61 protein-coding genes, 1 tRNA gene, 1 riboswitch and 1 other annotated feature (1 of these 64 only partly in view) are annotated in these 53,342 nt (G+C 67.6%); of the genes, 41 read left to right on the forward strand and 21 right to left on the reverse strand.

All coding sequences use genetic code 11. The features are described from left to right. On the forward strand, positions 1–487 hold the 3' portion of the coding sequence (locus ASV56_RS08720; RefSeq protein ID WP_062561626.1) for a ParB/RepB/Spo0J family partition protein. The gene continues 389 nt to the left of window position 1, outside the view; the window shows 487 of its 876 coding nt (coding positions 390–876); the start codon falls outside the window, past its left edge; the stop codon is at positions 485–487. 85 nt (positions 488–572) lie between these two features. Here ASV56_RS08720 and ASV56_RS08725 read toward each other — a convergent pair whose 3' ends face one another. Both ASV56_RS08725 and hrcA read right to left on the reverse strand, forming a co-directional pair. Continuing rightward, entirely contained in the window at positions 573–1,115 is a 543-nt protein-coding gene (locus tag ASV56_RS08725) for a nucleotide exchange factor GrpE (protein ID WP_026155228.1), read from the reverse strand. Between the two features lie 5 nt (positions 1,116–1,120). Beyond that, positions 1,121–2,176: a heat-inducible transcriptional repressor HrcA gene (gene hrcA / locus ASV56_RS08730; protein ID WP_062561627.1), complete on the reverse strand. Its 1,056-nt coding sequence runs from the start codon at positions 2,174–2,176 to the stop codon at positions 1,121–1,123. A gap of 83 nt (positions 2,177–2,259) precedes the next feature. Here hrcA and rph point away from each other — a divergent pair, with 83 nt between their 5' ends. The 14 genes from rph to ASV56_RS08800 all read left to right on the forward strand — a co-directional run bounded on the left by rph (position 2,260) and on the right by ASV56_RS08800 (position 13,571). Continuing rightward, positions 2,260–2,973, forward strand: a complete 714-nt coding sequence (gene rph, locus ASV56_RS08735; RefSeq protein ID WP_062561628.1) for a ribonuclease PH — start codon at positions 2,260–2,262, stop codon at positions 2,971–2,973. Next, positions 2,970–3,575 carry an RdgB/HAM1 family non-canonical purine NTP pyrophosphatase gene (rdgB, locus tag ASV56_RS08740; protein ID WP_062561629.1) on the forward strand — a complete coding sequence of 202 codons (606 nt, stop codon included), beginning with the start codon at positions 2,970–2,972 and terminating at the stop codon, positions 3,573–3,575. Before rph ends, rdgB begins: the two co-directional genes overlap by 4 nt. Next, positions 3,568–3,942, forward strand: a complete 375-nt coding sequence (locus ASV56_RS08745; RefSeq protein WP_062561630.1) for a RidA family protein — start codon at positions 3,568–3,570, stop codon at positions 3,940–3,942. The genes rdgB and ASV56_RS08745 overlap by 8 nt, the downstream gene beginning before the upstream one ends. Next, positions 3,939–5,132, forward strand: a complete 1,194-nt coding sequence (gene hemW, locus ASV56_RS08750) for a radical SAM family heme chaperone HemW (RefSeq protein WP_062561631.1) — start codon at positions 3,939–3,941, stop codon at positions 5,130–5,132. Before ASV56_RS08745 ends, hemW begins: the two co-directional genes overlap by 4 nt. A gap of 1 nt (position 5,133) precedes the next feature. Next, positions 5,134–5,487 (forward strand): YbaN family protein, encoded by a 354-nt coding sequence (locus ASV56_RS08755; RefSeq protein ID WP_017999011.1) that lies wholly within the window; start codon positions 5,134–5,136, stop codon positions 5,485–5,487. Between the two features lie 91 nt (positions 5,488–5,578). Further along, complete coding sequence (gene gfa / locus ASV56_RS08760) at positions 5,579–6,163, forward strand: S-(hydroxymethyl)glutathione synthase (RefSeq protein ID WP_062561632.1); 585 nt, start codon at positions 5,579–5,581, stop codon at positions 6,161–6,163. A gap of 112 nt (positions 6,164–6,275) precedes the next feature. Then, a complete protein-coding gene (locus ASV56_RS08765) occupies positions 6,276–7,403 on the forward strand; it encodes an S-(hydroxymethyl)glutathione dehydrogenase/class III alcohol dehydrogenase (protein WP_062561633.1) in 1,128 nt (375 codons plus the stop codon). Positions 7,404–7,478: 75 nt separating this feature from the next. Next, positions 7,479–8,111 carry an ATP-dependent Clp protease proteolytic subunit gene (locus ASV56_RS08770; protein ID WP_062561634.1) on the forward strand — a complete coding sequence of 211 codons (633 nt, stop codon included), beginning with the start codon at positions 7,479–7,481 and terminating at the stop codon, positions 8,109–8,111. Beyond that, positions 8,108–8,620, forward strand: a complete 513-nt coding sequence (locus ASV56_RS08775) for a GNAT family N-acetyltransferase (protein WP_062561635.1) — start codon at positions 8,108–8,110, stop codon at positions 8,618–8,620. Before ASV56_RS08770 ends, ASV56_RS08775 begins: the two co-directional genes overlap by 4 nt. Further along, positions 8,617–9,456: an S-formylglutathione hydrolase gene (gene fghA, locus ASV56_RS08780; RefSeq protein WP_062561636.1), complete on the forward strand. Its 840-nt coding sequence runs from the start codon at positions 8,617–8,619 to the stop codon at positions 9,454–9,456. Before ASV56_RS08775 ends, fghA begins: the two co-directional genes overlap by 4 nt. A 175-nt stretch (positions 9,457–9,631) precedes the next feature. Further along, on the forward strand, positions 9,632–11,434 hold the full coding sequence (locus tag ASV56_RS08785) for a methanol/ethanol family PQQ-dependent dehydrogenase (RefSeq protein ID WP_062561637.1): 1,803 nt from the start codon (positions 9,632–9,634) through the stop codon (positions 11,432–11,434). 105 nt (positions 11,435–11,539) lie between these two features. Beyond that, positions 11,540–12,232, forward strand: a complete 693-nt coding sequence (locus ASV56_RS08790; RefSeq protein WP_062561638.1) for a c-type cytochrome, methanol metabolism-related — start codon at positions 11,540–11,542, stop codon at positions 12,230–12,232. Then, complete coding sequence (locus ASV56_RS08795) at positions 12,229–13,053, forward strand: substrate-binding domain-containing protein (RefSeq protein WP_062561639.1); 825 nt, start codon at positions 12,229–12,231, stop codon at positions 13,051–13,053. The genes ASV56_RS08790 and ASV56_RS08795 overlap by 4 nt, the downstream gene beginning before the upstream one ends. Next, positions 13,050–13,571 carry a PQQ-dependent catabolism-associated CXXCW motif protein gene (locus ASV56_RS08800; protein WP_062561640.1) on the forward strand — a complete coding sequence of 174 codons (522 nt, stop codon included), beginning with the start codon at positions 13,050–13,052 and terminating at the stop codon, positions 13,569–13,571. The genes ASV56_RS08795 and ASV56_RS08800 overlap by 4 nt, the downstream gene beginning before the upstream one ends. On the opposite strand, the gene ASV56_RS08805 is transcribed toward ASV56_RS08800, so the two are convergent. Further along, positions 13,552–14,469, reverse strand: a complete 918-nt coding sequence (locus ASV56_RS08805) for a YncE family protein (protein WP_062561641.1) — start codon at positions 14,467–14,469, stop codon at positions 13,552–13,554. The two genes, ASV56_RS08800 and ASV56_RS08805, sit on opposite strands and share 20 nt — an antisense overlap. Further along, positions 14,466–15,005: an SRPBCC family protein gene (locus ASV56_RS08810; RefSeq protein WP_253879929.1), complete on the reverse strand. Its 540-nt coding sequence runs from the start codon at positions 15,003–15,005 to the stop codon at positions 14,466–14,468. The genes ASV56_RS08805 and ASV56_RS08810 overlap by 4 nt, the downstream gene beginning before the upstream one ends. 199 nt (positions 15,006–15,204) lie before the next feature. Between ASV56_RS08810 and ASV56_RS08815 the strand changes: the two genes are divergently transcribed. The 8 genes from ASV56_RS08815 (at position 15,205) to mobA (ending at position 20,990) form a co-directional block, all read left to right on the forward strand. Then, a complete protein-coding gene (locus ASV56_RS08815) occupies positions 15,205–16,398 on the forward strand; it encodes an ABC transporter substrate-binding protein (protein WP_062562290.1) in 1,194 nt (397 codons plus the stop codon). Positions 16,399–16,406: 8 nt separating this feature from the next. Next, positions 16,407–17,378, forward strand: coding sequence for a YVTN family beta-propeller repeat protein (locus ASV56_RS08820; protein ID WP_062561643.1), 972 nt, complete (start codon positions 16,407–16,409; stop codon positions 17,376–17,378). Positions 17,379–17,576: 198 nt separating this feature from the next. Further along, a complete protein-coding gene (locus ASV56_RS08825) occupies positions 17,577–17,969 on the forward strand; it encodes a cupredoxin domain-containing protein (RefSeq protein WP_062562291.1) in 393 nt (130 codons plus the stop codon). 9 nt (positions 17,970–17,978) lie between these two features. Then, entirely contained in the window at positions 17,979–18,242 is a 264-nt protein-coding gene (locus ASV56_RS08830; protein ID WP_062561644.1) for a hypothetical protein, read from the forward strand. 39 nt (positions 18,243–18,281) lie between these two features. After that, on the forward strand, positions 18,282–18,998 hold the full coding sequence (locus tag ASV56_RS08835; RefSeq protein WP_062562292.1) for an ABC transporter ATP-binding protein: 717 nt from the start codon (positions 18,282–18,284) through the stop codon (positions 18,996–18,998). Beyond that, positions 18,995–19,801, forward strand: a complete 807-nt coding sequence (locus ASV56_RS08840) for an ABC transporter permease (protein ID WP_062561645.1) — start codon at positions 18,995–18,997, stop codon at positions 19,799–19,801. The genes ASV56_RS08835 and ASV56_RS08840 overlap by 4 nt, the downstream gene beginning before the upstream one ends. Then, a complete protein-coding gene (locus ASV56_RS08845) occupies positions 19,798–20,391 on the forward strand; it encodes a hypothetical protein (RefSeq protein WP_062561646.1) in 594 nt (197 codons plus the stop codon). Before ASV56_RS08840 ends, ASV56_RS08845 begins: the two co-directional genes overlap by 4 nt. Continuing rightward, positions 20,388–20,990 (forward strand): molybdenum cofactor guanylyltransferase MobA, encoded by a 603-nt coding sequence (gene mobA, locus ASV56_RS08850; protein ID WP_062561647.1) that lies wholly within the window; start codon positions 20,388–20,390, stop codon positions 20,988–20,990. The genes ASV56_RS08845 and mobA overlap by 4 nt, the downstream gene beginning before the upstream one ends. Here the strand turns inward: mobA and ASV56_RS08855 are convergent. The 11 genes from ASV56_RS08855 to ASV56_RS08905 form a co-directional block, all read right to left on the reverse strand. Further along, positions 20,987–21,718 carry an ABC transporter permease gene (locus tag ASV56_RS08855; RefSeq protein WP_062561648.1) on the reverse strand — a complete coding sequence of 244 codons (732 nt, stop codon included), beginning with the start codon at positions 21,716–21,718 and terminating at the stop codon, positions 20,987–20,989. The genes mobA and ASV56_RS08855 overlap by 4 nt on opposite strands. Then, positions 21,715–22,500, reverse strand: a complete 786-nt coding sequence (locus ASV56_RS08860; RefSeq protein WP_156429114.1) for an ABC transporter ATP-binding protein — start codon at positions 22,498–22,500, stop codon at positions 21,715–21,717. Before ASV56_RS08860 ends, ASV56_RS08855 begins: the two co-directional genes overlap by 4 nt. Then, on the reverse strand, positions 22,497–23,165 hold the full coding sequence (locus ASV56_RS08865) for a TenA family protein (protein ID WP_062561650.1): 669 nt from the start codon (positions 23,163–23,165) through the stop codon (positions 22,497–22,499). The genes ASV56_RS08860 and ASV56_RS08865 overlap by 4 nt, the downstream gene beginning before the upstream one ends. Next, positions 23,162–24,103 (reverse strand): ABC transporter substrate-binding protein, encoded by a 942-nt coding sequence (locus tag ASV56_RS08870; RefSeq protein ID WP_062561651.1) that lies wholly within the window; start codon positions 24,101–24,103, stop codon positions 23,162–23,164. The genes ASV56_RS08865 and ASV56_RS08870 overlap by 4 nt, the downstream gene beginning before the upstream one ends. Then, complete coding sequence (locus ASV56_RS08875; RefSeq protein ID WP_062561652.1) at positions 24,100–25,074, reverse strand: HesA/MoeB/ThiF family protein; 975 nt, start codon at positions 25,072–25,074, stop codon at positions 24,100–24,102. Before ASV56_RS08875 ends, ASV56_RS08870 begins: the two co-directional genes overlap by 4 nt. Then, positions 25,071–25,667 (reverse strand): thiamine phosphate synthase, encoded by a 597-nt coding sequence (locus ASV56_RS08880; protein WP_062561653.1) that lies wholly within the window; start codon positions 25,665–25,667, stop codon positions 25,071–25,073. The genes ASV56_RS08875 and ASV56_RS08880 overlap by 4 nt, the downstream gene beginning before the upstream one ends. Continuing rightward, entirely contained in the window at positions 25,664–26,428 is a 765-nt protein-coding gene (locus ASV56_RS08885; protein WP_062561654.1) for a thiazole synthase, read from the reverse strand. Before ASV56_RS08885 ends, ASV56_RS08880 begins: the two co-directional genes overlap by 4 nt. 1 nt (position 26,429) lies before the next feature. Then, a complete protein-coding gene (thiS, locus tag ASV56_RS08890; protein ID WP_062561655.1) occupies positions 26,430–26,627 on the reverse strand; it encodes a sulfur carrier protein ThiS in 198 nt (65 codons plus the stop codon). Beyond that, positions 26,611–27,588 (reverse strand): FAD-dependent oxidoreductase, encoded by a 978-nt coding sequence (locus tag ASV56_RS08895; protein ID WP_062561656.1) that lies wholly within the window; start codon positions 27,586–27,588, stop codon positions 26,611–26,613. The genes thiS and ASV56_RS08895 overlap by 17 nt, the downstream gene beginning before the upstream one ends. Continuing rightward, positions 27,585–28,406 carry a bifunctional hydroxymethylpyrimidine kinase/phosphomethylpyrimidine kinase gene (gene thiD / locus ASV56_RS08900; protein ID WP_062561657.1) on the reverse strand — a complete coding sequence of 274 codons (822 nt, stop codon included), beginning with the start codon at positions 28,404–28,406 and terminating at the stop codon, positions 27,585–27,587. Before thiD ends, ASV56_RS08895 begins: the two co-directional genes overlap by 4 nt. 64 nt (positions 28,407–28,470) lie before the next feature. Then, a riboswitch (TPP riboswitch) is annotated at positions 28,471–28,574 on the reverse strand. A 41-nt stretch (positions 28,575–28,615) separates the two neighbouring features. Continuing rightward, the gene (locus ASV56_RS08905) at positions 28,616–29,782 is read right to left on the reverse strand and encodes a nucleotide sugar dehydrogenase (protein ID WP_062561658.1); all 1,167 of its coding nucleotides are present in this window, start codon (positions 29,780–29,782) and stop codon (positions 28,616–28,618) included. Between the two features lie 123 nt (positions 29,783–29,905). Here ASV56_RS08905 and ASV56_RS08910 point away from each other — a divergent pair, with 123 nt between their 5' ends. Both ASV56_RS08910 and ASV56_RS08915 read left to right on the forward strand, forming a co-directional pair. Beyond that, positions 29,906–30,508, forward strand: a complete 603-nt coding sequence (locus tag ASV56_RS08910; protein ID WP_062561659.1) for an HAD family hydrolase — start codon at positions 29,906–29,908, stop codon at positions 30,506–30,508. An 82-nt stretch (positions 30,509–30,590) separates the two neighbouring features. Beyond that, on the forward strand, positions 30,591–31,430 hold the full coding sequence (locus ASV56_RS08915; RefSeq protein ID WP_253879931.1) for a glycosyltransferase family 2 protein: 840 nt from the start codon (positions 30,591–30,593) through the stop codon (positions 31,428–31,430). Here the strand turns inward: ASV56_RS08915 and aroQ are convergent. The 3 genes from aroQ to ASV56_RS08930 are packed head-to-tail and all read right to left on the reverse strand — an operon-like array spanning position 31,381 to position 34,436. Beyond that, positions 31,381–31,815, reverse strand: coding sequence for a type II 3-dehydroquinate dehydratase (gene aroQ, locus ASV56_RS08920; protein ID WP_062561661.1), 435 nt, complete (start codon positions 31,813–31,815; stop codon positions 31,381–31,383). The two genes, ASV56_RS08915 and aroQ, sit on opposite strands and share 50 nt — an antisense overlap. Positions 31,816–31,843: 28 nt before the next feature. Further along, the gene (locus ASV56_RS08925) at positions 31,844–32,545 is read right to left on the reverse strand and encodes a response regulator transcription factor (RefSeq protein ID WP_062561662.1); all 702 of its coding nucleotides are present in this window, start codon (positions 32,543–32,545) and stop codon (positions 31,844–31,846) included. Next, positions 32,538–34,436, reverse strand: coding sequence for a PAS-domain containing protein (locus ASV56_RS08930; protein WP_156429115.1), 1,899 nt, complete (start codon positions 34,434–34,436; stop codon positions 32,538–32,540). Before ASV56_RS08930 ends, ASV56_RS08925 begins: the two co-directional genes overlap by 8 nt. 119 nt (positions 34,437–34,555) lie before the next feature. Between ASV56_RS08930 and ASV56_RS08935 the strand changes: the two genes are divergently transcribed. The 8 genes from ASV56_RS08935 (at position 34,556) to ASV56_RS08970 (ending at position 43,505) form a co-directional block, all read left to right on the forward strand. Further along, the gene (locus ASV56_RS08935; RefSeq protein WP_062561663.1) at positions 34,556–36,529 is read left to right on the forward strand and encodes an AMP-binding protein; all 1,974 of its coding nucleotides are present in this window, start codon (positions 34,556–34,558) and stop codon (positions 36,527–36,529) included. Beyond that, positions 36,526–37,332, forward strand: a complete 807-nt coding sequence (locus tag ASV56_RS08940; RefSeq protein WP_062561664.1) for an ABC transporter ATP-binding protein — start codon at positions 36,526–36,528, stop codon at positions 37,330–37,332. Before ASV56_RS08935 ends, ASV56_RS08940 begins: the two co-directional genes overlap by 4 nt. A gap of 9 nt (positions 37,333–37,341) precedes the next feature. Further along, positions 37,342–38,322, forward strand: a complete 981-nt coding sequence (locus tag ASV56_RS08945) for a branched-chain amino acid ABC transporter permease (RefSeq protein ID WP_062561665.1) — start codon at positions 37,342–37,344, stop codon at positions 38,320–38,322. A gap of 149 nt (positions 38,323–38,471) precedes the next feature. Further along, entirely contained in the window at positions 38,472–39,548 is a 1,077-nt protein-coding gene (locus ASV56_RS08950; RefSeq protein ID WP_062561666.1) for a branched-chain amino acid ABC transporter permease, read from the forward strand. Between the two features lie 45 nt (positions 39,549–39,593). After that, positions 39,594–40,874: an ABC transporter substrate-binding protein gene (locus ASV56_RS08955; protein WP_062562294.1), complete on the forward strand. Its 1,281-nt coding sequence runs from the start codon at positions 39,594–39,596 to the stop codon at positions 40,872–40,874. 52 nt (positions 40,875–40,926) lie between these two features. Next, on the forward strand, positions 40,927–41,751 hold the full coding sequence (locus ASV56_RS08960; protein WP_062561667.1) for an ABC transporter ATP-binding protein: 825 nt from the start codon (positions 40,927–40,929) through the stop codon (positions 41,749–41,751). Positions 41,752–41,768: 17 nt separating this feature from the next. Continuing rightward, positions 41,769–42,986, forward strand: a complete 1,218-nt coding sequence (locus ASV56_RS08965; protein ID WP_062561668.1) for a phenylacetate--CoA ligase family protein — start codon at positions 41,769–41,771, stop codon at positions 42,984–42,986. Positions 42,987–43,064: 78 nt separating this feature from the next. After that, entirely contained in the window at positions 43,065–43,505 is a 441-nt protein-coding gene (locus tag ASV56_RS08970) for a DMT family transporter (RefSeq protein WP_062561669.1), read from the forward strand. Between the two features lie 136 nt (positions 43,506–43,641). Here the strand turns inward: ASV56_RS08970 and ykgO are convergent, their stop codons facing one another. Together ykgO and ASV56_RS08980 are read right to left on the reverse strand one after the other, a co-directional pair. Beyond that, positions 43,642–43,767 (reverse strand): type B 50S ribosomal protein L36, encoded by a 126-nt coding sequence (gene ykgO, locus ASV56_RS08975; protein WP_017998967.1) that lies wholly within the window; start codon positions 43,765–43,767, stop codon positions 43,642–43,644. An 84-nt stretch (positions 43,768–43,851) separates the two neighbouring features. Then, a tRNA-Val gene (locus ASV56_RS08980) sits at positions 43,852–43,926 on the reverse strand. Between the two features lie 180 nt (positions 43,927–44,106). On the opposite strand from ASV56_RS08980, the gene ASV56_RS08985 reads away from it, so the two are divergent. The 5 genes from ASV56_RS08985 (at position 44,107) to ASV56_RS09005 (ending at position 47,247) form a co-directional block, all read left to right on the forward strand. Further along, positions 44,107–44,970 (forward strand): N-formylglutamate amidohydrolase, encoded by an 864-nt coding sequence (locus tag ASV56_RS08985; RefSeq protein WP_062561670.1) that lies wholly within the window; start codon positions 44,107–44,109, stop codon positions 44,968–44,970. Positions 44,971–44,983: 13 nt separating this feature from the next. Further along, complete coding sequence (locus tag ASV56_RS08990; RefSeq protein WP_062561671.1) at positions 44,984–45,874, forward strand: SPFH domain-containing protein; 891 nt, start codon at positions 44,984–44,986, stop codon at positions 45,872–45,874. Continuing rightward, entirely contained in the window at positions 45,871–46,137 is a 267-nt protein-coding gene (locus tag ASV56_RS08995; RefSeq protein ID WP_062561672.1) for a hypothetical protein, read from the forward strand. The genes ASV56_RS08990 and ASV56_RS08995 overlap by 4 nt, the downstream gene beginning before the upstream one ends. 20 nt (positions 46,138–46,157) lie before the next feature. Beyond that, positions 46,158–46,553, forward strand: coding sequence for an NUDIX hydrolase (locus ASV56_RS09000; protein WP_082724772.1), 396 nt, complete (start codon positions 46,158–46,160; stop codon positions 46,551–46,553). 64 nt (positions 46,554–46,617) lie between these two features. Beyond that, complete coding sequence (locus ASV56_RS09005) at positions 46,618–47,247, forward strand: glutathione S-transferase family protein (RefSeq protein ID WP_253879933.1); 630 nt, start codon at positions 46,618–46,620, stop codon at positions 47,245–47,247. Here ASV56_RS09005 and pyrF read toward each other — a convergent pair whose 3' ends face one another. Continuing rightward, on the reverse strand, positions 47,248–47,940 hold the full coding sequence (pyrF, locus tag ASV56_RS09010; protein WP_062561675.1) for an orotidine-5'-phosphate decarboxylase: 693 nt from the start codon (positions 47,938–47,940) through the stop codon (positions 47,248–47,250). Positions 47,941–48,092: 152 nt separating this feature from the next. Here pyrF and clpB point away from each other — a divergent pair, with 152 nt between their 5' ends. From clpB to ASV56_RS09025, 3 genes are all read left to right on the forward strand, one after another. Then, positions 48,093–50,720, forward strand: a complete 2,628-nt coding sequence (gene clpB / locus ASV56_RS09015) for an ATP-dependent chaperone ClpB (protein ID WP_062561676.1) — start codon at positions 48,093–48,095, stop codon at positions 50,718–50,720. A gap of 108 nt (positions 50,721–50,828) precedes the next feature. Continuing rightward, on the forward strand, positions 50,829–51,725 hold the full coding sequence (gene msrP, locus ASV56_RS09020) for a protein-methionine-sulfoxide reductase catalytic subunit MsrP (protein WP_062561677.1): 897 nt from the start codon (positions 50,829–50,831) through the stop codon (positions 51,723–51,725). Further along, positions 51,722–52,348 carry a protein-methionine-sulfoxide reductase heme-binding subunit MsrQ gene (locus ASV56_RS09025; RefSeq protein ID WP_082724773.1) on the forward strand — a complete coding sequence of 209 codons (627 nt, stop codon included), beginning with the start codon at positions 51,722–51,724 and terminating at the stop codon, positions 52,346–52,348. The genes msrP and ASV56_RS09025 overlap by 4 nt, the downstream gene beginning before the upstream one ends. Before the next feature lie 496 nt (positions 52,349–52,844). After that, positions 52,845–53,335, forward strand: a sequence feature (16S ribosomal RNA rRNA prediction is too short). Positions 53,336–53,342 lie beyond the last annotated feature (7 nt).

Here is a 53,342-nt window from a genome sequence, read left to right on the forward strand (position 1 = left end):
CCTGAATGCGATCGAGGAGGCGGCCTCTTATCGCCAGCTCATGGAGCGTTTCGGCCACACGCAGGAAAAGCTGGGCGAAGCGCTGAACAAGAGCCGCAGCCACATCGCCAACCTGCTGCGCTTGCTGAACCTGCCGGAACAGGTGCAGGCCTGGCTCAAGGAGGGCAAGCTGACTGCGGGCCACGCTCGCGCCCTGATCACTGCGCCGAATGCGGTCGAACTGGCGCGCAAGGTGATCGAGAAGAACCTCTCGGTGCGCGAGACCGAGGAACTCGTTCGCCGCCAAGCCGAGGGCACGGCCGCGAGACCCAAAGCGGCCAAGCCAGAAAAGGATGCCGATACCCGCGCGCTGGAGGGCGATCTTTCCGCGCATCTCAAGATGAAGGTGGCGATCAACCATGCCGGCAGCGAGGGCGGGCAATTGGTCATCACCTATCGCGACCTGGATCAGCTGGATCGTCTGTGTCAGGTGCTTGCCGGCAACTGAACCACATTTTGTATTTTGGCGCCGAGCCAATACAAGATAACAAAAAAACCCCGGAGAAATCCGAAGTTTTCCTGTTTCAGCGATCTCAGCTTGCCGGTGTCGAGCTGACCCCGACCTTGGCCGGCCTCAGCAGCCGATCATGCAGCATGAAGCCATTGTCCATGACCTGGATGATGCTGCCCGCCACCGTGCCGGGCACCGGCGCCTCGAACATCGCCTCGTGCTGCTGCGGGTCGAACTTGTCGCCCACGGCCGGGGTGATGACATGGATGCCGTGCTTGGCAAAGACGTTGTTCAACTCGCGCAGCGTCAGTTCGACGCCCTCGATCAGCGCGGCAGCGGCGGCGCGTTGCTCGTCGCCGGCGGCGTCCAGGGCGCGGCTCAGCGCGTCATGCACCGGCAGCAGGTCGCGGGCCAGGCGCGAGCCGCCATATTGCTCGGCATCGCGGCGCTCCTTGTCGGCGCGCTTGCGGGCGTTTTCGGCATCGGCCAGCGCGCGCATGAAACGGTCGCGATATTCGTCCCGTTCGGCCACCAGCGCCTCGACATCGGGCGAGGGCACCTCATCGCTCAGCGGGTCAACGAAATCCTCGTCCAGCGGGCTGCCGTTCGGGTTGTCCTTGGTCATGTCCTTCATCCTTTCCGGCCAGAGATCATCCGGCCGACAAGCTGCGCAGTGTAATCGACGATCGGCACGATCCGGCCATAGTTCAGCCGCGTGGGCCCGATGACGCCGACCGCACCGACAATTTTTCGGTCAGCATTCATATAGGGCGAAACCACCAGAGAGGAACCGGAAAGTGAAAAAAGCTTGTTCTCGGAGCCGATGAAAATCCGCACCCCCTCGCCATGTTCGGCCAGTTCCAGGAATTCGGCGATGTCGCGCTTGCGTTCCAGGTCGTCGAACAGCGAGCGCACCCGGTCCAGGTCCACCGCCTCGTCCTCCAGCAGGTTGGCGCGGCCGCGCACGATCAGCCGCGCGTCCGACCCGTCGCCGTCCCACATCGCCAACCCATGCGCGATCATCTGCGCCGCCATCAGGTCCAGCTTCTGCCGGCTCGCCTCGATTTCCTGGGCGATGCCGCGGCGCAGGTCGGCCAGCGTGCGGCCCTCGGCGACGGCGTTCAGGAAATTCGCCGCCTCGCGCATCGAGCTGGCGGTATGGCCGGGCGGGGGGGTAAAGACCCGGTTCTCGACCCGGCCGTCGGCAAAGACCAGCACCACCAGCGCGCGGTCCGGCGCCAGGCTGACGAATTCGATATGGCGCACCGGCGCCTCTTGCTTCGGCATCAGCACCAGCGAGGCGCCATGCGTCAGCGCCGACAGCGCCGTGCTGACCCGGTCCAGCATGGCGCCGGTGTCGCCGCTGTCCTGGCCCAGGGTTTCCTCGATCATCTCGCGGTCGGTGGTCGAGACCGGGCCGGCCTCCATCAACCCGTCCACGAACAGCCGCAGTCCGAGCTGCGTCGGCATGCGCCCGGCCGAGACATGCGGATGGTCCAGCAGGCCCAGATATTCCAGGTCCTGCATCACGTTGCGGATCGTCGCGGCGCTGACCTTTTCGGTCATATCGCGGGTCAGGGTGCGCGAGCCGACCGGCTCGCCGGTGGCCAGATAGGATTCGACCACGCGGCGAAACACCTCGCGCGAACGGTCGTTCAGGTCGGAAAGCTGGGCGGTTTCTGGCATCGGCGGCGGTCGGGCGTTCTCGGGTTGCGGTTGGGGGGCTCTGGCCTGTATTTGAACAGCAAAACCCCCGAAAGGAATGACGGATGCGCCCCTCTGGCCGGAATTTAAGTGATATGCGACCGATTTCAATCGAAACCGGGGTGATGCGGCACGCCGAGGGCTCCTGCCTGATCTCTTGCGGCGATACCAAGGTGTTGTGCTCGGCCAGCATCGAGGAAAAGGCGCCGCCCTTCCTGAAGGGTTCGGGGCAGGGCTGGGTCACGGCCGAATACGGCATGCTGCCGCGCGCCACCAACAGCCGCAACCGGCGCGAGGCCGCCTCGGGCAAGCAATCCGGCCGCACCCAGGAAATCCAGCGCCTGATCGGCCGCGCCCTGCGCGCCGGCGTCGACCGACGTGCCCTGGGCGAGCGGCAGATCGTCATCGACTGCGACGTGATCCAGGCCGATGGCGGCACGCGCTGCGCCTCGATCACCGGCGGCTGGGTGGCGCTGCGGCTGGCGGTGAACCGGCTGTTGAAGGCCAATATCATCACCACCGACCCGATCCTGGACCATGTCGCGGCGGTGTCCTGCGGCATCTATGCCGGCCAGCCGATCCTGGACCTGGACTATGCCGAGGACAGCGAGGCCGGCACCGACGGCAACTTCATCCTGACCGGCGCCGGCCGGCTGATCGAGGTGCAGATGTCGGCCGAGGGCGCCACCTTCTCGCGCCCCGAGATGAACCAGCTGCTCGACCTGGCCGAAGCCGGCATCGCCGCGCTGGTCGAGGCGCAAAAGGCCGCCGTGGCATGAAGGCCTTCACGGAAAAGAAGCTGCTGGTCGCCACCCACAACGCCGGCAAGCTGGACGAAATCCGCGCCATGATGGCGCCGCATGGCATCGCGGTCACCAGCGCCGGCGAAATGGGCCTGCCCGAGCCGGCCGAGACCGAGTCGAGCTTCATCGGCAATGCCCGCATCAAGGCCCGCGCCGCCATGCAGGCGACCGGGCTGCCGGTGCTGGCCGATGACAGCGGCATCACCGTCGATGGCCTCGATGGCGCGCCCGGCGTCTATACCGCCGATTGGGCGGAAACCCCGAACGGCCGCGACTTCCTGCAGGCCATGACCCGCACCTGGCGCGAGCTGGACGAACGCAATGTCCCCGAACCGCGCACCGCGCAGTTCCGCGCCACGCTGATCCTGCTATGGCCGGACGGGCATGAGGAGATCTTCGAGGGCATCGCCCCCGGCCATCTGGTCTGGCCGCCGCGCGGTCCGCACGGCCACGGCTACGACCCGATCTTCGTCCCCGACGGCCACACCCGCACCTTTGCCGAGATGCCGGCCGAGGAAAAGAACCGCATCAGCCATCGCGCCGACGCCTTCCGCAAGCTGGAGGCGGCTTTTGCGTAGGATCTCGACCGGCTCGCCCTTCGAGACCGCCTTCGGCTACAGCCGCGCGGTGGTGAAGGGACCGTGGTGCTTCGTCTCGGGCACCACGGGCTACGACTATGCCGCCATGGCGATGCCCGACAGCCCGGCCGAGCAGGCCCGCAACGCCTTTGCCACCATCTTCGCCACCCTGGCCGAGGCCGGTTTCGTGCCCGAGGACATCGTGCGCGTGCAATACACCATCACCGACACCGCCTTCCTGGACGAGGTGGTGCCGGTCTTGGGCGAGGCGATGAAACATGCGTTACCCGCCGCCACCATGGTTGTCGCCGGGCTCATCCGACCCGAAATGAAGATCGAGATCGAAGTCACCGCATACCGGGAATGACCGCCACGGCCGCAGCCCTCGCCACGGACCCGAACCTCACCGACGATTGGCGGGCAGGGGGGTTTGCGCTTTACGTCCATTGGCCCTTCTGCGCCGCGAAATGCCCCTATTGCGACTTCAACAGCCATGTCACGGCCAGCATCGACCAAAGCCGCTGGCTGGCCGCCTATCGGTCCGAAATCGCCCGGCTGGGCCGGGAGACCGCGGGCCGGGTGCTGAACAGCATCTTCTTCGGCGGCGGCACGCCCAGCCTGATGGCGCCCGAAACCGTGGCCGGGGTGATCGAGGCCGCCCGCGCCGCCTGGCCCTTCGCCAACGACATCGAGATCACGCTGGAAGCCAACCCGACCAGCGTCGAAACCGGCCGCTTCCGCGCCTATGCCGACGCCGGGGTGAACCGGGTCTCGATGGGCGTGCAGGCGCTGAACGACGACGACCTGCGCCGGCTCGGCCGGATGCATTCGGTGGCCGAGGCCCGCGCCGCCTTCGACATCGCCCGCGACTGCTTTGCGCGGGTCAGCTTCGACCTGATCTATGCCCGCCAGGACCAGGACCGCGCGCATTGGCGCCGCGAACTGTCGCAGGCGCTGTCGATGGCGGTCGATCACCTCTCGGCCTATCAGCTGACCATCGAGCCCGGCACCGCCTTCGGCGCCCGCCATGCCAGGGGCGGGCTCAAGGGCCTGCCGGACGACGATCTTTCCGCCGACATGTATCTCGACACGCAGGAGATCTGCGCCGCAGCGGGGATGCCGGCCTATGAGATCTCGAACCACGCCCGGCCGGGTGCCGAAAGCCGGCACAACCTGGTTTACTGGCGCCAGGGCGACTGGGCGGCGGTGGGGCCGGGCGCGCATGGTCGCCTGACGCTGGGCAATGGCCGCTGGGCGACCGAGGCGCATCGGGCACCGGGCGAATGGCTGGCGGCGGTGGAAGCGCGCGGCAATGGCGACAGCCTGCGCGATGTGTTGACGCTGTCCGACCGGGCCGTCGAATACCTGCTGATGGCGATGCGGCTGGCCGAGGGGATGGAGATCCCGCGCTATCTCGCCCATGGCGCGCGGCTGCCGCAGCGGCAGCTTGCGGATCTGATCGGGCTCGGTCTCGTTACCCATCGGGGCGTCCGGCTGGCCGCGACGGCGACCGGCCGCCCCGTCCTGAATGGTATCCTGCGCGAACTGGCGGAGTAAGATGCGTTTCCTGTTGCTTGCCCTGGGCTGGCTGTCCCTGACCGTGGGGGTGATCGGGGCCTTCCTGCCGGTCATGCCGACGGTGCCCTTCCTGCTGATCGCGGTCTGGGCCTTTGCGCAATCCTCGCCCCGGATCAGCGCGCGCATCATGCGCAACCCGACCTTCGGCCCGCAGATCCGCGCCTGGCGCAAGAACGGCACCATCGGCCGGCGCGCCAAGATCTGGGCCGTCGCCGCCATGGCCTGCGGCGTCGGCTGGGCGCTGTGGCTGGGGCTCGACCCGCGGCTGATCGCGGTGCAGGCGCTGTGCTGCACCGCCGTCGGCGCCTGGCTGGTGACGCGGCCCGAGCCGTAAGCCGCCAAGGCTTACAACCTTTTGCCCACTTGCCGCAAATCCGCCCCGGCGCCAACCTGCCGCTGAAGAAGGTTCATCGGAGGAGGGGACCATGGCAGACACATCCGGGGTGAAGATTCATCCGGCCGTCGACAACGGCATCAAACCGGCAAAGCCCGGCTTTTCGGGCGGAGAGCTGCACTGCAAATGTGCCAGCAATCCGGTGCGGGTCAAGGTGAACGCCCAGACCGCGCATAACCACGTCTGCGGCTGCACCAAGTGCTGGAAGCCGGACGGCGCGATCTTCTCGCAGGTCGCCGTGGTCGGCCGCGACGCCATCGAGGTGGTCTCGGGCGCGGAAAAGCTGGAAATCGTCAACAAGGACGCGCCGATCCAGCGCTATCGCTGCAAGGATTGCGGCGTCCACATGTATGGCCGGATCGAGAACAAGGACCATCCGTTCTATGGCCTCGACTTCGTCCATACCGAGCTCTCGGATCAGGACGGCTGGGCCGAGCCGCAATTCGCGGCCTTCGTCAGTTCGGTGATCGAATCGGGCGTCGATCCCTCGCGCATGGACGGCATCCGCGCCCGGCTGCGCGAGCTGGGGCTGGAGCCCTATGACGCGCTGTCGCCGCCCTTGATGGATGCCATCGCGACGCATATCGCCAAGCGTTCGGGCGCATTGCCGGCTTGACCGGGACCGCCTGACAGGAAACAGCTTCGGGGCCGGTCCGCCGGCCCCTATGCCATGAGAAGACCCGAAGAAAGACCAGGCCCATCCCGGCCATACGCAAGGAGAGCAAGTCATGAGAACACGCGCCGCCGTCGCCCTCGAGGCCGGGAAGCCGCTGGAGGTCATGGAGGTCAACCTGGAAGGCCCCAAGGCCGGCGAGGTTCTGGTCGAGATCAAGGCCACCGGCATCTGCCACACCGACGATTTCACCCGCTCGGGCGCCGACCCCGAGGGGCTGTTCCCCTCGATCCTGGGCCATGAGGGTGCCGGCGTGGTGGTCGAGGTCGGCCCCGGCGTGACCACGGTGAAGCCCGGCGACCACGTGATCCCGCTCTATACCCCGGAATGCCGCCAGTGCCCGTCCTGCCTGTCGCGCAAGACCAACCTCTGCACCGCGATCCGCAATACCCAAGGCCAGGGCTTGATGCCCGACGGCACCAGCCGCTTCAGCATGCTCGACGGCACGCCGATCCATCACTACATGGGCTGCTCGACCTTCTCGAACTACACCGTGCTGCCGGAAATCGCGGTGGCCAAGGTGCGCGAGGACGCGCCCTTCGACAAGATCTGCTATATCGGCTGCGGCGTGACCACCGGCATCGGCGCGGTGATCTATACCGCCAAGGTGGAGATCGGCGCCAAGGCGGTGGTCTTCGGCCTGGGCGGCATCGGTCTGAACGTGATCCAGGGCCTGCGCCTGGCCGGTGCCGACATGATCATCGGCGTCGACCTGAACGACGGGAAAAAGGAAATGGCCGAGAAATTCGGCATGACCCATTTCATCAACCCGAAGAACTGCGACAACGTGGTGCAGGAAATCGTCAACCTGACCAAGACGCCCTTTGACCAGATCGGCGGCGCCGACTACAGCTTCGACTGCACCGGCAATGTCAATGTCATGCGCCAGGCGCTGGAATGCACCCACCGCGGCTGGGGCCAGTCCATCGTGATCGGCGTGGCGCCGGCCGGGGCCGAGATCAGCACCCGCCCGTTCCAGCTGGTCACCGGCCGGGTCTGGAAGGGCTCGGCCTTCGGCGGTGCGCGCGGCCGGACCGACGTGCCGAAGATCGTCGACTGGTACATGGACGGCAAGATCCAGATCGACCCGATGATCACCCATACGCTGAAGCTCGACGACATCAACAAGGGCTTCGACCTGATGCACTCGGGCGAGTCGATCCGCGCGGTCGTCCTTTACTGATCCGTAACGGCTGCTTAGTTAAAAGGACGGCGGGGGCGGGCGACCGTGCCCGCCGTCAACATGAAAGGACCGATCATGGCACAGCACTTCCATCTGGACGACGATGACGACGACGACGAGCGCCCGCAAGAAGGCCAGAAGGACGAAGGGCTGGGCCTGCCGGAAGGCGACAAGATCGGCAAGCTGTATTTCAAGTCGCGCACGGTGATCGTCGCCGGGCCGATCAACGACAAGCTGGCGCAGCGCACCGTCGCGCATCTGCTGGCCTTGGCCGAGGATAGCGACAAGCCGATCAACATGCTGATCAGCTCGCCCGGCGGCCATGTCGAATCGGGCGACATGATCCATGACGTGATCAAGTTCATCCGCCCCACCGTGCGCACCATCGGCTCGGGCTGGGTGGCCAGCGCCGGCGCGCTGATCTTCGTCGCGGCGAAGAAGGAAAACCGCTTCTGCCTGCCGAACACCCGCTTCCTGATCCACCAGCCATCCGGCGGGATCGGCGGCACCTCCTCGGACATGATGATCCAGGCCGAGCAGGTCCGGCTGATGCGCGACCGGCTGAACCAGATCTTTGCCGAGGCGACCGGCCAGCCGATCGAGCGCATCGAGAAGGACACCCAGCGCGATTTCTGGCTGAACACGCAGGAGGCGCTGGACTACGGGCTGCTCGGCAAGGTGATCCGCTCGGTGGACGAGCTGGAATGACCGGCGGCGGGACCGCGATCCGTCCCGCCACGCCCGAGGACCACGAGGCGATCTGGCGGATCCTGGAGCCGGTCTATCGCGCGGGCGAGACCTATTGCATCCCGCCCGACATCACCCGGGACGAGGCGCTGGCGGACTGGTTCGCCGCGCCCTTCACCGCCTTCGTGGCCGAAGCGGACGGGCGCGTGCTGGGCACCAGCCATGTCGGCCGCAACCGGCCCGGTCCGGCGGCCCATGTCGCCAACGCCAGTTTCGCGACCCATCCCGACGCCCGCGGCCGCGGCATCGCCCGCGCGCTGGTCACCCACGCCAAGGACTGGGCGCGGGCCCAGGGCTTCCGGGCCATGCAGTTCAATTTCGTCGTCGCGACCAATGCCGATGCCGTTCATTCGTGGCAAAAGGCCGGTTTCGATATTGTCGGCCGCCTGCCGGGCGCGTTTCTTCATCCGCAACATGGCTATGTCGATGCGCTGGTCATGTTCCACGACCTGACAGGAGGACAGCCATGACCCTGGCTTACGAAACCGTTTCCGAGAACCGCAGCTTCGGCGGCACGCAGGGCGTCTATCGCCACAAGTCGCAGGCCACGGGCACCGACATGACCTTCGCCATCTACCTGCCGCCGCAGGCCGAACACGGCCGCGTGCCGGTGCTGTGGTATCTGTCGGGCCTGACCTGCACGCATGAGAATGCGATGACCAAGGCCGGGGCGCAGGAATGGGCGGCGGAATACGGCATCGCGGTGATCTTTCCCGACACCTCGCCGCGCGGCGAGGGCGTCGCCAACGACGAGGCCTATGACCTGGGCCAGGGCGCCGGCTTCTATGTCGATGCCACGCAGGAACCCTGGGCGCCGCATTTCCGCATGTGGCACTATGTCACCCACGAACTGCCCGAGCTGGTCTTCGACAATTTCGCGCTGGACCGCGACGCGCAGGGCATCACCGGCCATTCCATGGGCGGCCATGGCGCGCTGACCATCGCCATGACCTTCCCCGAGCGCTATCGCTCGGTCTCGGCCTTCTCGCCGATCGCGAACCCCTCGGAAAGCGACTGGGGCAGGAAGCAGTTCACGGCCTATCTGGGCGAGGACAAGGCCGCCTGGGCCCGGCACGATTCGACCCTGCTGATGCGCGAGCGCGGCTATCCCGGCGAGGTGCTGATCGACCAGGGCGCCAGCGACCAGTTCCTGGACCTGCTCAAGCCCGAATCCCTGGCCCATGCCATGATCGAGCGCCGCCAGCCCGGCGCGTTCCGCATGCAGGAAGGCTATGATCACAGCTATTTCTTCGTGCAGACCTTCATGGGCGACCACATCCGCTGGCATGCCGAGCGGCTGGGCTGATCGGGCTTCGGGAAATTCGGGCGATAGATCCCATACTTATTGCCGAATTTCCCTAATACTTTGGTCTGGCGACCCGACCGCTCGCGTTGACGTGAACCCGGTCGGGTCCGAACCTTCCGAACAGGTCGGCGTTCACGCCCGAGGGGGTGCCGTGGCCGACGAGGGAGGAAAACTCATGAAAAATCTGCTGAACGGCGTCTGTCTTGCGCTGCTCATGTCCGGGTCGGCCGCGCTGGCCAATGACAGCGTCATGGCCGAGATCGCCAAGCCCGAGCAATGGGCGATCCAGACCGGCGATTATGCCAACACCCGCTATTCGACGCTCGACAAGATCAACAAGGACAACGTCAAGGACCTGCGCGTCGCCTGGACCTTCTCGACCGGCGTGCTGCGCGGCCACGAGGGCTCGCCGCTGGTCATCGGCGACGTCATGTATGTCCACACGCCCTTTCCGAACAACGTCTTCGCGCTGGACCTGAACGACAACGGCAAGATCCTGTGGCGCTATCAGCCGCAGCAGGACCCGAACGTGATCGCGGTGATGTGCTGCGACACGGTGAACCGGGGCCTGGCCTATGCCGACGGCATGATCCTGCTGTCGCAGGCCGACACCACCGTCGTCGCCCTGGATGCGAAAAGCGGCGAGGTGAAATGGTCGACCAAGGTCGGCGACCCCGCCATCGGCGAGACGCTGACCGCGACCACGATGCCGGTCAAGGACAAGCTGATGGTCGGCATCTCGGGCGGCGAATACGGCGTGCGCGGCCGCATGACCGCGCTGAACCTCAAGGACGGCAGCGTGGCCTGGAAGGCCTATTCCACCGGCCCGGACGAGGAAATGCTGGTCGATCCCGAAAAGACCACCCATCTTGGTAAGCCGATCGGCAAGGACAGCTCGCTGCAAAGCTGGGAGGGCGACCAGTGGAAGATCGGCGGCGGCACGATCTGGGGCTGGTTCTCGTATGATCCGGACCTGAACCTGATCTATTACGGCACCGGCAACCCCTCGACCTGGAACCCGGCCCAGCGTCCGGGCGACAACAAGTGGTCGATGACGATCATGGCCCGCGATGCCGACACCGGCATGGCGAAATGGTTCTACCAGATGACGCCGCATGACGAATGGGATTTCGACGGCGTCAACGAGATGATCCTGACCAACCAGCAGGTCGACGGCAAGGACCGCAAGCTGCTGACCCACTTCGACCGCAACGGCCTCGGCTATACGCTGGACCGCGAGACGGGCGAGCTGCTGGTGGCCGAGAAGTTCGACCCGGTGGTGAACTGGACCACCGGCGTGGACATGGATCCGAATTCGGAAACCTATGGCCGCCCGGCCGTGGTGGCCGAATACTCGACCGACCAGAACGGCGAGGACGAGAACACCACCGGCGTCTGCCCGGCCGCGCTGGGCAGCAAGGACATGCAGCCGGCGGCCTTCTCGCCCAAGACCAACCTGTTCTACGTGCCGACCAACCACGTCTGCATGGACTATGAGCCGTTCCGCGTCGCCTATACCGCCGGCCAGCCCTATGTCGGGGCCACGCTGTCGATGTATCCGGCCCCGAACAGCCATGGCGGCATGGGCAACTTCATCGCCTGGGACAACACCAAGGGCGAGATCAAGTGGTCGCTGCCGGAACAGTTCTCGGTCTGGTCGGGCGCCTTGGCGACCGCGGGCGACGTGGTCTTCTACGGCACGCTGGAAGGCTATCTGAAGGCCGTGGACGCCGAGACCGGCAAGGAGCTCTACAAGTTCAAGACGCCCTCCGGCATCATCGGCAACGTCATGACCTATGAACATGGCGGCAAGCAGTACATCGGCATCCTGTCCGGCGTAGGCGGCTGGGCCGGCATCGGTCTGGCGGCCGGCCTGACCAACCCGAACGAGGGCCTGGGCGCCGTGGGCGGCTATGCCTCGCTGTCGCAATACACCGAATTGGGCGGCCAGCTGACCGTGTTCGAGCTGCCGGGCTAATACTTTGGTGCAGAAAAGCGAACTGTGACTCGTCAGGCTCCGCCCGGGGAAAATACCCTTGGGCGGAGCAGCCAATTTCACGGGTGCCAGTCAGGGGAGGAATTCATGACCAGCAAGACGACCGCCAGCTTGATGGCGATCTGCATCGCATGTGCGACAGCCGCCGTCGGCCAGACGGCCATCGCGCAGACGACCAGCGAACAACCGCCGGCCCAGGCCGGCGCCGGTGCCGCCGCCGCCGTCTCGGGCGACGCGCAGCAGCAGCCGGCCGAGACCGCGCCGGCCGCCGACGCACCCGCAGCCGAGGAGGCGCCTGCGGTGCAGGAGGCGGGCGGCAAGCTCGTGCTGCCCAACGGTCAGGACATCACCCCCGACCACATGGAGAACGGCCGCTGGTATACGGCCGAGGACATCCCGACCTTCAAGATCGCCGAGGACGGCACCCTGGATTACGCCGCCTTTTCGGGCTACCGTCGCTATTCGGCGGAATGCCACGTCTGCCACGGCCCGGACGGCGAGGGCTCGACCTATGCGCCGGCGCTGAAGAACTCGGTGCTGAAGCTCGACTACTACGAATTCCAGGAGATCGTCGCCTCGGGCAAGCAAGAGGTGAACACGGCCGCCAACCTGGTGATGCCGGCCTTCGGGACCAACAAGAACGTCTGGTGCTATGTCGACGACATCTATGTCTATCTGCTGGCCCGGGGCGCGGGCGACCTGCCGCGCGGCCGTCCGGCGAAAAAGGAAAGCAAATCCGATGATTTCGCGGCGCAGGAAGATTCCTGCATGAACGGATGAGACGCCCGGCCCCCCTGGCCGGGATCCTGGCCGCCTTTCTGGCCTGCGCCGCGCTGCCCGCGCCGGCGCAGGTCGCCGACCTGCGTTCCACGACCGAGTTCCGGGTCTGTGCCGACCCGGCCGCGGTGCCGATGTCCGCAGAGGACGGCTCGGGCTTCGAGAACCGCATCGCCCAGCTTTTCGGTGAAAAGTTGGGGGTGCCGGTGGTCTATACCTGGTTCCCGCAGGGCTCGGGCTTCATCCGCAAGACCCTGCGCGCCGGGCTGTGCGATGTCGTCATCGGCTATGCCCAGGGCGACGAGCTGGTGCAGAACACCAACCATTACTACACCTCGGCCTATGGCATCGTGACGCGCAAGGACAGCCCGCTGGCATCGGTCGAGACGCTCGAGGATCCGGCGCTGAAGGGCCATCCCATCGGCGTGGTGGCCGGCACGCCGCCGGCGACCAACCTGGCCCGCGCCGGCCTCGCCAAGGACATGCGCGGCTGGGATCTGTTCGTGGACCGCCGAGTGGAAAATCCGATCGGCGACATGCTGGCGCAGGTGAAATCGAGCGAGCTGGCGGCGGCGGTGGTCTGGGGGCCGCTGGCCGGCCCGCTGGTCAAGGCCGATCCCGATCTGCAGTTCACGCCGCTGCTGAAAGAGACCTCGGGGCCGCGCATGTTCTTCCGCATCACCATGGGTGTGCGGCTGGGCGAGGACGAATGGAAGCGCCAGCTGAACAGCCTGATCCGCCGGCACCAGGACGAGATCGACGCCATCCTGCGCGATGCCGGCGTGCCGATCCTGGACGATTACGGCAAGGGGCTGAAGCCATGAAAGCCTGGCTGCCGGCGCTGGTCCTGAGCACGGGCGCCGCGCTGGCGCAGGTGCCCGAGCCGCAGGATTTCCGGGGCGAGCCTTATCGCGCCCCGGTGCCCGCCACCCTGGCCGGCGCCCAGGTCATCGACGGGCCGCGGGCCAAGGCGCTGCATGACGCCGGCGTGCCCTTCCTCGATGTGCTGCCGCGGCAGAAGCGGCCCGACAACCTGCCCGAGGGCACGATCTGGGCCGCGCCGCCGCATCAGACCATCCCCGGCGCGACCTGGCTCTACGACACCGGTTATGAAAAGCTCGCGCCGGCCGAAGAACAGCGCCTGGCGGACGGGCTCGCTGCCGCCACCCATGGCGACAAGGCGGCGCCGGTGGTGATCTTTTGCAAGAGCGATTGCTGGATGAGCTGGAATGCCGGCAAGCGCGCCGTGGCCCTGGGCTACAGCGGCGTGAACTGGTATCCGGACGGCGTCGACGGCTGGGTCGAGATGGGCGGCACGCTGGTCAACGCGACCGACCCGTGAAGCTGCCGAAGGCGCGCGGGCCGTCCGGCAGTTCGATCTCGCGCGTGATCTCCAGGCTGGCGGCGTCGATCCAGACCAGCGTGTTGCTGTCCCAATGCGCCACCACCACGCCCGAGCCATCGGGCAGGGCGGCGATACCCTCGGGGTAATCCCCGGTCTCCAGGCTTGTGATCACAGCCAGCGTCCCGGGGTCGAAGACCGTCACCGTGCCGGCATATTGGTCGGTGACGAAGCCGCGCCCGCCGGCGAAGGCCACGCCATAGGGATGGCTGCCGGTCGGCACCTGGCCCAGCAGCGTGCCGGCTTGCGGGTCGATGACGCTGACCGTGTCGCTTTGCACATCCGCCGTCCACAGCCGCCCGTCGTGAAAGGCGACGGCATAGGGGTGCTGGCCGACCTTGACCCGCGCCCGCAAGGCGCCGCTGGCCGCGTCATAGATCGAGACGCTGTCGTCGTCGCGATCCGCCGTCGCGACCAGCGTACCGTCGCTGGCCACACCCGCCGGCGCCTTGCCGGTCGGAACCGACCACAGCTCGCGCAGATCCGCATCCAGCCGCAGCAGCCGGCCCTGATACCATTCGGTGACGAAGACCCCGCCGCCCGGCGCCACGGCGACGCCGAAGGCGCCCTCGGGCAGAGCGCGGCCGCCGACGACCGCGCCGGCCTCGTCCAGAACCGTCAGCCGGCCGGTCTCGGCCGCAATCACATAGGCCCGGCCCGCCTGGGGGTCATAGGCCACCGGCGCCGGCGCGCCGGGCAAGGGCCGCTCGGCCAGCACCGCGCCCGAGGCCAGGTCGATCACCGTGACCGCCCCGGCATTCTGCGAGGTGACGAAGCCCAGGTCGGCGGCGCCCGCCGGCCCGGCCAGCGCCGCCAGCAGGGCCAAGCGCCGGATCATTCCGCCTTGCCGAACCTTTCGGCCAGCGCGTCCAGCCCGGCCTGGTAGACGCCGGTCACCGCCTTGGTCGCGGCCTCGTCATTCTGGTCGGCGGGCGGGTTGTTGTTGGGGAAGCCGCGATAGAAGCCGCCCTTCCAGCTGACCAGCGCCTTGCCGCCTTCGTCCTTGACGCAAAGCGTCGAGGCATAATTCGTCACCGGCAGCACGGCCACATCGACCTTTTCGATGCGATAGGCGTAGCAGCGCTTCTCGGGCTGCCATTTCGACAGGACCTCGGTGATGGTCGGATCGCCGGCATCGGCCTTCAGATGCAGCACGCGCTCGGACTTCTCGGGCTGGTCGGTCGAGCCGTCGCCGGTGATCTCGGTCTTGGCGATGGCGGGGTGCCAGCTCATGTCGTCGAACTTGCCGATCACCGCCCAGACCTCGTCCGGGGTCGCATCCAGCTTCTGATCCAGTTCCAGCTTCAGCCGCACCGGCCCGTGGGCCTGGGCCGCTCCGGCCAGCATCACGACCGCCGCAAGGCTTGCGGCCATCACTCGTCTCATCCGTCTCTCCCCTTCATCGCGAATGGCGGGGCGCGCCGGCCTCCGCCGCTATGGGCGACCATGCGCCCAGCCGGGGGTGGCGTCCATAAGACAAATGTATCGGGGCATTTTCCCCGAGTGAAATCGGGTGATTTGTCGGGTTGGCGAAGCCAGACTTGCCCGCCATGATGCCGGGGGGAGGATGGGCATGACAGGCAGAATCATCATACTTTTGGCTGGCTTGGCCGCCGCGGGGCCGGTTTTGGCGCAGCAGGCGGCGCAGAAGCCCGTGGAAACCGTGCGCGCTGCCGTGCTGCGCGTGGACGTGCCGCACTTGCCGCCGATCTCGCGGCTGGACACGCCGCCGGGCGACCTGGGCTTTGCCGGCGCGCGGCTGGCGATCCTGGACAACGACACCACCGGCCGCTTCATGGGCCAGGACTTCGAGGCGCTGGAAGTGACCGCCACGCCCGAGACCGCCGCGGCCGAGATGGAGAAGCTGCTGGCCGAGGGCGTGCCCTTCATCGTGACGCTGGCCGATGACGCGACGACCCTGGCGCTGGCCGACCAGGCCGGCGACAAGGCGCTGGTGCTGAACGCGCGGGCGCGGGGCGACGCCCTGCGCGGCAAGGATTGCCGGGCCAATGTCATCCATGCCGCGCCCAGCCAGGCCATGCTGACCGATGCGCTGGCGCAGTTCCTGATGTGGAAGAAATGGCCGAACTGGTTCCTGGTCGCCGGCAGCCACCCCGAGGATATCGCGCTGGCCGATGCCTATCGCCGGGCCGCGACCAAGTTCGGCGCCAAGATCGTCGAGGAACGCACCTATGAGGACACCGGCGGCAGCCGGCGCAGCGATTCGGGCCATGTCCAGGTGCAGCAGCAGATGCCGGTCTTTACCCAGCGCGCGGCCGAGCATGACGTGCTGATCGCCGCGGACGAGAACGGCGTCTTCGCCGAATGGCTGCCCTATGAGACCTGGGACGCGCGCCCGGTCGCGGGCTCGGCCGGGCTGGTGCCGCGCAGCTGGGCGCCCTCGCTGGAAGCCTGGGGCGCGACGCAGTTCCAGAACCGCTTCGAAAAGCTCGCCACCCGCCCGATGCGCGAGGAGGATTACCAGACCTGGATCGCGCTGCGCATGATCGGCGAATCCGCGACGCGGACGCAAAGCACCGATCCGGCGACGCTGAAGCAGTTCATGCTGTCCGACAAGTTCGAGGTGGCGGGCTTCAAGGGCCAGAAGCTGACGATCCGCGACTGGGACCACCAGCTGCGCCAGCCGATCCTGCTGGCGACGCCGACCGTGACCGCCTCGGTCAGCCCGCAGGACCAGTATCTGCACCAGAGCTCGGCGCTGGATACGCTGGGCATCGACCGTCCCGAAACCGAATGTCAGTTCTGAGGTGAACGATGAAAGCCGCAACCGCCATCCTGACCTCGGCCCTGTGCCTGGGTTTCGCCCTGCCGGCCGCCGCCAACCGGGTCTTCGTCAGCAACGAAAAGGGCAATGACGTCACCGTGCTCGACAGCGAGACGCTGGAGGTGATCGGCACCTATCCGGTCGGCGCCCGCCCGCGCGGCATCACCATCAGCCCGGACGGGAAAGAGCTTTACGTCTGCGCCTCGGACGACGACCTGGTGCGGGTCTTCAACCCCGAGACCATGGAGGAGACGCACACGCTGCCCTCGGGTCCCGACCCCGAGCTGTTCGTGCTGCACCCCTCGGGCAACCCGCTTTACATCGCCAACGAGGACGACAACCTGGTCACCGTGGTCGACACCCAGACCCACAAGGTGCTGGCCGAGATCCCGGTCGGCGTCGAGCCCGAGGGCATGGGCGTCAGCCCCGACGGCAAGGTGGTCATCAACACCTCGGAAACCACCAATATGGCGCATTTCATCAATTCCGAGACCTTCGAGATCTTCGGCAATGTGCTGGTCGATTCGCGCCCGCGCTTTGCGCAATACAACGACCAGGGCACGAAACTGTACGTCAGCAGCGAGATCGGCGGCACGGTCAGCGTGATCCACCCGGAAAACCAGACCATCGAGAAGAAGATCAGCTTCGAGATCCCCGGCGTGCTGCCCGAGGCGATCCAGCCCGTCGGCATCCGCATCACCAAGGACGGGAAAAAGGTCTATGTCGCGCTGGGCCCGGCGAACCGCGTCGCCGTCATCAACGGCGAAACCGACGAGGTCGAGGATTACCTGCTGGTCGGCCAGCGCGTCTGGCAATTGGCCTTTACCCCGGACGAGAAATATCTCTTCACCACCAACGGCAATTCCAACGACGTGTCGGTGATCGACGTGGCGGCGAACAAGGTCGTCAAGTCCGTGCCCGTGGGCCAGCAGCCCTGGGGCGTGGTCGTCGCGCCGAACTGAAACCAACAACGGAGGAAAACCATGACCCGCCTGCTGACCATCCTGCTGCTCTCGCTGGGCCTTGCCGCCCCCGCCGCCGCCCAGGAGGCGCCCGCCGCCAAGCCCGGGACCGAGGCCGCCGCCGGCGCCGAGACCGCCGCACCCGCGGCCGAGGAGGATGACGACGACGGCGAAGAGGCCGAGGCCGCCGAGGCAGGCGTGCATGAGGCGGGCGCCAAGTTCGACTATGGCTTCTCGGGCATGCTGGCGCGGGACAACCGCATGCAGCTGGCGCCGCTGACGCTGGCCTCGGGCAAGCCGGTGGCGACGGCGGAATACAAGCTGAAATCCGGTGGCTTCTACCGCATCGACATCAATGCCGACGGCAGCCAGGAGCTGGCGCTGTCCGGCGGCGACTTCTTCCGCGCCGTCTGGATCAACGAAATCGTCATCAACGACATCGAAATCCGGCCGATGGGCGTTCATTCGCTGGAATTCGACGATGCTGGAACCGCGACGATCAGCTTCGTTGCCATCGTCCCGGGCCGCTATACCCTGTCGATCCCGGGCTCGCATGGCGAAACCCAGCAGGCCGTGTTCAATATCCAGTAGGAGCATCCGATGCTGAAACCCATGCTTTGCGCCGCCGCCCTGGCCTGGGCCGTGACCCCGGCCCTGGCCGCCGATGACGACGCGGCCTCGGCCGAGGAAACCGCCAAGGTTGCCGAGGCCATCGCCAGGATCGGCTGCAAGCCCGACCCGCAAGCCGGGATCGAAAAGGAGCGCGACGATCTCTACGAGGTCGACGATGCGCAATGCGAGATCGGCCAGTATGACATCAAGCTGAACGCCGATTTCGTGATCACAAGCATCACGCTCGACTGAATGCAGATGGGCGCGGGCCAGCCTCGCGCCCCTTATCCCATGAACGATGCGCTTTCGATCCAGCATGTCAGCCACGCCTTCGGCCGCTTTCAGGCGCTGAAGGACGTGTCGCTGTCGGTGCCGCGCGGCGGCTTCACCGCGCTTCTGGGGGTGAACGGCGCCGGCAAGACCACGCTGTTTTCGCTGATTACCCGGCTTTACGACAACAATTCGGGCCGGATCGAGGTCGCGGGCCATGACCTGCGCCGCCAGCCCGGCGCGGCGCTGGCCCGGCTGGGCGTGGTGTTCCAGTCCCGCGCGCTGGATGCCGATCTGACCGTGGCGCAGAACCTGGAATATCACGCCGCCCTGCATGGCATGCCGCGCCGCGCCGCGCGGGCGCGCGCGGCCGAGGTGCTGGCCCAGGTCGATCTGGCCGACCGGCTGGACGCGCGGGTCGCGGCGCTGTCCGGCGGCCAGAGCCGCCGGGCCGAGATCGCCCGCGCCCTGATGCACCGCCCCGAGATCCTGCTGCTGGACGAGCCGACCGTGGGCCTCGACGTGAAATCGCGCGCCGAGGTGGTGGCGCTGACCCGGGCGCTGACCGCGACCGGGGTCTCGGCGCTGTGGGCCACGCATATCCTGGACGAGATCCGGCCCGAGGACGGGCTGGTGATCCTGCATCGCGGCGAGGTTCTGGCCCGGGGCACCGCCCAGGGCATCGGCGGCGACGACCTGACCGGCACCTTCCTGCGGCTGACGGGGGAACAGGCATGACGCCCCGCATGTGGCTGACCTGCTTTATGGGCATCGCCCGGCGCGAGACGCTGCGCTTCGTCACCCAGCGCGGCCGCTTCCTCGCGGCGCTGGTGCGGCCGCTGGTCTGGCTTTTCATCTTTGCCGCCGGCTTCCGCGCCGTGCTGGGCCTGTCGATCACGCCGCCCTACCAGACCTATGTGCTGTATGAAGTCTATGTCACCCCCGGGCTTTGCGCGATGATCCAGCTGTTCAACGGCATGCAGTCGTCGCTGTCCATGGTCTATGACCGCGAGACCGGGGCGATGCGCACCCTGCTGGTCAGCCCCTTCCCGCGCTGGTTCCTGCTGGCCTCGAAACTGGTCGCGGGCGTGCTGGTGTCGATCATCCAGGTCTATACCTTCCTGGCCATCGCCTGGTTCTGGGGCGTCGATCCGCCGCCCGTCGGCTATCTGACCGTGCTGCCGGCGCTGTTCCTGTCGGGGCTGATGCTGGGGGCGATGGGGCTTCTGCTGTCCTCGGCCATCCGCCAGCTGGAAAACTTCGCCGGGGTGATGAATTTCGTGATCTTCCCGATGTTCTTCGCCTCGACCGCGCTCTATCCGCTGTGGCGGATGCGCGAAAGCTCGACGCTGCTGCACGACATCTGTGCCGCCAATCCCTTCACCCATGCGGTTGAGTTGATCCGCTTTGCCCTTTACGGCCGCTTCGATCTCATGTCCTTCTTGGTGGTGGCCGGGTGCCTGGTGCTGTTCTTTGCCGGTTCCGTCATCATGTATGATCCGGCCAAGGGACTCTGGGCCCGGCGAAAGGGGGGAGCATGAAATACCTGTTTCTGGCCATGGCCTTGGCGGCGGCGGGCGCCGCCCATGCCGAAAGCGGCACCGATCCCGACTGGCCCTGCGTGCAGCGCAAGCAGCCGCATCTGTCGCTTGGGCAGATGTGGTCCGGCCCCGAGCCCGACGAGGCCATCCGCAGCCTGGCCGAGACGCCCGAGATCGCCGCCTTGGCCGACCGGCTCGAGCAGCGCCGCCTGCCGCTCGCGCAGGCCGAGGCCGAAATCGCCGAATTCTCCAAGGCTGCCGACAATCAGAAGCTGAGCGCGCTGATGCTGGCGATCTTCGAACGCATCGACCCGGATCGCAGCGCGCTGATCTCGGGCATCGCGCGCTATGGCCACAAGCAGGTCGATCTGGCCAAGCGCATCCAGGAGCGGCGCGACCGCATGGAGGCGCTGCAAAAGGCCGAGACGCCCGATTTCGACGCCATCGACGCCGAAGAGGAAAAGCTCGACTGGGACAGCCGCATTTTCCAGGACCGCCAGCAGTCGCTGACCTATGTCTGCGAGACGCCGGTGATCCTGGAGCAGCGGGTCTTTGCGTTGGCCCGGGCGATTTCGGCGCATCTGCAATGACGCCGCTGCCCGCCGTCATCCTGGCCGGCGGCCTGTCGACCCGGATGGGCGGCGGCAACAAGGGCCTGCGGCTGCTGGGCGGCGAGACGCTGCTGGCGCGGGTGATCGCGCGCCTCGCGCCGCAATGCGGCGCGCTCGCGATCAACGCGAATGGCGAGCCCGAGGCCCTTGCCAATTACGGGCTGCCGGTGATCGCCGACGGTTTCGGCGGCTTTGCCGGGCCGATGGCCGGCGTGCTGGCCGGGATGGAATGGGCGGCGGCCGGGGGCGCGGATGGCGTGGTCAGCGTGTCCGTCGACACGCCTTTCCTGCCCGAGGATCTGGTGCACCGCTTGCGCGAGGCGCGCGGCCGCAGCGGGCTGGCGGTCGCCGCCAGCCCGGACGAAAGCGGTCGGCTGCGCGACCATCCGACCTGCGCGCTGTGGCCGGTGGCCTTGCAAGACGACCTGCGCGCGGCGCTGGAATCGGGGCTGCACCGCATCGGCCAGTTCGCCGCCGCCTATGATCCCGGCCGGGCGGTCTTCGACAGCCGGCCGCTGGATCCGTTCCTGAACCTGAACACGCCCGAGGACCTGGCCCGCGCCGCGCGTCTGGTCTAGGCGCCGTAGCGGCGCCAGGCCCGGTGCAGCGCCAGCGCGACCGCCCGGGCAAAGATCACCGTCATCACCGACAAGACCAGCAGCGCGGCAAAGACCAGGTCGGTCTTCATCCTGCCGTTCGCATGGATCATCAGCGCGCCGAGGCCGCGGGCGCCACCGACCCATTCGCCGATCACCGCGCCGATGGGCGCATAGACCGCCGCCAGCCGAAGCCCGGTGGCCAGGCTGGGCAGCGCCGCCGGGATGCGCAGGTGGCGCATGATGCGGATGCGGCTGGCGCCCATCACCTGCGCCAGGTCCAGCGCCGCCTGCGGCGTGCGCATCAGCCCGTCCAGGAAGGCGCTGGCGACCGGGAAGAACACGATCAGCACGGTCACGGCGATTTTGGGCGCCATGCCGAAGCCCAGCCACAGCGTCAGGATCGGCGCCAAGGCAAAGACCGGGATGGTCTGGCTGAAGGTCAGGATCGGCCGCAACACGCCGGTCAGCCGGTCCGAGAAGCCCATGGCGATGGCTAGCGCCGCGCCAAGCGCCGCGCCGAGGACAAAGCCCAGCACCACCTCGGCCAAGGTAAAGCCGGCGTGGCGGGCGATCTCGGCACGGTTGAGCCACAGCGCCTCGGCCACGGCCTGGGGCGAGGGTAGCAGGAAGGGCGGCATCTGCGCCAGCCAGATCAGCCCCTGCCACAGGCAGAGCACGGTCAGAATCAGGGCGAGGGCGGTTCTCATGCCATCATCCCGCGCATCAGCTCGGCCTGCAGCGCCAGCACCTCGGGCGCGTCGAAGGGCCGGGCCGCGGCTTCGGGCCGGGGTAAGGGCACCGGCCAGTCGGTCAGCCCGGTTTCGCGCAAGAGCAGGATGCGGTCGCCCAGCCGGGCGGCCTCGGCCGGGTCATGCGTGACCAGCAAGATGCTGCGGGTGCTCAACAGGCGGGCCGACAGGTCCTGCATCTGCGCCCGGGTGCGGGCGTCGAGCGCCGAGAAGGGCTCGTCCAGCAGCACCAGCGGCCGGTCCTCGAAGAGCGTGCGGGCCAGGGCGACGCGCTGGCGCTGGCCGCCGGACAGGTTCGCGGGCAGGTGGTGGATGCGGTCGGCAAGGCCCACGGCCTCGATCAGATGCGCGGCGCGGGCGGCGGGGTCCGAGGGGGGCTCTGCCCCCCGCGAGGCCGACCCCTCGATGGGGTCGGTCTCGCGCCCCCCGGGATATTTCGACAAGAAAGAAGCCGGGAGCGTGCCGCGCAGCCGGGCGCCCAGCGTGACATTGCCGGCGACGTCGAGCCAGGGGATCAGCCCCGGATCCTGCGCCATCAGGGCGACGGGGGCGTCCCGCATGACCTCGCCCTGGAAGCGGGCGCCGGTGTCCAGCCCGGCGAGCAGGCGCAGGATGGTGGATTTTCCGACGCCCGAGGGACCGAGCAGGCAGGTCCAGCCACCCTCGGCGACCGTCAGGTCGATGGGGGCGAAGAGCGGCGTCTCGCCGACCCAGGCCTGGCCCCGCACCCGTGCCGTCATGCCCGGCCCAGATCCCAGAAGGCGGCCTCGAGCCGGGTCGCGGTGGCGAAGCGGTCCGTCAGGGCATTCCAGCGCGGACTTTGCTGCGGCGCGTCGCCCAGGCGCTTGCGGATCGCCCGATCCAGCAGCGCTCCGGCGTCGCGGCAGGCCTGCTGGTATTCGGCGCCGGCATAGGTATCGATCCAGTCGCGATAGGGCGTGTCCGGCGCGGCCTCGGCCGCCAGGCGCAGGCCGATCTCGCCATAGCCCAGCACGCAGGGCATCAGCGCCGCCAGCAGGTCGAGGAAATCCCCCGACAGCCCGGCGTCGAGCACATAGCGGGTATAGGCGATGTTCGTCACCGCCTCGGGCGTCGCCAGCATCGCCGCCGTGTCGATGCCGGCTGCGGTGCAGGTCTGCACATGCAGCGCCATTTCGTGATCGAGCAGCGTATGCACGGTGGCGGCGCAGGCCCGCATCTCGTCCAGATCGCCCGCCTTGACCACAGCCAACGCCCAGGCACGGCTGAACTGGATCAGGAACAGGTAGTCCTGCACCAGATAGGTCAGGAAATCTGCGCGTGGCAGGCTGCCGTCGCGCATGCCCTCGACGAAGCCGTGGCGGGTATAGGCGTCCCAGTCGGGCGCCGCCGCGCGCAGCCGGGCGAAGCTTTCACCGTAGCTCATTGTGCCCCCACATCCATTGCCAGGTCCGAGACCGGCAGAACCGAGTCGACCAGCCCGGCGTCATGCAGGAACTGCTCGAACCGCGCATAGCGGCCCTGGTCCAGCGCCGCCGGCGATTGCGAAAAGCGCGGCAGGGTTTCCTTCCACGCCTCGGCGTTGAGCTCGTCCTTGAGATCGGGGGCGGTGGCCGAGAACAGCTGCCACGCTTCGTCCGGGTGGTTGACCATATATTGCGCGCCGCGCTCGACCGCATGCAGCAGGCGGGTGGTGCGGTCCTTGTCCATGGTCTGCGGATTGGCGACGAAGATCAGCTCGTCATAGGTCGGCACGCCGCTTTCCTCGACAAAGAAGCAGCGGCCCTCGGCGCCTTCCAGCCGCATCTGCGTCAGCTCGAAATTGCGATAGGCGCCGATGGTGGCATCGACCTGGCCGGCGATCAGCGCCGGCGACAGCGACCAGTTGACGTTGACCATCTCGACGTCAGCCATGGTCAGGCCGGCGGTCCCGAGGATCTGGCCGACCAGCGCCTCCTCGACCCCCGAGACCGAAAAGCCGATCTTCTTGCCCTTGAGGTCAGCAAGCTGCTGCACCGGCCCGTCGGCCTTGACCATCAGGCAGTTCAAGGGCGTCGCGACCAGCGTGCCGACGCGCTTCAGCGGCAGGCCCTCATGCACCTGCAGGTGCAGCTGCGGCTGGTAGCTGATGGCGTAATCGGCCTTGCCCGCCGCGACCAGCTTGGGCGGGTCCGAGGGATCGGCGGGGGCGACGACCTCGACCTCCAGCCCCTCGTCGGCGAAGAAGCCCTTTTCTTGGGCGACGATGATCGGGGCATGGTCGGGGTTCACGAACCAGTCCAGCATCAGCGTCACCTTGTCGGCGGCAAGGACGGGTTGGGCCAGCAGGGCCAGCGCGGCGGCGGCAAGGGGCAGGTGCTTCAAGTCTCGTCTCCCAGGGCTAGAAGGGTGATCTCGCCGTCCCAGCGGCGCGAAAGCGCATCGGCGGCGCGCCATGAGCGCAGCCCCGAGCGGCAGGCCAGCACCGCGCGCCGGCCGGGTTCGGGCAGCGGGCCGATGGCGCCATAGCCGGGCATGCGCAGCGCCTTGGGCGTGGCCTTGCGCGGCGCCTCGTCGCGGTCGCGCAGGTCGACGACCAGGTCGCCCGGGCGGATGTCCTGCCTGGCGATGAAACGGGGCCCCGGGCTTTCCGGCGCGTCGTCAAAGCGGAATTGCGTGACGCGGCCATTGTCCAGGCGGGTGAACTCGCCCAGGGGCGAGGGGGTGGTGCCCAGAAGCAGCCGCAGCGCCATCTGCGCCTGCAGGCAGCCGAGCATGCCGACCACCGGCCCCAGCACGCCCGCCGTGGCGCAGGTCTGGCCGCTGTCGGGCGGGTCGGGGAACAGCGCCCGCAGGCTGGGGGCGCCGCCTTGCCCGGGATCGCCGCAGAAGCCGCCGGCATAGCCCGCCATCCCCAGCGCCGAGGCCGAGATCAGCGGCTTGCCCGCGGCAAGGCAGGCGTCGGACAGCGTATAGCTGGCCGCGTAGCTGTCGGCGCAGTCCAGCACCACGTCGGCCGCGGCGACCAGCGCCGGCGCATTGGCCGGGGTCAGCGCCTCGCGCCGGCCCTCGAGCAGGACCAAGGGGTTCAGCCGCGTCACCGCCAGCGCCGCGGCCTGCACCTTGGGCCGGCCCAGGTCCTTCATGCGATAGAGCGGCTGGCGGTGCAGGTTGGTTTCCTCGACCGTGTCGGGGTCCATCAGCGTGATGCGGCCGATGCCGGCGCCTGCCAGGTATTGCAGCACCGGCACGCCCAGGCCGCCGGCGCCGACGACCAGGACATGGGCGGCTTCGAGGCGCTCCTGCCCCTCGGCGCCGACTTCGGGCAGCACCATCTGGCGCAGATAGCGGCTCATGCCGTCACCTTCAGCCATTCGCGGATGCGGGCCTCGGGGTCGGGGTTCAGCGTGATGTCGGTCACCGCCGAGGCCAGGTCGGCGCCGGCCGCGAAGGCTTCGCGGGCGCGTTCCGGCGTGACGCCGCCGATGGCGACCAGGGGCGTGGCGCCGACCAGCTTGCGCCATTCCCGCACCCGGTCCAGGCCCTGCTGTTCCCATTTCATCTTCTTCAGGATCGTCGGCCAGACCGGGCCCAGGGCGACGTAATCGGGCGCCAGCGCCAGCGCCCGGTCCAGCTCGGCATGGTCATGGGTCGAGATCCCCAGCCGCATGCCGGCGCGGCGGATGGCGGCGATATCGGCCGTGTCCAGATCCTCCTGCCCCAGGTGGATGAAATCGCAGCCGAGCTCGATGGCGGCCTGCCAGTGGTCGTTCACGACCAGCGTGGCGCCATGTTCGCGGCACAGTTCCTGCGCCAGCGCCAGCTCGCCCAGCAGGCGCGCGGCGGGCTGGTCCTTGATGCGGATCTGCACCAGCTTGACACCCAGGGGCAGGGCGCGGCGCAGCCAGGCGGCGCTGTCGAAGATCGGGTAGAAACGCGGCAGTTTCATGCCAGCACCGCCATGCCGAAAAGAGGGGTCGAGGGCGCGGCCATGTCGCGCGCCTCGATCGGATTGGCGCCAGCCGCCAGTCGGCCGGCCTCGATCGCCAGCGCCATGGCGCGGGCCATGGCCACCGGGTCGCCGGCCTTGGCGACGGCGGTGTTCAGCAGCACCGCGTCATAGCCCAGCTCCATCGCCTGCGCCGCATGGCTGGGCAGGCCGATGCCCGCGTCCACCACCAGCGCCACGTCCGGGAAATGCGCCCGCAGGCTGCGCAGCCCATAGGGGTTGTTCAGCCCGCGGCCCGAGCCGATGGGCGCGCCCCAGGGCATCAGCACCGCGCAGCCCGCGTCCAGCAGCCGGCCGCAGACCGACAGGTCCTCGGTGCAATAGGGAAAGACCTGGAAGCCGTCGTCCGACAGGATCCGCGCCGCCTCGACCAGGGCGATCACATCGGGGCAAAGCGTGTCGTCGTCGCGGATGACCTCGAGCTTGATCCAGGGCGTGCCGAACAGTTCGCGCGCCATCTGGGCGGTGGTCACCGCCTCGCGCACGGAATGGCAGCCGGCGGTGTTGGGCAGGACCGGGATATTCAATCCCTTGATGAGATTGTGGAAATCCTGACCCGCCCCGCCCTCGCGGCGCAGGCTGACCGTGGCGATGCCGGCGCCCGAGGCGTGGAAGGCCTCGGCCATGATCGCGGGCGAGGGGTATTGCGCCGTGCCCAGCATCAGCGGGCTTTCGACATGGGTTCCGTAGAATTGCGGCATCTCAGCCCCCCTGCATCGGCGCCACGACTTCCAGCGCGTCGCCATCCTTCAACGTGGTCCCGGCGCGGGCGGCGGCGGGCAGGAAGGCGCCGTTCAGCGCCGTGGCGACCTTGGCCGCGCCCAGGCCGATTTCGTCCAGCGCATCCTGGACCGAGGGCCCGGCAAGGCTGCGATTTTCGCCGTTAAGGGTGATTTTCATCCATGAACTCCGGTATCTGGCCGTCCAGCAGGTGGTCGGCGGCCATGCGGGCCACGGCGGGGGCCAGAAGATAGCCGTGGCGATAGAGGCCGTTGGCGAACAGCGTGTTTCCACGCCGGCGCAGGCGCGGCAGGTTGTCGGGGAAGGCCGGGCGGGCGTCCGAGCCCAGTTCGAGGATCTCGGCCTCGGCAAAGCCCGGATGCAGCGCATAGGCGGCCGACAGCATCTCGACCGCCGAGCGCGCGGTGACGCGATATTTGCCGCCGGTTTCCAGCATCGTGGCGCCTATCATGTATACACCGTCCCCTCTTGGAACAAGATATAGGGGGATGCGCGGATGCAGCAGGCGGATGGTGCGGGTCAGCTGAACCTCGGGGCAGCGGATCACCAGCATCTCGCCCCGCACGCCGCGCAGGTCGGGCAAGGCGTCGCGGGCAGCAAATCCGCGGGCGTCGACGATCAGGCCCGTCGGCTCGCCTTCGGTCTCGATGGCGACGCCGGCAGCGGTCAGCCGGTCGCGCAGCGCCATGAGGGCGGCGCGGGGGTTCAGATGCGCCTCGCTTTCGAAAAACAACCCGCGCGCGAACCGGCCCTGCAATTCGGGCTCCAGCGCGGCGATGGCGTCAGCGTCCACCGGGCGATGCGCCTCTGTCATCCGGGCGAAGCGGTCCAGTTCCGCCCGGTCGCGCGAGGGGGCGAGCACCAGCGTGCCGCGCCGGATGACCTCGGCGCCATGCGCCTGCCACCAGTCGGCGGCGTCAACACCCAGGCGCAGGACCACCGGCTCGGCGCTTTCGGCTTCGCACCAGGGGGCCAGCATGCCGCCGGCACGCCAACTGCAGGCCTGCGCGCCGGGCTTGCCGGCGGGGTCGATGACGCGGGGGATGACGCCGCGGTCAAGCAGGGTCGCGGCAATGGCGAGTCCCATCACGCCGCTACCAAGGATTGTTATGTCGTTCATTCGTCACCCCACATTTTGTAGAAGTGATGCACCGGCCCATGGCCCAACCCGACCCCCAGCCCGTCGGCGGCGCCGATGGCGCCTTGCAGCCAGCCATGGGCGCGGGTGACCGCAGCGGGCAGGTCCAGCCCCAGCGCCAGCCCCGCCGCGATGGCCGAGGACAGCGAGCAGCCGGTGCCATGGGTATTGCGGGTCTGCTGGCGCGGCGCCGACAGCTGAAAGCCCTGCGGACCGACCAGCAGGTCGGTGCAGGTCTCGCCCTCGGCATGGCCGCCCTTCATCAGCACATGGCCCGCGCCCAGGGCACGCAGCGCCTCGCCCTGCTCGGCCATCTCCGCGGGCGTGCCGGCCGGGGCGCCGCCCAGCAGCCGTGCGGCCTCGGGCAGGTTCGGAGTCAGGACGGTCGCCAGCGGCAGCAGCCGGTCACGCAGCGCCTGGACCGCCGCGTCGGGCAGCAGCGCATCGCCGGATTTCGCCACCATCACCGGGTCCAGCACCACCGGGATCGGATCGGCTTGCAGCGCGATGTGCAGCCGGTCCGCGACGGCTGTGATCACATCCGGGCCGCCGACCATGCCGATCTTGATTGCGCGCACGTCCAGATCGCCGAAAACCGCGTCGATCTGCGCCGCGACCATGGCGGGCGAGACCGCCTCCACCGCCGCGACGGTGCGGGTGTTCTGGGCGGTGATGGCTGTGATCACGGATGCGCCATAGACCCCCAGCGCCGAGAAGGTCTTGAGGTCGGCCTGGATGCCGGCGCCGCCGCCGCTGTCCGAGCCGGCGATGGTCAGCGCGATGCGAGCTGGTCCCGCCATGATCCGCCTTTCATTGTCCGGTCGAGGCGGCGGAGAGGGGGTGGCGGCTGACATGATGCTGTTGCCGCGACACTCTACCCTTCCCTCCGCCGGTATGAGCCGGATCAGGTTCGATGGGTCGGTGCCTGGCACCTCTCAGCCCCGTTCGGGGCCCCCCAAGTGTATGAGTCGTGGCGGGACACTAGGGCCGGCGCGCGGCTTTGGCAAGCTCAGTCGCGGGCGAACAGGTCGCGGGTGTAAAGCTTGTCCTGCACGTCGGCCAGTTCGGGCGCCTGGCGGTTGGCGATGATCAGGTCGGCCTGGGCCTTGAAGGCGTCGAGGTCGCGCACCACCGGGCTGTTGAAGAAATGCTCCTGTTCCAGCACCGGTTCGTAGACGATGCAGGGGATGCCCTTGGCCTTGATCCGCTTCATGATGCCCTGGATCGAGCTGTCGCGGAAATTGTCCGAGCCGGATTTCATCACCAGCCGATAGACGCCGACCAGCTTCGGACGCCGGGCGATGATTTCCTCGGCGATGAAATCCTTGCGGGTGCGGTTGGAATCGACCACCGCGGCGATCAGGCTTTGCGGCACCTGGTCGTAGTTCGCCAGCAATTGCTTGGTATCCTTGGGCAGGCAATAGCCGCCATAGCCGAAGCTGGGATTGTTGTAATGCTCGCCGATCCGCGGGTCGAGGCCGACGCCCTCGATGATCTCGCGCGTGTTCAGCCCGCGGGCGACGGCATAGCTGTCGAGTTCGTTGAAATAGGCCACGCGCATGGCGAGATAGGTGTTCGAGAACAGCTTGATCGCCTCGGCCTCGGTCGAGCCGGTGAACAGGATCGGCATGTCCTTGCGGATCGCGCCCCGGGCCAGCAGATCGGCCAGCCGATGCGCGGCCGGGCCGTGGTCGCCCACCACGATGCGCGAGGGGTGCAGGTTGTCCTGCAACGCCCGGCCTTCGCGCAGGAATTCCGGCGAGAACAGGATGCCGTCATGGCCGGTCTTTTCGCGCATGCGCTGGGTAAAGCCGACCGGGACGGTGGACTTGATGACGATGGTCGCCTGCGGCGCGTGGCGGCGGGCCAGCGCGATCACGCTTTCCACGCTGGAGGTGTCGAAGCGGTTCGAGCGCGGGTCGTAATTCGTCGGCGTGGCGACGATGACGAATTCGGCGCCGGCCATGGCCTCGGCCGGGTCGGTGGTGGCGCGCAGGTGCAGCGGCTTTTCCGCCAGCCACTGGCTGATCTCGGCATCCTCGATGGGTGAGCGGCCGGCATTCACTTGGGCCACCCGCTCGGCGCTGATGTCCAGCGCCACCACCGCGTCGTGCTGCGCCAGCAGCACCGCGATCGACATGCCGACATAGCCCAGCCCAGCCACCGATATGGTCATCGCGTTCCCTTTCCCCGTGGTTTTCCCGGCTCTAGCACGGCTTTTCGCCCGGCAGAAGCGCGCCGGCTTGCGGGGCCGGCCGTGTTTCGGCACGATCCGGCCGGATGGCAAGGGAGGCCGGCGATGAAAAGCGTGATCTTCGACCTGGGGGCGGTGCTGATCGAATGGGATCCGGCGCTGGCCTTTGCCGATGTCTTCACCAGCCGCGCCGCGGCCGAGGCCTGGATGGCGCGCATCGGCTTCGACGGCTGGAACCGGGCGCAGGACGGCGGGCGCAGCTTTGCCGAAGGGCTGCAGGCCGCGCGCGAGGCGCATGGCGACGAGGCCCGGCACCTGGCGGGCTATCTGGCCGGCTTTCCGCTGACCATCGAAAAGACCGTGCCCGGCGCCTGGGAAATCGCCGAGGCGCTGCTGGCGCGGGGGGTGCCGCTCTATGGCCTGACGAACTGGGCGGCCGAGACCTGGCCCCATGCGCTGGAAATCCATCCCCGGCTGGGCCGGCTGTTCCGCGACATCGTGGTTTCCGGACGGGTGGGCGCGCTGAAGCCCGAGCCGGCGATCTATCGCCTGTTGATGGACCGCAATGGCTTGCGCCCCGAGGATTGCATCTTCATCGACGACAATCCCGACAACGTCGAGGGCGCCCGGGCGCTTGGCATCGACGGCATCCATTTCACCGGCGCCCAGGCGCTGGGCGCGGCGCTGGCGCGGCGCGGGCTGTTCTGACGCGATCGTGACGGCGGCCGTCAGCCAATTGTAAGCTGGAGCGCGTTAGGAGGGCACGCCCGAACTGACCTAGGAAGCCAGCTTGCCTCTTGTCGTGACCCTGTCCTCGATCCCGCCGCGCTTTGCCGGGCTGGAGCCGACCCTGAAATCGCTGCTGAAACAGCAGGTTCGCCCCGACGAGGTGCGGCTTTACCTGCCGCGCCGCTATCGCCGCTTTCCCGACTGGGACGGCAGCCTGCCGGCGGTGCCCCAGGGCGTGCGCATCGTCACGGTCGAGGACGACCTGGGCCCGGCGACCAAGATCCTGCCGGCGGTGCGGGATTTTCGCGGCCAGGATTGCGAATTGCTGCTGTGCGACGACGACCGGCTTTACGATCCGCTGTGGACCAGCCGCTTCCTGGCGGCGCGACGCGCGCATCCGGGCTGCGTCATCGCCGAGGCCGGCGGCTTCGTTCCCGGCCATGCCGGCGGGCTTGAGCCGCGCGCGGTGCCGCGCCGCAAGGACTGGCGCTATCGCCTGCTGCGCGCGGCCACGCTGGGGCTGGTCAAGCCGCATGCCTGGCTGCGCTCGGGCCATGTCGATGTGCTCAAGGGCTATGGCGGCGCCATGCTGCGGCCCGAGTTCATGCCCGACAGCGCCTTCGACATCCCCGAGCTGCTGTGGACGGTGGACGATCCCTGGCTGTCGGGGAACCTGGCGCTGAACGGCGTGCCGATCTGGCTGAACGCCGAGGGCCGGGTGCCGGGCGAATGCCGGACCGCCCGCTGCCATGCGCTTCTGGACTTTGCCTTGCAGGGCAAGGGCCGGGGCGATGCCAATGGCGCCTGCTACGAATGGTTCCGCCAGAACCTGGGCATCTGGCCGGCCGGGCCTAGCCGACCATCTTCGCCGCCTGCTGCAATGCCAGCAGATAGCCGTTGACGCCGAAGCCGGCGATCACGCCCTCGGCGCGCAGGCTGACATAGGAATGGTGGCGGAAGCCCTCGCGCTTGTGCACGTTCGAGATATGCACCTCGAGCACCGGGCCGTCGAAGGTGTTCAGCGCGTCGAGGATCGCGACCGAGGTATGGGTAAAGGCGGCCGGGTTGATGACGATGGCCTGTGCCCGCAACCGCGCCTCGTGGATCTTGTCGATGAGCGCGCCTTCGTGGTTCGACTGGAAGAAGTCGATGGTCAGGCCCAGTTCGGCCGCCGTCGCCTTGCAGTCGCGTTCCACGTCGGCCAGCGTGGTGCTGCCATAGATCTCGGGCTGGCGCTGGCCCAGAAGGTTCAGGTTCGGGCCGTTCAGGACATAGACGGTGGGCATGGCAATCTCCGCTGCTTTCGGGTGGATCCTAGCCCAGTTCGGCCAGGAAGATATAGCCGGCGCCATAGATCGTCTTGATGAGGCGCGGGTTCTTCGGATCCTCGCCCAGCTTGGTGCGCAGGCGCGAGATGCGCACGTCCATCGCCCGGTCGAAGCTTTCCCCCGCCGTGCCGCCCAGCGTCTCGAGCATCTGTGCGCGCGAGATCAGCCGGCGCGGGTTGTCGAGAAACAGCCGCAAGACCTCGGCCTCGGCATGCGAGATCGGCGTCTCGGCGCCCTCGGGCGAGGTCAGGGTATAGCGGTCGAAATCCGCGGCCCAGCCGGCGAAGCGGATCTGCTGGCGGCCGGGGCCGGCGTCGCGCTGGGGTTTGCGCAACCGGGCGCGGATGCGGGCCACGACTTCGGCCGGCTCGAAGGGCTTGATGATATAGTCGTCGGCGCCCAGCTCCAGCCCCGTCACCCGGTCCTGCACCTGCGCCCGGCCCGAGATGATGATGATCGCGGCGCCGCTTTCGCTGGCCAGCCGGTGCACCAGCGCCAGCCCGTCGCGGTCGGGCAGGCCCAGGTCGATCAGGATCGCCTCGGGCTGGATGCGGCGCAGCGCCGCCTCGAACTCGGTGGCGCGGCCGAAGCCCAGGGTGCGAAAACCCGCCTCCTCCAGCGCCGCGGACAGCAGGCGGCGGATCTCGGGCTCGTCGTCGAGGATGGCGATCAGGGGCGCGTCAGTCATCGGTATCTGCCAGGGCCAGGGCGAGTTCGGTGTCGCCAAAGGGCTTGGTCAGGACCGGCCCGTCAAGCCCCGATCTGCCCGGATCGCCCGGCGGCAGCGCGGTCATCAGCACCACGGGCAGGCCGCGCCCGCGCAGGGCGGCGCCCGAGCCGTCGCCCAGCTGCAGGTCCGACAGGATCAGCGTCAGGCCGGTCAGGTCGGTCAGGCCCTGCGCCTCGGAGAGCGATCCGGCCTCGATCACCGAATGGCCCTGGGCGGTCAGCAACTCGCGGATATGGCTGCGGATGGCGTCGTCGTCTTCGACCAGCAGGACCAGATGCGGGCGGGCGGCGCGCAGCGGCAGGCGGATCGCGACCTGCGCGCCCTGGGCAAGGTTCGCCAGCCGCAGCGTACCGCCGGCCAGCTTGACCTGGTCATAGACCATCGACAGGCCCAGCCCGCTGCCCTTGCTGCCCTTGGTGGTGAAGAAGGGCTGCGTGGCGCGGGCCAGCGCCTCGTCCGAAAAGCCGGGGCCGCTGTCGGTGACGGTGATTTCCAGCCAGCGCCCGGCCGTGCGGGCCTGCAAGCCGATGCGGCCCTTGCCCTGCATGGCGTCGCGGGCGTTCAGGATCAGGTTCAGCAGCGCATCCTGAAGCGCGCCGGGGTCCAGCATCACCCGCGCCGGCAGGTTGGTCGTGGCGTGTTCCAGCGTCACGGCGGCGCCCAGCGTCGGCCGGGCCATGGCGGCCAGGTGCTCGAACAGCGCGCTGAGGTCCACCGGCTGCGGGTGCTGCTCGCGCTTGCCGGTCAGCGCGGCGATGCCGTCCAGCAGCGTCGCCCCGCGCCGGGCGGCGGCCAGGGTCGCCTGCACGTCCTCGGCCTGTTCCGGCGGCAGGCCGGCGCGCGCCAGCCGGGTTTGCAGGCCGAGGATGATGGTCAGGAGATTGCCGAAGTCATGCGCCAGTCCCGAGGTCATCTGCGCCGCCAGCGCGCGCTTGGCGGCATGGGTCAGCGCCTCGCGCGATTGCACCTCGGCGGTCACGTCGGTCGACAGCACATAGGCGCCGCGCCCGGTCGGGTCCGGGGTCAGGGCGATGCGGATGCGCCGCCCCGAGGGTGGGTGCGTGATCTCGAACACCTGCGGCTGGCCGGCGACGGCGCGGTCCATATGCGGGCGGATGCGGTCGAAGGTCTCGCGGCCCAAGACCTCTTCGCCCGCGCGGCCGATGATGCCGCGGTCGGCACCGGGAAACACCGCCGCGATCTGGTTGTTGGAAAAGGTATAGCGATAGTCGCGGTCCATATGCGCGATATGGGCCGGCACCATGGCGGTGACATGGCGGGTGCGGGCCTCGGATTCGGTCAGGATGCGCTTGGCCTCCTCCAGCGCGGCATTGGTCGCGGCCAGCGCGCGGTTCGCGGCCGACAGCCGCTCGGCATGGTCCAGCACCAGTTCGGAAAGCTCCTCGGAGCGGGCGCGCAGCAGTTCTTCCTGCCGCTTGATCTGGGTGATGTCGGTATAGACCGCGATCCAGCCGCCTTGCGACAGCGGCGCCCCCTCGACCGAGATCCAGCGGCCGTCGGCGCGCTTGCGCTCCATGTAATGCGGCTGGAAGGTGCGGGCCTGGTCGACGCGCTCGCGAATCGCGGTCTCGGGGTCGTCCTGGGGCCCGTATTCGCCGCGATGCACCAGGTAGCGGATGGTGTCCTGGAAGCTGGCGCCGGGCCAGGTCAGTTCGTCCGGCAGGCCGAACATCGCCTGATAGGGGCGGTTGCAGACCGCCAGCCGCAGGTCGGCGTCGAAGATCGAGATCGCCTGCTGGATCAGGTTCAGCCCCGAGCGGGTCAGCGCGGCATGTCGGTCTGGGGTAGGCTGGGCCGGGTTGGGCTGGGCCGGGGTGGTGGTCGCCATGGCTGTTGCCTTGCAGTTGTAACAATTCGTAGGATTCGGGCAAAACTGACGCAAGGATTGCCGCAGTAAGCTGCGATTGCCAGAGGGGAAGAGGAGCCCGGACGGCAAGGGGAGGATCTATGCAGAACCAGCCGGACCGCAGCGGACCGCCGTCGATTCCAGCGCTGCTGGCGCGCAATGCCGCGACCTGGGGCCAGCGGCCGGCCTATCGCGAAAAGGAATTCGGCATCTGGCAAAGCTGGACCTGGGCCCAGGCGGCCGAGGAAATCCGCGCGCTGGCGCTGGGCTTTCTGCACATGGGCCTGGCGCCCGGCGACCATGTCGCGATCATCGGCCGCAACCGCCCGGCGCATTACTGGTCCATGGTCGCGGCGCAGATGTGCGGCGCGGTGCCGGTGCCGCTGTATCAGGACGCGGTGGTCGAGGAGATGGCCTATGTGCTGGGCCATTGCGGCGCGCGTTTCGTGGTCTGCGGCGACCAGGAACAGGTGGACAAGGTGCTGGAGGTCGGCGCCGGCGCTCCGAAGATCGAGCAGATCATCTATACCGACAAGCGGGGCATGCGGAAATACGACCACAGCGCCATGAACGCGCTGGCCGACGTGCAGGCCGAGGGCCGCGCCGCGCATCAGCGCCACGAGGAAGAACTGGACCGCCGCATCGCGGCCCTCGGCTACGACGACACCTGCGTGATGCTGTATACCTCGGGCACCACCGGCAAGCCCAAGGGCGTGGTGCTGTCGAACCGCAACATCATCGAGACGGCCAGGAACACCTGCGCCTTCGACAGGCTGACCGAGGCCGAGGAGGTGCTGGCCTATCTGCCGATGGCCTGGGTCGGCGACTTCATCTTCTCGGTCGGCCAAGCCTATTGGGCCGGCTTCACGGTGAACTGTCCCGAAAGCGCGCAGACCATGATGACCGACCTGCGCGAGATCGGCCCGACCTATTTCTTTGCCCCGCCCCGCGTCTTCGAGGGCCAGCTGACCAGCGTGATGATCCGCATGGAGGACGCCGGGCGCATCAAGCGCGGGCTGTTCCACCACGCCATGAACCTGGCCCGCCGCATCGGCCCGGACCTGCTGGACGGCAAGCCGGTCGGGCTGCTGGACCGGCTGCGCTATGCCCTGGGCGACCTGCTGGTCTATGGCCCGCTGAAGAACACGCTGGGCTATTCCCGCATCCGCGTCGGCTATACCGCGGGCGAGGCGATCGGGCCCGAGATCTTCGATTTCTACCGCAGCCTCGGCATCAACCTGAAGCAGCTCTACGGCCAGACCGAGGCCTCGGTCTTCATCACCCAGCAGCCCGACGGGCAGGTGCGCTCGGACACGGTGGGCGTGCCCTCGCCGGGGGTGGAGCTGAAGATCGCCGACAGCGGCGAGGTGTTCTATCGCTCGCCCGGCACCTTCGTCGAATATTTCAACAACGCGGAAAGCACTGCCTCGACCAAGGATGCCGAGGGCTGGGTGGCGACCGGCGACGCCGGCTTCTTCGAGGAGGGCTCGGGCCACCTGCGTATCATCGACCGCGCCAAGGACGTGGGCCGCATGGCCGACGGCCGGATGTTCGCGCCGAAATATGTCGAGAACAAGCTGAAGTTCTATCCCAACATCCTGGAGGCGGTGGTCTTCGGCGCCGGGCGCGGCATGTGCACCGCTTTCATCAACATCGACCTGACCGCGGTCGGCAATTGGGCCGAGCGCAACAATATCGCCTATGCCAGCTATCAGGAACTGGCCGGCCATCCGCAGGTCTATGCCGCGATCCGCGAGCATGTCGAGGCGGTGAACGAATCCGTCGCCGCCGACCCGATGCTGTCGGGCTGCCAGATCCACCGCTTCCTGGTGCTGCACAAGGAGCTGGACCCCGACGACGGCGAGATGACCCGCACCCGCAAGGTGCGCCGCAACATCATTGCCGAGAAATATGCCGACCTGATCGCCGCGCTCTACGACGGAAGCGAGCAGGTCAGTACCCGCACCGAGGTGACCTATGAGGACGGCCGCAAGGGCGAGATCCGCGCCACGCTGCGGATCGAGGACGCCCGCACCTTTCCCACCGCCGAGCCGCAAAGGGTGGCCGCAGAATGACCCATGACCCGACCCCCGACGCCCGCCACATCGGCCCGGTGCTGATGGACCTGAAAAACATCACCCTGCGTTTCGGCGGCGTGACCGCGATCAAGGACATCAGCTTCGACATCCGCGAGGGCGAGATCCGCGCCATCATCGGCCCGAACGGCGCCGGCAAATCCTCGATGCTGAACGTGATCTCGGGCTTCTACGTCCCGCAGGAGGGCGAGATCTGGTTCGAGGGCAAGCGCCGCCCGGCGATGAAACCCTATGAGGTGGCGCGGCTGGGGCTGGCGCGCACCTTCCAGAACATCGCGCTGTTCGACGGCATGTCGGTCCTGGACAACATCATGACGGGGCGGCTGAACAAGATGAACGCCCCGCTCTGGAGCCAGGCCCTGTGGTGGGGCCGGGCCGAGCGCGAGGAAGTGGAAAACCGCGCGCAGGTCGAGAAGATCATCGATTTCCTGGAAATCCAGAACATCCGCAAGACGCCCGTGGGCCGGCTGCCCTATGGGCTGAAGAAGCGCGTGGAACTGGCCCGGGCGCTGGCGGCCGAGCCGCGCATCCTGCTGCTGGACGAGCCGATGGCCGGCATGAACGTCGAGGAGAAGGAGGACATGTGCCGCTTCATCCTGGACGTGAACGACGAATTCGGCACCACCATCGCCCTGATCGAGCACGACATGGGCGTGGTCATGGATCTGTCGGACCGGGTCGTGGTGATGGACTACGGCAAGAAGATCGGTGACGGCACCCCGGACGAGGTGCGCAACAATCCCGAAGTCATCAGCGCCTATCTGGGCGTGGAACACGCATAGGGGGCGGGGATGGAATTCCTTTACGCAAGCGAGGTCCTGGTCAACGGGCTGATGGCCGGGGTGATGTATTCGCTGGTCGCGCTGGGCTTCGTGCTGATCTACAAGGCCTCGGGCGTCTTCAACTATGCCCAGGGGGTGATGGCGCTGTTCGCGGCCATGACGCTGGTCGGCATCATGGAGGGCCGGGTGCCCTTCGCCCATCTGATCAACGCGGCCTTCGGAACGCATGTCTCCAGCTTCGGCTGGACCGTGCCGGCGCTGCTGGGCATCGCGCTGACGGCGCTGGTCATGGTCGGCCTCGCCATCGCCATCGAGAAGCTGGTGCTGAAGCACCTGGTCGGGCAGGAGCCGATCATCCTGTTCATGGCCACCATCGGCCTGGCGTGGTTCCTGGAAGGCCTGGGCGACGTGATGTGGGGCGCCGACGTCAAGACGCTGGACGTGGGCCTGCCGCAGGGCATCTCGGAAACCGCCGAGACGCTGACCAACGACTGGCTGGGCTATGGCTTCTTCATCGACAGGCTCGACATCTGGGCGGCGGTGATCGCGGCGCTTCTGGTCGCGGCACTGGTCGGCTTCTCGCAATATACCAAGCAAGGCCGCGCCATGCGCGCCGTGGCCGACGACCACCAGGCGGCGCTGTCGGTCGGCATCAGCCTGCAATTCATCTGGATCATGGTCTGGTCCATCGCCGGCTTCGTGGCACTGGTCGCGGGCATCATGTGGGGCACCAAGTCCGGCGTGCAGTTCAGCCTGTCGCTGATCGCGCTGAAGGCGCTGCCGGTGCTGATGCTGGGCGGCTTCACCTCGATCCCCGGCGCCATCGTCGGCGGGCTGATCATCGGCATGGGCGAGAAGTTGTTCGAATATTTCGTCGGCCCCCTGGTCGGCGGCGCGACCGAGAACTGGTTCGCCTATGTGCTGGCGCTGCTCTTCCTCGTCTTCCGGCCGCAGGGCCTGTTCGGCGAGCGCATCATCGAGCGGGTCTGAAATGATGAAAAGATTCTATGCCTCCGGCGGGGATATTTGGGCAAGAAAGAAGCCGGGCGCGGCTTTGGTCTTCTTTCTTGTGAAAATATCCCGCGGGGGTGTGGGGGCGCGAAGCCCCCACCAGCCAGCAGCAAAGCCGGGAGGGGCGGATGTTCTATCGTGAGGCGGGCGACTTCAAGACGAGCTATCGCGACGATGGCCAGACCTTCCCGATCCGGCTGGACCGCTGGGGCTATTACGCCATCCTGGCCGTGGCCTTCCTGGTCGTGCCGCTGGTCATCGACAGCTACTGGGCCAATGCGGTGCTGGTGCCCTTCCTGATCTATGCCATTGCGGCCATCGGCCTGAACATCCTGACCGGCTATGCCGGCCAGGTCAGCCTGGGCACGGGCGGCTTCATGGCGGTGGGGGCCTATGCGGTCTACAAGCTGATGACCGCCTTCCCGGGCGTGCCGATCGTGATCCTGATCGTGGTCGCGGGCGCCGTTACCGCGGTGGTCGGCGTGCTGTTCGGCCTGCCCAGCCTGCGGATCAAGGGCTTTTATCTGGCCGTGGCGACGCTGGCGGCGCAGTTCTTCCTGGTCTGGCTCTTCAACAAGGTGCCGTGGTTCTACAACTATTCCGCCTCGGGCCAGATCAACGCGCCGGAACGCACCATGTTCGGCTGGGCGATCACCGGGCCGGCCACCACGGCCTCGGCGAAATACCTGACCTGCCTGGTCTTTGCCGTCGTGCTGGCCTGGGTGGCGCGCAACCTGACCCGCGGCAGCGTGGGCCGCAAGTGGATGGCGATCCGCGACATGGACATCGCGGCCGAGATCATCGGAGTGAACCCGCTGACCGCCAAGCTGTCGGCCTTTGCCGTCTCGAGCTTCTTCGTCGGCATCGCCGGGGCGCTGCTTTTCTCGGTCTACCTGGGCGCGGCCGAGGCCAGCGAGGCCTTCGGCATCAACAAGAGCTTCCTGATCCTGTTCATGGTCATCATCGGCGGCCTCGGCAGCATCTTCGGCAGTTTTGCCGGCGCGGCCTTCCTGGTCCTGCTGCCGGTGTTCCTGAAGAACGTGCTGGTGGCGCAACTCGGCTGGCCGACCGACCTGGCCGCCCATATCGAGCTGATGATCGTCGGCGCGCTGATCGTCTTCTTCCTGATCGTCGAGCCGCATGGCCTCGCGCGGCTGTGGCGGCTGACGAAGGAGAAGCTGCGGCTCTGGCCGTTCCCGCATTAACGACCGGATAACCGGCGCATGAAAACCCTTGGGGAGGAGACCAAGATGAAACTGAAACTCGCAAGCCTGGCGCTGGGCGCCGTCATGGCGGCGGCACCGGCTATGGCCGACCTGGTGGTGCCGAACCTCAGCTATCGCACCGGCCCCTATGGCGCGAACGGCACGCAATATGCCGACGGGTTCAACGACTATTTCACCCTGCTCAACGAACGCGACGGCGGCATCGGCGGGCAGAAGGTGCTGACCCCGGAATGCGAGACCGCCTATAACACCGAAAAGGGCGTCGAATGCTATGAGGCGACCAAGGGCAATGGCGCGCTGGTCTATAACCCGCTGTCGACCGGCATCACCTATCAGCTGATCCCCAAGGTCTCGGCCGACAAGATCCCGCTTTATACCCCGGGCTACGGCCGGACCTCGGCCAAGAACGGCAAGGTCTTCGAATGGATCTTCAACGCGCCGGCGAACTATTGGGACGGCGCCTCGGTCGCGGTGAAATACCTGCTGGACCAGAACGGCGGCGACCTGAACGGCAAGAAGATCGCGCTGGTCTATCACAACTCGGCCTATGGCAAGGAGCCGATCCGCACCCTGCAGGAACTGGCCAAGAAGCACGGCTTCACCCTGACCGAGCTGCCGATCGACCCGCCCGGGCAGGAGCAGAAAAGCCAATGGCTGCAGATCCGCCGCGACAAGCCGGATTACGTCATCATGTGGGGCTGGGGCGTGATGAACCAGACCGCGATCCAGGAGGCTGCCAACATCCGCTTCCCGATGGAGAACTTCATCGGCATCTGGTGGTCGGGCTCCGAGGTTGACGTGCTGCCGGTCGGCGCCGCCGCGAACGGCTACAAGTCGCTGACCTTCAACGGCGTCGGCACCGATTATCCGCTTTACGCCGACATGCAGAAATTCGTCGTCGAACCGGGCAAGGCCTCGCAGGGCGGGCAGTTCGTCGGCTCGGCGCTTTATTCGCGCGGCATGTATGCCGCCGTGGTCATCGCCGAGGCGATCAGGAAGGCGCAGGAACTGGCCGGCACCGCCGAGATCAACGCCGCCCAGTTGCGCGACGGGTTCGAGGCGCTGGACATCACCCCCGAGCGCCTGACCGAGATCGGCCTGCCGGACTTTGGCCCCGAGATCAAGATGAGCTGCGACAACCACGGTGGCAGCGGCATGGCGCGGCTGCAGCAATGGGATGCGGCGGCCAAGAAATGGACGCTGATCACCGAGTTCACCGCGCCGGATCAGGAAATCCTCGACCCGCTGATCCTCGAGGACAGCGAGGCCTATGCCAAGGAAGCCGGCATCACGCCGCGCTGCTGAGCCCGCACCCCGGCGGTCCGCCGCCGGGGCCACCCATGCAAGGGGAAAAGCCATGTTCGACGCATCGCCCGACCGCGAGACCCTGCTCGAGGTCAACAATATCGAGGTGATCTACAACCACGTCATCCTGGTGCTGAAGGGCGTCAGCCTGTCGGTGCCCAAGGGCGGCATCACCGCGCTTCTGGGCGGCAACGGCGCCGGCAAGACCACGACGCTGAAGGCGATCTCGAACCTGCTGCATTCCGAGCGCGGCGAGGTCACCAAGGGCGCGATCAGCTATCGCGGCCAGCGCGTGCAGGACATGGACCCGGCCAGCCTGGTCAAGAAGGGCGTGATCCAGGTGATGGAGGGCCGGCATTGCTTCGAGCACCTGACCATCGAGGAAAACCTGCTGACCGGCGCCTATACCCGCAGCGACGGCCGGGCCGCGATTGCCCGCGACCTGGAGATGGTCTATGCCTATTTCCCGCGCCTGAAAGAGCGTCGGAAAAGCCAGGCCGGCTATACCTCGGGCGGTGAGCAGCAGATGTGCGCCATGGGCCGGGCGCTGATGTCGCGGCCGGAATGCATCCTGCTGGACGAGCCTTCGATGGGGCTTGCGCCGCAGCTGGTCGAGCAGATCTTCGAGATCGTCCGCGCGGTGAACGAGGGCGAGGGCGTCACCTTCCTGCTGGCCGAGCAGAACACCAATGTCGCGCTGCGCTATGCCCATTACGGCTATATTCTGGAAAGCGGCCGGGTGGTGATGGACGGCCCGGCCGAGGCGCTGCGCGAGAACCCGGACGTCAAGGAATTCTATCTCGGCATGTCGGATCAGGGCCGCAAGAGCTTTCGCGACGTGCGCAGCTATCGCCGGCGCAAGCGCTGGCTGGCCTGAGTTCGGAAAGGCACCCCATGAGCTTCTATGACCAGTTGGAAACCCGCAGCCCCGAGGCGCGGGACAGGGATCTGGCGGCCGAACTGCCGCGCGCCGTGGCCCGGGCGCAATCCGCGCCGGGGCTGGCCGCGCTGCTTGCCGGCGTCGATGCGCCATCGGTGACCGGTCGCGCGGCGCTGGCCCGGCTGCCGGTGCTGCGCAAGTCCGAGCTTTCGGCCGCGCAGAAGGCGGCACCGCCCTTCGGCGGCTTCACCACGCGCCCGGCCGCGGATTTCGAGAACATCTTCCAGAGCCCCGGCCCGATCTATGAGCCGGGCCGGCGCGACGGCGACTGGTGGCGGCTGGGTCGCTTCCTGCATGCCGCCGGCATCGGCCCGGGCGACATCCTGCAGAACTGCTTCGGCTATCACCTGACTCCGGCCGGGATGATGTTCGAAAGCGCCGCCCGCGCGGTCGGCGCCGCGACCCTGCCGGCCGGCACCGGCCAGACCGAATTGCAGGTCCGTGCAGGCGTCGACATCGGCACCACCGCCTATGCCGGGACGCCCGACTACCTGAAGATCATCCTCGACAAGGCCGAGGAGATGGGCGAGCGCATGCGGTTCTCGCGCGCCGTGGTTTCGGGCGGGGCACTGTTTCCCAGCCTGCGCCAAGCCTATGCCGAGCGGGGCATCGCCTGCACGCAATGCTATGCCACCGCCGACCTGGGGCTGATCGCCTATGAATCGCCGGCGCTCGACGGCATGATCGTGGACGAGCGCGTGATCGTCGAGATCGTCCGCCCCGGCACCGGCGACCCGGTGCCCGAGGGCGAGGTCGGCGAGGTTCTGGTCACCACGCTGAACCCCGACTATCCGCTGGTCCGCTTCGCCACCGGCGACCTGTCGGCGGTGCTGCCCGGCACCAGCCCTTGCGGTCGCACCAACATGCGCATCAAGGGCTGGATGGGCCGCGCCGACCAGACCACCAAGATCAAGGGCATGTTCGTGCGCCCCGAGCAGGTCGCGGCGCTGGTCGCCCGCCACGCCGAGATCACCCGCGCCCGGGTGGTGGCCGATCGCGCCGGCGACATGGACGTGATGACGGTGCTGCTGGAGACCGGCGCCCAGGACGCGGCGCGCTACGAGGGCGCGGTCTTCGACACGCTGAAGCTGCGCGGTCGCATCGAACTGGTCGCGCCGGGCTCGCTGCCGAACGACGGCAAGGTGATCGAGGACCGCCGCAGTTACGACTGACGCCGGCGGCGCAAGGCTGGCCCTTCGGCCCGGCAGGGGCTATTCCCGCGCAGGACATGCGTCGCAAGGGGAAAAGCCATGCCATATCTGCTGCTCGCCGGGCTGGTGACGCTGGCCGGGGTCTGCATCGCGGTCCAGGCGCCGATCAACGCGGCGCTGGGCCGCGGCGTGCAAAGCCCGCTGGCGGCCGCCGCCATCTCTTTCGGGGTCGGCTTCAGCATCCTGGCGCTGGCCGCCATCGGCCTGGGGCAGGGCCGGGCCTTCCTGCGCGCCGGTTCGATGGAATGGTGGATGTGGGCCGGCGGCGCGCTCGGCGCCTTCTATGTCTGGACCATGGTCTGGACGCTGCCGCGGCTCGGCGCGCTGACCGCGCTTTGCGCGCTGGCGCTGGGCCAGATCCTCGCCGCCATCCTCCTGGATCGCACCGGCGCCTTCGGCCTGCCCATCCGCGAGATCTCGTTGCCGCGCGCGCTGGCGGCGCTGATGGTCGGCGGCGGCCTGATCCTGTCCCGCTTCTAGGACTTCTTTCTTGGAAAAATATCCACGGGGGCGTGGGGGCAGTCGGCCCCCACCAGCGACCGCGCCAGCCGGAACGGCAGAACGCCCGCCGCACAACCGCGCGACGGGCGTTCGAAAACAGCGATCAAGCCGCGGATCAGCCCTGGCGGGCCTTGAAGCGCGGGTTGGTCTTGTTGATCACATAGATCCGGCCCTTGCGGCGCACGATCTGGCAATCGCGGTGGCGGCTCTTGAGCGAGCGGAGCGAATTGCGAACCTTCATCGGTCTTCTCCTATCGCGGCGCATCGCTAGGTCGCGCCTTGAAAACGAAATACCGCCGGCAGGCACCGGCGGCGCGAAACAGAATGGTGGGCGGTACTGGGATCGAACCAGTGGCCACTACGATGTCAACGTAGTGCTCTACCGCTGAGCTAACCGCCCACGAACAGGTGATTCTGCGAGAAAACCCGCCGGATCGCCTTGGTCCGCGTGTCTATAGCCACCTCCTCCGGGGGTTTCAAGCCCTCAATCGCCGGCTTTCGCGCTTGCGGTTCGCGGGCGAATGGCTTTCAGTCTTTCTGCCCGGAATCGACGCCGGGACCACGCGCGGAACCCTGGGGAATGGACAGCGAAGACAGCGTATATGACCTGACAAGGCCGGACCGCTGGCAGGGCGGGGTGATCTTTGCCTCGCCGCATTCCGGCTGCGCCTATCCCGACTGGTTCCTGGCCGAATCGCGGCTGGACGCGCAGCAGTTGCGCTCCTCCGAGGATGCCTTCGTCGACCGGCTGATTCGGCGCGCGCCGGACCATGGCGCGGCGCTGCTGACCGCGCGGGTGCCGCGCTCGGTCGTGGACCTGAACCGGGGCCCCGAGGAGATCGACCCGCTGGTGGTGCAGGGCGCCACGCCGCCCGCGATGAACCCGCGCATCATGGCCGGGCTGGGGGTGATCCCCCGCGTCGTCTCGCAGGGGCGTTCCATCCACGACCGGCCGATGCCGCGGGCCGAGGCCGAAAGCCGGCTCGCGCGCTTCTGGCATCCCTATCACCGCGCGCTTTCGGGCCTGATCGACGAGGCGGTGGCGCGCTTCGGCGGCGCGGTGCTGATCGACATGCATTCCATGCCGCGCGACGCGCTGGCGCATCTGCCGCGCCCGCGACCGGACATGGTGCTGGGCGACCGCAACGGCGCCTCGGCCGCGCCCCGCATCAGCGCCGCCGTGGCCGAGGCCGCCACGGCCGAGGGCTTCCGCGTCCGCCGCAACTCGCCCTTTGCCGGCGCCTATGTCACCGCGACCTATGGCAGGCCGCGCGACAATATCCATGTCGTGCAGCTGGAACTGGACCGCTCGCTTTACATGGACGAGGGCCGGATCGAGCCGCGCGCCGACTTCGCGCAGTTCGAGGCCCGCTTCGCCCGTGTCGTCGCGCGGCTGGCCCGGCTGCGACCGGATGCGACCGACGGCGCCATCGCCGCCGAATAGAAAAGGACTGCCGATGCCGCCCGAACTCTCGGACCTGCTCAGCCGGAACATCGCCCTGATCGTGCTGGCGGTGGTGATCTTCTTCGCCGTCAGCCGCGCCGTGCGCATCGTGCCGCAATCCGAGAAATTCGTCGTCGAGCGCTTCGGCCGGCTGCATGCGGTGCTGGGGCCGGGGATCAACTTCATCGTGCCCTTCCTCGACCGCGTGGCGCATCGCATCTCGGTGCTGGAACGGCAGCTGCCGACCTCGCGCCAGGATGCGATCACGGCGGACAACGTGCTGGTGCAGGTGGAAACCAGCGTCTTCTACCGCATCATCGAGCCGGAAAAGACCGTCTATCGCATCCGCGACGTCGATGCGGCGATCACCACCACCGTCGCCGGCATCGTGCGGTCCGAGATCGGCACCATGGAGCTGGACCAGGTGCAGTCGAACCGCGCCCCGCTGATCGAGCGCATCCGCGAATCGCTGGCCAATATCGTCGACGATTGGGGCATCGAGGTGACGCGGGCCGAGATCCTGGACGTGAACCTGGACGAGGCCACCCGCGCCGCCATGCTGCAGCAGCTGAACGCCGAGCGCGCCCGCCGCGCCCAGGTGACCGAGGCCGAGGGCCGCCGCCGCGCCGTGGAGCTGGCCGCCGACGGCGATCTTTACGCCGCCGAGCAGCAGGCCAAGGCCAAGCGCATCCTGGCCGATGCCGAGGCCTATGCCACCAATGCCATCGCCGCCGCCATCCGCGACGGCGGCATCGAGGCCGCGCAATATCAGGTGGCGATGAAGCAGGTCGAGACCCTGGCCGAGGTCGGCAAGGGCCAGGGCAAGCAGACGGTGATCCTGCCCGCCGCGGCCGTCGAGGCCATGGGCGACGCCTTCAAGCTGTTCCGGGGGCCGCGGCCATGATGAACGGCTGGATCTGGATCGCCGTCGGGCTGGCGCTGGCCGCGCTGGAACTGGCGCTGCCGGGCTGGTTCTTCCTGGGCGCCGCCATCGCGGTCGGGCTGATGGGCCTGGCGCTGCTGGTCGGGCTCTGGACCGGCGGGCTGCCGCTGGCGCTGGTGGTGACCGCGGTGCTGACCGGGGCGATCTGGCTGGCCTTGCGCCGCATCTTTGGCACCAGCCGGGGCGAGGTGCGGCGCTGGACCCGCGACATCAACGACAACTAGGCTTCATCGGCGCCAAGCTGGTGCTGACCCATGCCGGCTGCCTGCTGGCCTGCCTGCGCGACGATTTTCCGCATATCCCGTTTCCGGCGCATTGGGATCTGCCCGGCGGCGGGGCCGAGCCGGGCGAGACGCCGCTTGCCTGCGGCCTGCGCGAGCTTCACGAGGAGTTCGGCCTGCGCCTGGCGCCCGGGCGGCTGACCGGTCGCGCCTTTGCCGCCTGGAACGACCCCGGCCGGCAAAGCTGGATGTTCCACGGCCAGCTTCGCCCCGAGGAAATCGCCGCCATCCGCTTTGGCAACGAGGGGCAGGAATGGCGCATGATGCCTGTCCAGGAATTCATCGCCCATCCCCGCGCGGTGCCGCATTTCCGGCAGCGCGTGCGGCTGATCCTTGCCGAGGCCGGCGCGGATATTTGAGAATCGGCACCGGCCGTGCATGATCCGCCTCGAATCGCATGGGCGAGTCAGCATGGAGCATGTCATGTCCGTGATGCAGCTTTACCGGCGCGGCGGTTGGGGCTCGGCCATCGTCGAGATGCAACTGGCGCATTACGGGATCGGCTTCGAGCCGGTCGAGGTCGCCGATCTGTTCATCGACCAGCAGGCGCGCGAGGCGCTGATGCGCATCAGCCCGGCCGGGCAGATCCCGGTGCTGATCCTGCCCGACGGTCGGGTGATGTCGGAGACCGCCGCGATCACCCTGCACCTGGCCGATCTGACCGGGCGCGACGATCTGGTGCCCGGGCCGGATGCGCCCGAGCGGCCGCAGTTCCTGCGCTGGCTGATCTTCCTGGTGGCGCAGGTCTATCCCTGCTTCACCTTCGGCGACGATCCGGCGCGCTTCCTGACCGAGGAACCGGCGCAGAAGCAACTGGCCGAGGCCAGCACCACGCGGCTGCAGGAGCTGTGGTCGATCCTGGAAAGGGCGGCCGGCACGCCTTGGCTGCTGGGCGAGCGCTTCTCGGCGCTGGATGTCTATGCGGCGGCGATGACCAATTGGCGGCCCGGCCCGGAGTGGTTCCAGGCCCAGGCGCCCAAGGTCTGGGCCAGCGCCCAGGCGACCGCGGCGCGGCCCGAGATCGCCCCGGTCTGGCAGCAGAATTTCGCCTGATCAGGCCGAGGCGAGTTCCGCCTGGATCGCCTGCGCGGCGGCGCGCGGGTCGGCGGCCTGCCAGATCGGGCGGCCGACCACGATATGATCGGCGCCATTGGCGATGGCGGTGGCGGGCGTCTCGATCCGTTTCTGGTCGCCCGCCTCCGCGCCCGCCGGCCGCACGCCGGGGGTGACGATCAGCCGGCCCGCCGATTCCGGCAGGGCGCGGATCGCTGCTGCCTCGCGCGGGCTGGCGATGACGCCGTCGGCCCCGGCCTCGAAGGCGCGGGCGGCGCGGGTCGCGACGATCTCGGCCAGGTCGCCCGGCACGATCAGCCCGGCATCGAGGTCGGCGCGATCCAGCGAGGTCAGGATGGTCACGGCAAGGATCTTCAGGTTCGACCCGGCCGCGCCCTGTTTCGCCGCCCGCACCACATGCGGGTCGCCGTGCACGGTCAGGAAGTCGAGGTCGTATTGCGCAATGCCCTTGACCGCCGCCTGCACCGTCGCGCCGATGTCGAAGAATTTCATATCCAGGAAGATGCGCTTGCCATGTTCCTGCTTCAGCTCGTTGGCGAGTGCGAGCCCGCCCCCGGTCAGCATGCCCAGCCCGATCTTGTAGAAGCTGGCGGCGTCGCCGATCTTTTTGGCCAGCTCCAGCCCGGCCAGCGCATTCGGCACGTCCAGCGCCACGATCAGACGGTTATCCATGTTTCACCCAAGGCTGCGACAAACGGCGCGGTTATAAGGGGGAACCGGCCGTCTTGAAACCCCGTTTGTCCTTGCCCATGTCACAGGCAGACCCGAGCCGGATCGTGCCATTGCGGGCGGTCCAAAGCGGGGGCTAAGGAAAGGATTTTCATATGGATATGGAAAAATTCACGGAACGCTCGCGCGGTTTCCTGCAGGCCGCCCAGACCATTGCGATCCGCGAGGAAAACCAGCGCGTGATGCCCGAGCATCTGCTGAAGGCGCTGATGGATGACGACCAGGGCTTCGCCAGCAACCTGATCGCGCGCGCCGGGGGCGATGCCCAGGCGGTGCGGCAGGCGGTCGACCTGGCCGTGGGCAAGCAGCCGAAGGTCAGCGGCGGGCAGGGTCAGGTCTATGTCGACCCCTCGATGGTGCGCGTGCTGGACGAGGCCGAGAAGCTGGCCAAGAAGGCCGGCGACAGTTTCGTTCCGGCCGAGCGCATCCTGACCGCTCTGGCGGTGGTCAACACCAATGCGCGCGACGCGCTCAGCGCCGGCAAGGTCACGGCGCAGGCGCTGAACGCCGCGATCAACGATGTCCGCAAGGGCCGCACGGCGGATACCGCCAGCGCCGAGGACAGCTATGAGGCGCTGTCGAAATACGCCCGCAACCTGACCGAGGCGGCCGCCGACGGCAAGATCGACCCGATCATCGGCCGGGACGAGGAAATCCGCCGCGCCATGCAGGTGCTGTCGCGCCGCACCAAGAACAACCCCGTGCTGATCGGCGAGCCCGGCGTCGGCAAGACCGCCATCGCCGAGGGCCTGGCGCTGCGCATCATCGACGGCGACGTGCCGGAAAGCCTGCGCAACAAGCAGCTCTGGGCCCTGGACATGGGCGCCCTGATCGCCGGTGCGAAATACCGCGGCGAGTTCGAGGAGCGGCTGAAGGCGGTGCTGAAGGAGATCGAGAACGCCGCCGGCGAGATCGTGCTGTTCATCGACGAGCTGCATGTGCTGGTCGGTGCCGGCAAGACCGATGGCGCCATGGATGCCGCGAACCTGATCAAGCCGGCGCTGGCCCGCGGCGAGCTGCATTGCGTCGGCGCCACCACGCTGGACGAATACCGCAAGTATATCGAGAAGGACGCGGCTTTGGCCCGGCGCTTCCAGCCGGTGATGGTGCTGGAGCCGACGGTCGAGGACACGATCAGCATCCTGCGCGGCATCAAGGAAAAATATGAGCTGCACCACGGCGTGCGCATTTCCGACGCGGCGCTGGTCGCGGCGGCGCAGCTGTCGCATCGCTACATCACCGACCGCTTCCTGCCCGACAAGGCCATCGACCTGGTGGACGAGGCGGCGAGCCGGCTGCGCATGGAGGTGGACAGCAAGCCCGAGGAGCTGGACCAGCTCGACCGCCAGATCCTGCAGATGCAGATCGAGGCCGAGGCGCTGAAGAAGGAAGACGACGCCGCCAGCAAGGACCGGCTGGAGAAGCTGGAAAGGCAGCTGTCCGAGCTGCAGGAGCGCTCGGCCACGATGACCGCGCGCTGGCAGGCCGAGCGTGACAGGCTGGAAGGCTCGCGCAACCTGAAGGAGCAGCTGGACCGCGCCCGCGCCGAGCTGGACCAGGCCAAGCGCGAGGGCAACCTGGCCCGCGCCGGGGAGCTGTCCTATGGCATCATCCCCGGGCTGGAGAAGAAGCTGGCCGAGGCCGAGGGCCCCGACGAGGGTCCGATGGTCGAGGAGGCCGTGCGCCCCGAGCAGATCGCCGAGGTGGTCGAGCGCTGGACCGGCATCCCGACCAGCAAGATGCTGGAAGGCGAGCGCGAGAAGCTCTTGAAGATGGAAGAGGTGCTGGGCAAGCGCGTCATCGGCCAGTCCGAGGCGGTGACGGCGGTGGCCAATGCCGTGCGCCGTGCCCGCGCCGGGCTCAATGACCCGAAGCGGCCGCTGGGCAGCTTCCTGTTCCTGGGCCCGACCGGCGTTGGCAAGACCGAGCTGACCAAGGCCATCGCCGAATACATGTTCGACGACGACAGCGCTATGGTCCGCATCGACATGTCGGAATACATGGAGAAGCATTCGGTCGCGCGGCTGATCGGGGCGCCTCCGGGCTATGTCGGCTATGACGAGGGCGGCGCGCTGACCGAGGCGGTGCGGCGCCGTCCCTATCAGGTGATCCTGTTCGACGAGGTCGAAAAGGCGCATCCGGACGTCTTCAACGTGCTGTTGCAGGTGCTGGACGACGGTCAGTTGACCGACGGCCAGGGCCGGACGGTGGACTTCAAGCAGACGCTGATCATCCTGACCTCGAACCTGGGGGCGCAGGCGCTGTCGGCGCTGCCCGACGGCGCGGATTCGAGCCAGGCGCGGTCGCAGGTCATGGACGCGGTCCGGGCGCATTTCCGCCCCGAATTCCTGAACCGGCTGGACGAGATCATCATCTTCCACCGCCTGACGCGCGAGAACATGGACGGCATCGTCAGGATCCAGCTGATGGGCCTGGAACACCGGCTGGCGCAGCGCAACATCCATCTGGACCTGGACGAGGATGCGATGAAATGGCTGGCGGACGAAGGCTATGACCCGGTCTTCGGCGCCCGGCCGCTGAAGCGGGTGATCCAGCGCAGCCTGCAGAACCCGCTGGCCGAGATGATCCTGGGCGGCGAGGTGCTGGACGGCCAGACCGTGCATGTCGGCGCCGGGCCCGAGGGGCTGATCGTCGGCAACCGGGTGACCGGCGCCCATCTGGGCGAGGCCGGCGAAAGCGGCCCGCGCGCGCCGCTGCATTGAGCCTTGAAAGGGCGGCCTTCGCGGCCGCCCTTTCCCGTTCACGCGGAATTTCATCGGCCTGCGCCGGCTCCGGTGGCATCATGGTCGGGCTGGATGAAAGGATGCGCCATGAAGCTCAGCTGGTCCGACGTGACGCCCGAGGCGGATTTCCTGAACCGCCGCAGCTTCCTGGCCGCCGGGCTGGCCATGCTGGCGACGCCGGCGCTGGGGCTCAGCGGCAAGCCCTCGGGCTTTTCGACCGATGAAAAGCCGAACAGCTTCGAGGACATCACCCATTACAACAATTTCTACGAATTCGGCACCGGCAAGACCGACCCGGCCGAATATGCCGGCAGCCTGAAGACCGCCGGCTGGCAGGTCGCGATCGACGGCATGGTCGACAAGCCCGGCCGCTACGGCGTCGAGGATCTGGCGCCCGACTCGGCGCTCGAGGAGCGGATCTATCGCCTGCGCTGCGTCGAGGCCTGGTCGATGGTGATTCCCTGGCTCGGCGTGCCGCTGGCCTCGGTGCTGGCCAAGGCGGGGGTGCAGCCGGGGGCGAAATACGTGGCCTTCCGCACGCTCGAGGATCCGGCGCAGATGCCGGGCCAGCGCAGCCGCAGCATCGACTGGCCCTATCGCGAGGGGCTGCGGCTGGACGAGGCGATGCATCCGCTGACCATCCTCGCGACCGGACTTTACGGCAAGGTGCTGCCCAATCAGAACGGCGCGCCGATCCGGCTGGTGGTACCGTGGAAATACGGCTTCAAGTCGATCAAGTCGGTGGTCTCGATCACCCTGACCGACAAGCAGCCGCAGACCAGCTGGCAGATGCTGCAACCCTCCGAATACGGCTTTTACGCCAATGTGAATCCGCAGGTCGACCACCCGCGCTGGTCCCAGGCCACCGAGCGGCGCATCGGCGCCGGCCTGTTCGGCGGCCGGCAGGACACGCTGATGTTCAACGGCTATGCCGACCAGGTCGCGGATCTCTACGCCGGCATGGACCTGAGGAAGAACTATTGATCCAGCGGTTGAATGGCTGGCTGCGCCGCCTGCCGGTCTGGGCGGTCTGGCTGGGCGGGATGATTCCCCTGGCGCTGCTGATCTGGGACACGCTGGCGGGTGGCTTGGGCGTCGATCCGGTCCGCGACATCGAGCATCGGCTGGGACGCACCGCGCTTTATTTCCTGCTGGCGACCCTGGCCGTGACGCCTCTGCTGCGGCTGACGCGGCTCAACCTGATGCGGTTTCGCCAGGCGCTGGGGCTGATCTGCTTTGCCTATCTCGGCTGCCACCTGCTGGCCTGGGTGGTCTTCGACATGGGCTTTCTCTGGGCGCAGATGCTGCGGGACATCGTGAAGCGGCCCTATCTGGTCTTCGGCATGCTGGCCTTCGCGATGCTGCTGGCACTGGCGGTCACCTCGAACCGGTTCTCGATCCGGCGCATGGGCCGGAACTGGCGGCGCCTGCACCGCCTGATCTATCCCGGGGCCCTGCTGGCGGCGATTCACTGGCTCTGGGCGCTGAAGGTCTGGGAATCATGGCCGCTGATGATTCTCGGCGCGATTCTGCTGCTGCTTTCCCTGCGTTTGCCGGGTCTGGCGCGGATTTCGCTGGTCCCGGGCGTGTCCAGATCTCGCGGCTAGGTGGCGCCGAGCGGCCGCGCTGTCGTCGCGGCGGTGAACAATTGGCAATGAAAAACATTTATATTCAGTATCTTACCAGAAACTGTCATTTTCTTGTTTTTTCCCTCTTGCGGGTGTTTGTGCCGCGGCCTAAATACCCGCTCACCGAACGACGGCAGCGTCGGACGGGACGGGGAAGCGGGAGCGGAACCGAGACAATCTGGGACTTGATGGCTTGGACGGCGCCAGTAAGGAAGTGGCGCGGTTTGGGTTGTTTTGTTTCCTTTGCTTTTTGACATTGCTGTATGAATGAAGGGATATGCGGGCGGTCTGGTCGTTTTCGACTGGGAAGTTTGCATATCGGCTCTCTAGGGTAACCGATGATGAGAGTGTCAGCTTCACTGTTTGACGGTTCACGGAAGTGGAACGACAAGCAGAGATGATCTCCTGCTAGGCGCAGGAGACAGATGTGCAAGGTTCTTACGTCAAGGATACGGCTCATGCCGTTTCAACTTGAGAGTTTGATCCTGGCTCAGAACGAACGCTGGCGGCAGGCCTAACACATGCAAGTCGAGCGAACCCTTCGGGGTTAGCGGCGGACGGGTGAGTAACGCGTGGGAACGTGCCCTTCTCTACGGAATAGCCCTGGGAAACTGGGAGTAATACCGTATACGCCCCTTGGGGGAAAGATTTATCGGAGAAGGATCGGCCCGCGTTGGATTAGGTAGTTGGTGGGGTAATGGCCTACCAAGCCTACGATCCATAGCTGGTTTGAGAGGATGATCAGCCACACTGGGACTGAGACACGGCCCAGACTCCTACGGGAGGCAGCAGTGGGGAATCTTAGACAATGGGGGCAACCCTGATCTAGCCATGCCGCGTGAGTGATGAAGGCCTTAGGGTTGTAAAGCTCTTTCAGCTGGGAAGATAATGACGGTACCAGCAGAAGAAGCCCCGGCTAACTCCGTGCCAGCAGCCGCGGTAATACGGAGGGGGCTAGCGTTGTTCGGAATTA

Source organism: Paracoccus aminovorans (assembly GCF_001546115.1).
GTDB classification, from domain to species: Bacteria; Pseudomonadota; Alphaproteobacteria; order Rhodobacterales; family Rhodobacteraceae; genus Paracoccus; species Paracoccus aminovorans_B.

Coding starts and splice junctions, on each gene's coding strand:
- ASV56_RS08755 (WP_017999011.1), top strand. CDS start 5,134: ATGCGTTTCCTGTTGCTTGCCCTGGGCTGGCTGTCCCTGACCGTGGGG.
- ASV56_RS08895 (WP_062561656.1), bottom strand. CDS start 27,588: ATGAACGACATAACAATCCTTGGTAGCGGCGTGATGGGACTCGCCATT.
- gfa (WP_062561632.1), top strand. CDS start 5,579: ATGGCAGACACATCCGGGGTGAAGATTCATCCGGCCGTCGACAACGGC.
- ASV56_RS08800 (WP_062561640.1), top strand. CDS start 13,050: ATGAAAGCCTGGCTGCCGGCGCTGGTCCTGAGCACGGGCGCCGCGCTG.
- ASV56_RS08955 (WP_062562294.1), top strand. CDS start 39,594: ATGAAACTGAAACTCGCAAGCCTGGCGCTGGGCGCCGTCATGGCGGCG.
- ASV56_RS08985 (WP_062561670.1), top strand. CDS start 44,107: ATGGACAGCGAAGACAGCGTATATGACCTGACAAGGCCGGACCGCTGG.
- ASV56_RS08970 (WP_062561669.1), top strand. CDS start 43,065: ATGCCATATCTGCTGCTCGCCGGGCTGGTGACGCTGGCCGGGGTCTGC.
- ASV56_RS08875 (WP_062561652.1), bottom strand. CDS start 25,074: ATGAGCCGCTATCTGCGCCAGATGGTGCTGCCCGAAGTCGGCGCCGAG.
- hrcA (WP_062561627.1), bottom strand. CDS start 2,176: ATGCCAGAAACCGCCCAGCTTTCCGACCTGAACGACCGTTCGCGCGAG.
- ASV56_RS08885 (WP_062561654.1), bottom strand. CDS start 26,428: ATGCCGCAATTCTACGGAACCCATGTCGAAAGCCCGCTGATGCTGGGC.
- ASV56_RS08940 (WP_062561664.1), top strand. CDS start 36,526: ATGACCCATGACCCGACCCCCGACGCCCGCCACATCGGCCCGGTGCTG.
- ASV56_RS08835 (WP_062562292.1), top strand. CDS start 18,282: ATGAACGATGCGCTTTCGATCCAGCATGTCAGCCACGCCTTCGGCCGC.
- ASV56_RS08950 (WP_062561666.1), top strand. CDS start 38,472: ATGTTCTATCGTGAGGCGGGCGACTTCAAGACGAGCTATCGCGACGAT.
- ASV56_RS08815 (WP_062562290.1), top strand. CDS start 15,205: ATGACAGGCAGAATCATCATACTTTTGGCTGGCTTGGCCGCCGCGGGG.
- thiS (WP_062561655.1), bottom strand. CDS start 26,627: ATGAAAATCACCCTTAACGGCGAAAATCGCAGCCTTGCCGGGCCCTCG.
- ASV56_RS08995 (WP_062561672.1), top strand. CDS start 45,871: ATGATGAACGGCTGGATCTGGATCGCCGTCGGGCTGGCGCTGGCCGCG.
- ASV56_RS08905 (WP_062561658.1), bottom strand. CDS start 29,782: ATGACCATATCGGTGGCTGGGCTGGGCTATGTCGGCATGTCGATCGCG.
- rdgB (WP_062561629.1), top strand. CDS start 2,970: ATGAAGGCCTTCACGGAAAAGAAGCTGCTGGTCGCCACCCACAACGCC.
- ASV56_RS08930 (WP_156429115.1), bottom strand. CDS start 34,436: ATGGCGACCACCACCCCGGCCCAGCCCAACCCGGCCCAGCCTACCCCA.
- ASV56_RS08910 (WP_062561659.1), top strand. CDS start 29,906: ATGAAAAGCGTGATCTTCGACCTGGGGGCGGTGCTGATCGAATGGGAT.
- ASV56_RS08795 (WP_062561639.1), top strand. CDS start 12,229: ATGAGACGCCCGGCCCCCCTGGCCGGGATCCTGGCCGCCTTTCTGGCC.
- thiD (WP_062561657.1), bottom strand. CDS start 28,406: ATGGCGGGACCAGCTCGCATCGCGCTGACCATCGCCGGCTCGGACAGC.
- mobA (WP_062561647.1), top strand. CDS start 20,388: ATGACGCCGCTGCCCGCCGTCATCCTGGCCGGCGGCCTGTCGACCCGG.
- ASV56_RS08805 (WP_062561641.1), bottom strand. CDS start 14,469: ATGATCCGGCGCTTGGCCCTGCTGGCGGCGCTGGCCGGGCCGGCGGGC.
- ASV56_RS09005 (WP_253879933.1), top strand. CDS start 46,618: ATGTCCGTGATGCAGCTTTACCGGCGCGGCGGTTGGGGCTCGGCCATC.
- msrP (WP_062561677.1), top strand. CDS start 50,829: ATGAAGCTCAGCTGGTCCGACGTGACGCCCGAGGCGGATTTCCTGAAC.
- ASV56_RS08865 (WP_062561650.1), bottom strand. CDS start 23,165: ATGAGCTACGGTGAAAGCTTCGCCCGGCTGCGCGCGGCGGCGCCCGAC.
- ASV56_RS08725 (WP_026155228.1), bottom strand. CDS start 1,115: ATGACCAAGGACAACCCGAACGGCAGCCCGCTGGACGAGGATTTCGTT.
- ASV56_RS08880 (WP_062561653.1), bottom strand. CDS start 25,667: ATGAAACTGCCGCGTTTCTACCCGATCTTCGACAGCGCCGCCTGGCTG.
- ASV56_RS08845 (WP_062561646.1), top strand. CDS start 19,798: ATGAAATACCTGTTTCTGGCCATGGCCTTGGCGGCGGCGGGCGCCGCC.
- ASV56_RS08855 (WP_062561648.1), bottom strand. CDS start 21,718: ATGAGAACCGCCCTCGCCCTGATTCTGACCGTGCTCTGCCTGTGGCAG.
- ASV56_RS08790 (WP_062561638.1), top strand. CDS start 11,540: ATGACCAGCAAGACGACCGCCAGCTTGATGGCGATCTGCATCGCATGT.
- ASV56_RS08965 (WP_062561668.1), top strand. CDS start 41,769: ATGAGCTTCTATGACCAGTTGGAAACCCGCAGCCCCGAGGCGCGGGAC.
- hemW (WP_062561631.1), top strand. CDS start 3,939: ATGACCGCCACGGCCGCAGCCCTCGCCACGGACCCGAACCTCACCGAC.
- rph (WP_062561628.1), top strand. CDS start 2,260: ATGCGCCCCTCTGGCCGGAATTTAAGTGATATGCGACCGATTTCAATC.
- ASV56_RS08770 (WP_062561634.1), top strand. CDS start 7,479: ATGGCACAGCACTTCCATCTGGACGACGATGACGACGACGACGAGCGC.
- ASV56_RS08860 (WP_156429114.1), bottom strand. CDS start 22,500: ATGACGGCACGGGTGCGGGGCCAGGCCTGGGTCGGCGAGACGCCGCTC.
- ykgO (WP_017998967.1), bottom strand. CDS start 43,767: ATGAAGGTTCGCAATTCGCTCCGCTCGCTCAAGAGCCGCCACCGCGAT.
- ASV56_RS08945 (WP_062561665.1), top strand. CDS start 37,342: ATGGAATTCCTTTACGCAAGCGAGGTCCTGGTCAACGGGCTGATGGCC.
- ASV56_RS08990 (WP_062561671.1), top strand. CDS start 44,984: ATGCCGCCCGAACTCTCGGACCTGCTCAGCCGGAACATCGCCCTGATC.
- ASV56_RS08840 (WP_062561645.1), top strand. CDS start 18,995: ATGACGCCCCGCATGTGGCTGACCTGCTTTATGGGCATCGCCCGGCGC.
- ASV56_RS08925 (WP_062561662.1), bottom strand. CDS start 32,545: ATGACTGACGCGCCCCTGATCGCCATCCTCGACGACGAGCCCGAGATC.
- pyrF (WP_062561675.1), bottom strand. CDS start 47,940: ATGGATAACCGTCTGATCGTGGCGCTGGACGTGCCGAATGCGCTGGCC.
- ASV56_RS08810 (WP_253879929.1), bottom strand. CDS start 15,005: ATGGCCGCAAGCCTTGCGGCGGTCGTGATGCTGGCCGGAGCGGCCCAG.
- ASV56_RS08935 (WP_062561663.1), top strand. CDS start 34,556: ATGCAGAACCAGCCGGACCGCAGCGGACCGCCGTCGATTCCAGCGCTG.
- fghA (WP_062561636.1), top strand. CDS start 8,617: ATGACCCTGGCTTACGAAACCGTTTCCGAGAACCGCAGCTTCGGCGGC.
- clpB (WP_062561676.1), top strand. CDS start 48,093: ATGGATATGGAAAAATTCACGGAACGCTCGCGCGGTTTCCTGCAGGCC.
- ASV56_RS08775 (WP_062561635.1), top strand. CDS start 8,108: ATGACCGGCGGCGGGACCGCGATCCGTCCCGCCACGCCCGAGGACCAC.
- ASV56_RS08785 (WP_062561637.1), top strand. CDS start 9,632: ATGAAAAATCTGCTGAACGGCGTCTGTCTTGCGCTGCTCATGTCCGGG.
- ASV56_RS08765 (WP_062561633.1), top strand. CDS start 6,276: ATGAGAACACGCGCCGCCGTCGCCCTCGAGGCCGGGAAGCCGCTGGAG.
- ASV56_RS08820 (WP_062561643.1), top strand. CDS start 16,407: ATGAAAGCCGCAACCGCCATCCTGACCTCGGCCCTGTGCCTGGGTTTC.
- aroQ (WP_062561661.1), bottom strand. CDS start 31,815: ATGCCCACCGTCTATGTCCTGAACGGCCCGAACCTGAACCTTCTGGGC.
- ASV56_RS08830 (WP_062561644.1), top strand. CDS start 17,979: ATGCTGAAACCCATGCTTTGCGCCGCCGCCCTGGCCTGGGCCGTGACC.
- ASV56_RS08960 (WP_062561667.1), top strand. CDS start 40,927: ATGTTCGACGCATCGCCCGACCGCGAGACCCTGCTCGAGGTCAACAAT.